Source organism: Qipengyuania algicola (genome assembly GCF_042492175.1).
In the GTDB taxonomy this organism is placed as follows: Bacteria; Pseudomonadota; Alphaproteobacteria; order Sphingomonadales; family Sphingomonadaceae; genus CAJXSN01.
This window is the reverse complement of record NZ_CP170453.1, coordinates 282,673-337,806: the sequence shown is the minus strand read 5'-3', so window position 1 is coordinate 337,806 and position 55,134 is coordinate 282,673. Positions and strand designations below refer to the sequence as shown.

Annotated in this window: 57 protein-coding genes and 2 tRNA genes (2 of these 59 cut by a window edge); 25 read left to right on the top strand and 34 right to left on the bottom strand. The window is 62.9% G+C overall.

Annotated elements, in window-relative coordinates; translation table 11 throughout:
• The 4 genes from ACFCW2_RS01730 to ACFCW2_RS01715 all read right to left on the bottom strand — a co-directional run.
• A protein-coding gene (locus tag ACFCW2_RS01730; RefSeq protein WP_379547742.1) for a winged helix-turn-helix domain-containing protein crosses the window boundary here: on the bottom strand, positions 1-962 show its 5' portion. It extends 586 nt beyond the left edge of the window; 962 of the gene's 1,548 nt are visible here — the first part of the coding sequence; it begins with the start codon at positions 960-962; its stop codon lies beyond the left edge, outside the window.
• A gap of 236 nt (positions 963-1,198) precedes the next feature.
• A tRNA-Thr gene (locus ACFCW2_RS01725) sits at positions 1,199-1,274 on the bottom strand.
• 26 nt (positions 1,275-1,300) lie between these two features.
• A complete protein-coding gene (locus tag ACFCW2_RS01720; RefSeq protein WP_379547741.1) occupies positions 1,301-2,179 on the bottom strand; it encodes a hypothetical protein in 879 nt (292 codons plus the stop codon).
• Positions 2,180-2,296: 117 nt separating this feature from the next.
• On the bottom strand, positions 2,297-3,625 hold the full coding sequence (locus ACFCW2_RS01715) for a replication-associated recombination protein A (protein ID WP_379547739.1): 1,329 nt from the start codon (positions 3,623-3,625) through the stop codon (positions 2,297-2,299).
• Between the two features lie 105 nt (positions 3,626-3,730).
• Here ACFCW2_RS01715 and ACFCW2_RS01710 point away from each other — a divergent pair, with 105 nt between their 5' ends.
• Positions 3,731-4,411, top strand: a complete 681-nt coding sequence (locus tag ACFCW2_RS01710) for a PadR family transcriptional regulator (RefSeq protein WP_379547738.1) — start codon at positions 3,731-3,733, stop codon at positions 4,409-4,411.
• Positions 4,412-4,523: 112 nt separating this feature from the next.
• Complete coding sequence (locus ACFCW2_RS01705; RefSeq protein WP_379547736.1) at positions 4,524-4,946, top strand: hypothetical protein; 423 nt, start codon at positions 4,524-4,526, stop codon at positions 4,944-4,946.
• Between the two features lie 4 nt (positions 4,947-4,950).
• Here the strand turns inward: ACFCW2_RS01705 and ACFCW2_RS01700 are convergent, their stop codons facing one another.
• Positions 4,951-6,105, bottom strand: coding sequence for a glycosyltransferase family 4 protein (locus ACFCW2_RS01700; RefSeq protein WP_379547735.1), 1,155 nt, complete (start codon positions 6,103-6,105; stop codon positions 4,951-4,953).
• 176 nt (positions 6,106-6,281) lie between these two features.
• Here ACFCW2_RS01700 and ACFCW2_RS01695 point away from each other — a divergent pair, with 176 nt between their 5' ends.
• The 3 genes from ACFCW2_RS01695 to ACFCW2_RS01685 all read left to right on the top strand — a co-directional run bounded on the left by ACFCW2_RS01695 (position 6,282) and on the right by ACFCW2_RS01685 (position 10,359).
• A complete protein-coding gene (locus ACFCW2_RS01695) occupies positions 6,282-7,448 on the top strand; it encodes a phosphoserine transaminase (protein WP_379547734.1) in 1,167 nt (388 codons plus the stop codon).
• A 109-nt stretch (positions 7,449-7,557) separates the two neighbouring features.
• Complete coding sequence (gene serA, locus ACFCW2_RS01690; RefSeq protein WP_379547732.1) at positions 7,558-9,141, top strand: phosphoglycerate dehydrogenase; 1,584 nt, start codon at positions 7,558-7,560, stop codon at positions 9,139-9,141.
• Positions 9,142-9,249: 108 nt separating this feature from the next.
• Positions 9,250-10,359 (top strand): ATP phosphoribosyltransferase regulatory subunit, encoded by a 1,110-nt coding sequence (locus ACFCW2_RS01685; RefSeq protein ID WP_379547731.1) that lies wholly within the window; start codon positions 9,250-9,252, stop codon positions 10,357-10,359.
• Positions 10,360-10,379: 20 nt separating this feature from the next.
• Here the strand turns inward: ACFCW2_RS01685 and ACFCW2_RS01680 are convergent, their stop codons facing one another.
• Positions 10,380-11,066, bottom strand: coding sequence for a DUF4197 domain-containing protein (locus ACFCW2_RS01680; protein WP_379547729.1), 687 nt, complete (start codon positions 11,064-11,066; stop codon positions 10,380-10,382).
• A gap of 188 nt (positions 11,067-11,254) precedes the next feature.
• Between ACFCW2_RS01680 and ACFCW2_RS01675 the strand changes: the two genes are divergently transcribed.
• The 3 genes from ACFCW2_RS01675 (at position 11,255) to ACFCW2_RS01665 (ending at position 14,135) form a co-directional block, all read left to right on the top strand.
• Positions 11,255-12,544: an adenylosuccinate synthase gene (locus ACFCW2_RS01675; RefSeq protein WP_379547727.1), complete on the top strand. Its 1,290-nt coding sequence runs from the start codon at positions 11,255-11,257 to the stop codon at positions 12,542-12,544.
• 16 nt (positions 12,545-12,560) lie between these two features.
• Entirely contained in the window at positions 12,561-13,073 is a 513-nt protein-coding gene (locus tag ACFCW2_RS01670) for a L,D-transpeptidase family protein (protein ID WP_379547726.1), read from the top strand.
• Positions 13,074-13,148: 75 nt separating this feature from the next.
• Positions 13,149-14,135 (top strand): winged helix DNA-binding protein, encoded by a 987-nt coding sequence (locus ACFCW2_RS01665; protein ID WP_379547725.1) that lies wholly within the window; start codon positions 13,149-13,151, stop codon positions 14,133-14,135.
• Here the strand turns inward: ACFCW2_RS01665 and ACFCW2_RS01660 are convergent.
• Genes ACFCW2_RS01660 through argH form a run of 4 tightly spaced genes read right to left on the bottom strand, consistent with a single transcriptional unit; the run spans position 14,132 to position 17,817 of the window.
• The gene (locus tag ACFCW2_RS01660; RefSeq protein WP_379547723.1) at positions 14,132-14,911 is read right to left on the bottom strand and encodes a precorrin-2 dehydrogenase/sirohydrochlorin ferrochelatase family protein; all 780 of its coding nucleotides are present in this window, start codon (positions 14,909-14,911) and stop codon (positions 14,132-14,134) included. The two genes, ACFCW2_RS01665 and ACFCW2_RS01660, sit on opposite strands and share 4 nt — an antisense overlap.
• Positions 14,912-14,920: 9 nt before the next feature.
• Positions 14,921-16,189 carry a diaminopimelate decarboxylase gene (lysA, locus tag ACFCW2_RS01655; protein ID WP_379547721.1) on the bottom strand — a complete coding sequence of 423 codons (1,269 nt, stop codon included), beginning with the start codon at positions 16,187-16,189 and terminating at the stop codon, positions 14,921-14,923.
• 9 nt (positions 16,190-16,198) lie between these two features.
• The gene (locus tag ACFCW2_RS01650; protein WP_379547719.1) at positions 16,199-16,423 is read right to left on the bottom strand and encodes a hypothetical protein; all 225 of its coding nucleotides are present in this window, start codon (positions 16,421-16,423) and stop codon (positions 16,199-16,201) included.
• 17 nt (positions 16,424-16,440) lie between these two features.
• A complete protein-coding gene (gene argH, locus ACFCW2_RS01645) occupies positions 16,441-17,817 on the bottom strand; it encodes an argininosuccinate lyase (protein ID WP_379548907.1) in 1,377 nt (458 codons plus the stop codon).
• Between the two features lie 109 nt (positions 17,818-17,926).
• Here argH and ACFCW2_RS01640 point away from each other — a divergent pair, with 109 nt between their 5' ends.
• Positions 17,927-18,406, top strand: coding sequence for a TlpA family protein disulfide reductase (locus ACFCW2_RS01640; RefSeq protein ID WP_379547718.1), 480 nt, complete (start codon positions 17,927-17,929; stop codon positions 18,404-18,406).
• A gap of 8 nt (positions 18,407-18,414) precedes the next feature.
• Here ACFCW2_RS01640 and ACFCW2_RS01635 read toward each other — a convergent pair whose 3' ends face one another.
• Positions 18,415-19,686, bottom strand: a complete 1,272-nt coding sequence (locus tag ACFCW2_RS01635; RefSeq protein ID WP_379547716.1) for an FAD-dependent oxidoreductase — start codon at positions 19,684-19,686, stop codon at positions 18,415-18,417.
• A 102-nt stretch (positions 19,687-19,788) separates the two neighbouring features.
• Here ACFCW2_RS01635 and ACFCW2_RS01630 point away from each other — a divergent pair, with 102 nt between their 5' ends.
• Positions 19,789-20,004 carry a hypothetical protein gene (locus tag ACFCW2_RS01630; RefSeq protein WP_379547714.1) on the top strand — a complete coding sequence of 72 codons (216 nt, stop codon included), beginning with the start codon at positions 19,789-19,791 and terminating at the stop codon, positions 20,002-20,004.
• 117 nt (positions 20,005-20,121) lie between these two features.
• On the opposite strand, the gene ACFCW2_RS01625 is transcribed toward ACFCW2_RS01630, so the two are convergent.
• Positions 20,122-20,197, bottom strand: a tRNA-Val gene (locus tag ACFCW2_RS01625).
• Positions 20,198-20,286: 89 nt separating this feature from the next.
• Between ACFCW2_RS01625 and ACFCW2_RS01620 the strand changes: the two genes are divergently transcribed.
• Positions 20,287-21,267: an asparaginase gene (locus ACFCW2_RS01620; RefSeq protein WP_379547712.1), complete on the top strand. Its 981-nt coding sequence runs from the start codon at positions 20,287-20,289 to the stop codon at positions 21,265-21,267.
• A gap of 121 nt (positions 21,268-21,388) precedes the next feature.
• Here ACFCW2_RS01620 and ACFCW2_RS01615 read toward each other — a convergent pair whose 3' ends face one another.
• From ACFCW2_RS01615 to fmt, 3 genes are read right to left on the bottom strand one after another with little or no spacing between them, the layout of a single operon-like run.
• Positions 21,389-22,501 carry a zinc-binding dehydrogenase gene (locus ACFCW2_RS01615; RefSeq protein WP_379547710.1) on the bottom strand — a complete coding sequence of 371 codons (1,113 nt, stop codon included), beginning with the start codon at positions 22,499-22,501 and terminating at the stop codon, positions 21,389-21,391.
• Positions 22,498-23,271, bottom strand: a complete 774-nt coding sequence (gene truA, locus ACFCW2_RS01610) for a tRNA pseudouridine(38-40) synthase TruA (protein WP_379547708.1) — start codon at positions 23,269-23,271, stop codon at positions 22,498-22,500. The genes ACFCW2_RS01615 and truA overlap by 4 nt, the downstream gene beginning before the upstream one ends.
• Entirely contained in the window at positions 23,268-24,185 is a 918-nt protein-coding gene (gene fmt / locus ACFCW2_RS01605; protein ID WP_379547706.1) for a methionyl-tRNA formyltransferase, read from the bottom strand. The genes truA and fmt overlap by 4 nt, the downstream gene beginning before the upstream one ends.
• Before the next feature lie 129 nt (positions 24,186-24,314).
• On the opposite strand from fmt, the gene recR reads away from it, so the two are divergent.
• Entirely contained in the window at positions 24,315-24,911 is a 597-nt protein-coding gene (recR, locus tag ACFCW2_RS01600) for a recombination mediator RecR (RefSeq protein WP_379547704.1), read from the top strand.
• A gap of 208 nt (positions 24,912-25,119) precedes the next feature.
• On the top strand, positions 25,120-25,704 hold the full coding sequence (gene def / locus ACFCW2_RS01595) for a peptide deformylase (protein ID WP_379547702.1): 585 nt from the start codon (positions 25,120-25,122) through the stop codon (positions 25,702-25,704).
• 88 nt (positions 25,705-25,792) lie between these two features.
• On the opposite strand, the gene ACFCW2_RS01590 is transcribed toward def, so the two are convergent.
• Positions 25,793-26,188 (bottom strand): four-helix bundle copper-binding protein, encoded by a 396-nt coding sequence (locus ACFCW2_RS01590; RefSeq protein ID WP_379547700.1) that lies wholly within the window; start codon positions 26,186-26,188, stop codon positions 25,793-25,795.
• Between the two features lie 95 nt (positions 26,189-26,283).
• Here ACFCW2_RS01590 and rmuC point away from each other — a divergent pair, with 95 nt between their 5' ends.
• The gene (gene rmuC / locus ACFCW2_RS01585) at positions 26,284-27,705 is read left to right on the top strand and encodes a DNA recombination protein RmuC (RefSeq protein ID WP_379547698.1); all 1,422 of its coding nucleotides are present in this window, start codon (positions 26,284-26,286) and stop codon (positions 27,703-27,705) included.
• Positions 27,706-27,774: 69 nt separating this feature from the next.
• Positions 27,775-28,185, top strand: coding sequence for a hypothetical protein (locus ACFCW2_RS01580; RefSeq protein ID WP_379547695.1), 411 nt, complete (start codon positions 27,775-27,777; stop codon positions 28,183-28,185).
• A gap of 49 nt (positions 28,186-28,234) precedes the next feature.
• Here the strand turns inward: ACFCW2_RS01580 and ACFCW2_RS01575 are convergent, their stop codons facing one another.
• The 8 genes from ACFCW2_RS01575 to ACFCW2_RS01540 form a co-directional block, all read right to left on the bottom strand.
• Positions 28,235-28,582 carry a hypothetical protein gene (locus ACFCW2_RS01575; protein ID WP_379547693.1) on the bottom strand — a complete coding sequence of 116 codons (348 nt, stop codon included), beginning with the start codon at positions 28,580-28,582 and terminating at the stop codon, positions 28,235-28,237.
• A gap of 57 nt (positions 28,583-28,639) precedes the next feature.
• Positions 28,640-29,446, bottom strand: coding sequence for a TrmH family RNA methyltransferase (locus ACFCW2_RS01570; RefSeq protein ID WP_379548906.1), 807 nt, complete (start codon positions 29,444-29,446; stop codon positions 28,640-28,642).
• Positions 29,447-29,463: 17 nt separating this feature from the next.
• Positions 29,464-29,754, bottom strand: coding sequence for an HPr family phosphocarrier protein (locus ACFCW2_RS01565; protein WP_379547691.1), 291 nt, complete (start codon positions 29,752-29,754; stop codon positions 29,464-29,466).
• Complete coding sequence (locus tag ACFCW2_RS01560) at positions 29,751-30,179, bottom strand: PTS sugar transporter subunit IIA (protein WP_379547689.1); 429 nt, start codon at positions 30,177-30,179, stop codon at positions 29,751-29,753. Before ACFCW2_RS01560 ends, ACFCW2_RS01565 begins: the two co-directional genes overlap by 4 nt.
• A gap of 66 nt (positions 30,180-30,245) precedes the next feature.
• On the bottom strand, positions 30,246-31,172 hold the full coding sequence (gene rapZ, locus ACFCW2_RS01555; RefSeq protein WP_379547687.1) for an RNase adapter RapZ: 927 nt from the start codon (positions 31,170-31,172) through the stop codon (positions 30,246-30,248).
• A gap of 39 nt (positions 31,173-31,211) precedes the next feature.
• Entirely contained in the window at positions 31,212-31,640 is a 429-nt protein-coding gene (locus ACFCW2_RS01550; RefSeq protein WP_379547685.1) for an HPr kinase/phosphorylase, read from the bottom strand.
• Entirely contained in the window at positions 31,640-33,181 is a 1,542-nt protein-coding gene (locus ACFCW2_RS01545) for a sensor histidine kinase (RefSeq protein ID WP_379548905.1), read from the bottom strand. Before ACFCW2_RS01545 ends, ACFCW2_RS01550 begins: the two co-directional genes overlap by 1 nt.
• A gap of 95 nt (positions 33,182-33,276) precedes the next feature.
• Entirely contained in the window at positions 33,277-34,098 is an 822-nt protein-coding gene (locus ACFCW2_RS01540) for a response regulator transcription factor (RefSeq protein ID WP_379547683.1), read from the bottom strand.
• Between the two features lie 228 nt (positions 34,099-34,326).
• Between ACFCW2_RS01540 and ACFCW2_RS01535 the strand changes: the two genes are divergently transcribed.
• The 3 genes from ACFCW2_RS01535 to ACFCW2_RS01525 all read left to right on the top strand — a co-directional run bounded on the left by ACFCW2_RS01535 (position 34,327) and on the right by ACFCW2_RS01525 (position 37,007).
• Positions 34,327-35,916 (top strand): phosphoenolpyruvate carboxykinase, encoded by a 1,590-nt coding sequence (locus ACFCW2_RS01535; protein WP_379547681.1) that lies wholly within the window; start codon positions 34,327-34,329, stop codon positions 35,914-35,916.
• Positions 35,917-36,064: 148 nt separating this feature from the next.
• On the top strand, positions 36,065-36,424 hold the full coding sequence (locus tag ACFCW2_RS01530) for a hypothetical protein (RefSeq protein WP_379547679.1): 360 nt from the start codon (positions 36,065-36,067) through the stop codon (positions 36,422-36,424).
• A 46-nt stretch (positions 36,425-36,470) separates the two neighbouring features.
• Positions 36,471-37,007, top strand: a complete 537-nt coding sequence (locus ACFCW2_RS01525) for a DUF937 domain-containing protein (protein WP_379547677.1) — start codon at positions 36,471-36,473, stop codon at positions 37,005-37,007.
• A gap of 4 nt (positions 37,008-37,011) precedes the next feature.
• Here ACFCW2_RS01525 and ACFCW2_RS01520 read toward each other — a convergent pair whose 3' ends face one another.
• The 4 genes from ACFCW2_RS01520 to ACFCW2_RS01505 all read right to left on the bottom strand — a co-directional run bounded on the left by ACFCW2_RS01520 (position 37,012) and on the right by ACFCW2_RS01505 (position 42,765).
• Complete coding sequence (locus ACFCW2_RS01520; RefSeq protein WP_379547675.1) at positions 37,012-38,667, bottom strand: FAD-dependent oxidoreductase; 1,656 nt, start codon at positions 38,665-38,667, stop codon at positions 37,012-37,014.
• Between the two features lie 69 nt (positions 38,668-38,736).
• Entirely contained in the window at positions 38,737-40,365 is a 1,629-nt protein-coding gene (locus ACFCW2_RS01515; protein WP_379547673.1) for a hypothetical protein, read from the bottom strand.
• 101 nt (positions 40,366-40,466) lie between these two features.
• The gene (locus tag ACFCW2_RS01510) at positions 40,467-42,350 is read right to left on the bottom strand and encodes a DUF885 domain-containing protein (protein WP_379547671.1); all 1,884 of its coding nucleotides are present in this window, start codon (positions 42,348-42,350) and stop codon (positions 40,467-40,469) included.
• A gap of 37 nt (positions 42,351-42,387) precedes the next feature.
• A complete protein-coding gene (locus ACFCW2_RS01505) occupies positions 42,388-42,765 on the bottom strand; it encodes a DUF3597 domain-containing protein (RefSeq protein ID WP_379547669.1) in 378 nt (125 codons plus the stop codon).
• A 148-nt stretch (positions 42,766-42,913) separates the two neighbouring features.
• On the opposite strand from ACFCW2_RS01505, the gene ACFCW2_RS01500 reads away from it, so the two are divergent.
• Positions 42,914-43,108, top strand: coding sequence for a hypothetical protein (locus ACFCW2_RS01500; protein ID WP_379547667.1), 195 nt, complete (start codon positions 42,914-42,916; stop codon positions 43,106-43,108).
• 39 nt (positions 43,109-43,147) lie between these two features.
• Here ACFCW2_RS01500 and ACFCW2_RS01495 read toward each other — a convergent pair whose 3' ends face one another.
• Positions 43,148-43,852 (bottom strand): energy transducer TonB, encoded by a 705-nt coding sequence (locus tag ACFCW2_RS01495; RefSeq protein WP_379547665.1) that lies wholly within the window; start codon positions 43,850-43,852, stop codon positions 43,148-43,150.
• A 203-nt stretch (positions 43,853-44,055) separates the two neighbouring features.
• The gene (locus ACFCW2_RS01490; protein ID WP_379547663.1) at positions 44,056-44,712 is read right to left on the bottom strand and encodes an alpha/beta hydrolase; all 657 of its coding nucleotides are present in this window, start codon (positions 44,710-44,712) and stop codon (positions 44,056-44,058) included.
• Between the two features lie 191 nt (positions 44,713-44,903).
• On the opposite strand from ACFCW2_RS01490, the gene ACFCW2_RS01485 reads away from it, so the two are divergent.
• The 5 genes from ACFCW2_RS01485 (at position 44,904) to ACFCW2_RS01465 (ending at position 49,332) form a co-directional block, all read left to right on the top strand.
• Entirely contained in the window at positions 44,904-45,899 is a 996-nt protein-coding gene (locus tag ACFCW2_RS01485; RefSeq protein ID WP_379547661.1) for a cysteine desulfurase family protein, read from the top strand.
• A gap of 250 nt (positions 45,900-46,149) precedes the next feature.
• Positions 46,150-47,223, top strand: a complete 1,074-nt coding sequence (locus ACFCW2_RS01480; RefSeq protein ID WP_379547659.1) for a cysteine desulfurase family protein — start codon at positions 46,150-46,152, stop codon at positions 47,221-47,223.
• Positions 47,220-47,549 (top strand): 2Fe-2S iron-sulfur cluster-binding protein, encoded by a 330-nt coding sequence (locus ACFCW2_RS01475; RefSeq protein WP_379547657.1) that lies wholly within the window; start codon positions 47,220-47,222, stop codon positions 47,547-47,549. The genes ACFCW2_RS01480 and ACFCW2_RS01475 overlap by 4 nt, the downstream gene beginning before the upstream one ends.
• A gap of 39 nt (positions 47,550-47,588) precedes the next feature.
• Positions 47,589-48,350: an ion transporter gene (locus tag ACFCW2_RS01470; RefSeq protein WP_379547655.1), complete on the top strand. Its 762-nt coding sequence runs from the start codon at positions 47,589-47,591 to the stop codon at positions 48,348-48,350.
• Between the two features lie 64 nt (positions 48,351-48,414).
• Positions 48,415-49,332, top strand: coding sequence for a TolB family protein (locus ACFCW2_RS01465; protein ID WP_379547653.1), 918 nt, complete (start codon positions 48,415-48,417; stop codon positions 49,330-49,332).
• A gap of 110 nt (positions 49,333-49,442) precedes the next feature.
• Here ACFCW2_RS01465 and ACFCW2_RS01460 read toward each other — a convergent pair whose 3' ends face one another.
• Together ACFCW2_RS01460 and ACFCW2_RS01455 are read right to left on the bottom strand one after the other, a co-directional pair.
• Positions 49,443-50,360 (bottom strand): DUF4349 domain-containing protein, encoded by a 918-nt coding sequence (locus tag ACFCW2_RS01460; RefSeq protein WP_379547651.1) that lies wholly within the window; start codon positions 50,358-50,360, stop codon positions 49,443-49,445.
• Positions 50,361-50,488: 128 nt separating this feature from the next.
• Entirely contained in the window at positions 50,489-51,031 is a 543-nt protein-coding gene (locus tag ACFCW2_RS01455; protein ID WP_379547649.1) for a type 1 glutamine amidotransferase domain-containing protein, read from the bottom strand.
• Positions 51,032-51,130: 99 nt separating this feature from the next.
• Here ACFCW2_RS01455 and parC point away from each other — a divergent pair, with 99 nt between their 5' ends.
• Positions 51,131-53,425, top strand: coding sequence for a DNA topoisomerase IV subunit A (gene parC, locus ACFCW2_RS01450; RefSeq protein WP_379547647.1), 2,295 nt, complete (start codon positions 51,131-51,133; stop codon positions 53,423-53,425).
• A 198-nt stretch (positions 53,426-53,623) separates the two neighbouring features.
• Here the strand turns inward: parC and ACFCW2_RS01445 are convergent, their stop codons facing one another.
• Positions 53,624-54,793: a CCA tRNA nucleotidyltransferase gene (locus ACFCW2_RS01445; protein WP_379547645.1), complete on the bottom strand. Its 1,170-nt coding sequence runs from the start codon at positions 54,791-54,793 to the stop codon at positions 53,624-53,626.
• Positions 54,794-54,927: 134 nt separating this feature from the next.
• Positions 54,928-55,134, bottom strand: the final stretch of a protein-coding gene (locus tag ACFCW2_RS01440; protein WP_379547643.1) for a CoA pyrophosphatase. 396 nt of this gene lie beyond the right edge of the window; 207 of the gene's 603 nt are visible here — the last part of the coding sequence; its start codon lies beyond the right edge, outside the window; it ends in the stop codon at positions 54,928-54,930.

The following is a 55,134-nucleotide window of genomic DNA, read 5'->3' as shown; positions in this document are numbered from 1 at the left end:
CGCCCGGCACGCTGCGCTGCATCTGCCGGGGTGCCTGCGAAATTGCTGACGATGTTTTGCGTATATTGAACCGCCAGAGCTGCGTGCACGGCAGCGTCGTCGGGATTAATCTCCAACGCCTGCTCGAGAAGCGCGATGATCTCGAACGCGGCTTTTTCGTTGTAATTGAGGCGCAGGGCTTCTGCTTGCTGGACCAGCTCGTATGCGCCGAGCTGGAAGGAGCGATTCTGCTTGGGGGAGTTGGCATGGGACAATTGCAGTGCGCTCGACATAGCTGTCGAGATATCGAGCACGATAGTATCTTCCACCTCATAGAAATTGGCCAGATCGACAGACATTTTGCTGGCCCAGACCTGCTCGTCGGTAACGCTGTCCATCAGTGAATGCCGAACGGACAGCCCATCCCCTTCGCGCGTCAATGTTCCCGAAACGAGATACCGTACGCCCAATTTGCCAGCTATTTCTGCAATACTGGCGGGGGCGCCCTGCAATCGGGTCGCTGAATTATAGGCTGCAACATGCAGCCGGGGCACGCGGCCCAGCAGCGATGTGAGATCGCGGGTCAGGCCATCGGCCAGATACCGGTCGCTTTCCCGCGTCGACATGTTCTCGAACCCGAGCACCGCGACTGAGTAGTCGGATGCGGCTGGCAATTGGTCGAGCAAGCGGGTTGCCGTCGGTCCGCGATCATTGGCGGCCGCTTCGAAATCGACCGGGGCGGCCAAGGTATAGCCACGCTTCCAGACAGTCTCGATGTAGTTTTCGATGGACTTGTCGATGCGAAAAATACGCCGCAGCAGCGAGATCGCGCGGGTGAGGCTTTCGTCGGCCCCCGGGTTGAAGAGCCAGACCTGATTGATCAACTCGTCACGCGAAACAACTTCGGATGGCCGGTTGGCGAGATGGACGAGAACGTCCATGACCAGAGGCTCCACGCCGTATACCTGGCCTTTGTGGCTCAACGTATTTTGACTTGGATTGACTTCGAACAGGCCTACGGAGAACATCCGGTTGATCGCGATTCTCCCCCCGAGTTGCACGCGTGCCTTTTTGCTGCAAAAACAGCTGGTTTTGCAGTCTGGTTTGCGCGGCGCGACCCGGCCCAGCGCCAATAGACCACTACCTGAACGGTGTCACCGCTTTTATGAGAGGGAGCTAATTCTGACACATAGTCAGCGGCGGGGAGTGCCAAAAGAAATGGTGCCGGCTAGAGGATTCGAACCCCTGGCCCCCTGATTACAAATCAGGTGCTCTACCAACTGAGCTAAGCCGGCACGGGCTCATCGAAAGCGCCTTTGGCTCAAGTCACGCCGAAGGTCCAGCCCTCGGTTTGTGCAATTTGCCGGGTTAGGCCATCCGGATTCCACCGGGCGGGCTCATCGGCCACTCTGCGCAGCCAGGCGGCGGTGATGATCGCATCGCTGCTGTGATCGTCGATCTCGCCAGTGCCGCCGATGCGGGCAGAGCCGAGCGCGCCTAGCGCATCGTCCAATTCGGCGCGGTCGCGGATCTTGGAACGGCTGGCGCTGCGGCCTGCCTCTATCGCGGCGAGGCTGGTGTAAATCTCGCAGACGACCGAGCCGGAGGGAGGCAGCGGGTCGATCGGCCAGACGGGCAGGGCACCGTTCAGACCATGCAACATACGCATGCCGGTAAGGCTTGATTTGCCGACTTGCGCGGCGCCGACGAGGTTGAAATTGGAATATGGCTTCAATCCCATTTCCGCCTGCCGCAGTTCGGTCACACGGAAGCGGCCCCGCCCGTGCTCCGCTCCGTCGCAGCGAAATGCCTCGCCTTCGCGCCCGCCTTGGCGGCGAAAGAAGCGCGCGAGGTCGGGGTGGTCGGTAAAACTTCCAGCGGCAAGGTGCGGGTCGCTCTCGCATAGCCGGTCGATCATCGCCCACAGCGCCTTGGCGTCTGGCGGGCTGGACGGGTGCCCGGGAAAGAAGGCACCGCAATCGGCGAAGGGGAGTGAGATGCCCAGATCCATGCCCACCAGGGTGTCTGCGGGTAGGTCGGCCAGCACCGCCTGCACTTCGGCCCGCGACCACTTGTTCCCGCGCTCGATCAGGACAGGCGCACCGCCGCCCGCATCGGCAATTGCCAGCGCAATGCCCGAATGGCGTTCACCAGCCGCGCCCGACCAGTCGATGGCGAGAAATTGTCTGAATCTAGCCACTACCTCAAAATTCCGTTCGCCCAGAGCTTGTCGAAGGGCTGGAGTTCCGCTGGGCATAAGAAAAGCAGTGCTTCGACAGGCTCAGCACGAACGGGTTTGGAGGTATGCGCCTAGGCATTACCCCCGCTCCCCGCGCAGCTTGTCCCAATAGGCGAGGCGCTCGCGGATTTTGCGCTCGAAGCCGCGCTCGACTGGCTGGTAATAGTCCTGCGGCTCCATCCCGTCAGGCCAGTAATTGTCTCCGGAGAATCCGTCAGCGGCATCGTGATCGTAGGTGTAGCCTTTGCCGTAGCCGACGTCTTTCATCAGCTTGGTCGGGGCGTTGACGATGTTCATCGGCGGCATCAGGCTGCCGGTTTCCTTCGCGCTGCGCCAAGCGGCCTTCTGCGCCTTGTAGACGGCGTTCGATTTGGGCGCGGTGGCGAGATAGAGGCAGGCCTGCGCCAGCGCGAGTTCGCCTTCGGGACTGCCGAGAAATTCATACGCCTCGCGCGCGGCGTTGCACTGGACCAGTGCATTGGGGTCGGCCAGCCCGATATCTTCCACCGCCATGCGGACCAGTCTCCGGGCGAGGAACAGCGGCTCTTCGCCCGCCGTCAGCATCCGCGCGAGATAATAGAGCGCGGCCTGCGGATCGGAGCCGCGCACCGCTTTGTGCAGCGCGCTGATGAGATTGTAATGCCCCTCGCGATCCTTGTCGTAAACGGCCACGCGGCACTGCAGGAACCCTCCGAGGCCTGAGGGGTCGAGCGGCGTTTCGATATCCGCGTTATACAACGTCTCGGCCTGATTGAGCAGGAACCGGCCATCACCATCCGCGCTGGCGATCAGCGCCTCGCGCGCTTCGGGGGTGAGGGGGAGGGGGCCTTCCAGACCCTCGGCCCGGTCGAGCAGCTTACCGAGAGCCTCGGCATCAAGCCGGTGCAGGATCAGGACCTGAGCGCGGCTCAGCAAGGCGGCGTTGAGTTCGAAGCTGGGATTCTCCGTCGTCGCGCCCACCAGCGTAACCGTGCCGCGCTCCACAAAGGGAAGAAAACCATCCTGCTGCGCGCGGTTGAAGCGGTGAATTTCGTCCACAAACAGCAGGGTCCGCTGGCCTGCCCCGGCGGCTTTATCGGCAGCGGCGAAGGCTTTCTTGAGGTCGGCAACGCCGGTGAACACCGCGCTCACCGCCTCGTAGCGCATGCCCACTGCATCCGCGAGCAGGCGCGCCATGCTGGTTTTGCCTGTGCCCGGCGGACCCCACAACACCATGCTGGACAGCCGACCCGCCGCGACCATACGCCCGATTGGGCCCTCGGGTCCGGTCAGGTGTTCCTGCCCGATAATCTCTTCGAGCGAGGAGGGGCGCAGCCTGTCGGCCAGGGGGGCGTCTTCGCGCGGGGCTTCGTTTCGCCGACTATCGGTACCGCTTATCGCGGGGTCATCTCCAAACAAATCCGTCATTGGTGGATCGCCATAGGTCGCTGGTCGGAAAATGCCATGCAGCTCTTGCAATGGCCCACCCAAGATATATCTTTAGTGCATAAAGAGCTATCAGGAGAACAGCATATGACATGGCAGAAATACGGAAAAGGCGGCTGGAACAATCTCGGCCCGATGATCGCGATGATGGCGGCCTCTGCTGCCAGCGAGTGGGACGAGGGTGAAGGGCGCAGGCGATCGCGCCGCAGCGAGGGCCGTGGCGGCGGCTGGCACGATGGCGGGCCGCGCCGCAAACGCCGTGGCCGGATGTTCGCACAGGGCGAATTGCGGCTGGCACTGCTGGCGCTCATCGCCGAGGAATCTCGCCACGGCTACGAGCTTATCCGGGCGATCGAAGATATGACCGGAGGGTCGTACGCACCGAGCCCGGGTGCGGTCTATCCCACGCTGCAGATGTTGGAGGAAGAGGGCCAGATCAAACCGGCCAAGGCCAAAGGCAAGGCGAAGTCGAAAGACTCCGGCGATGATGCCGACACCAGCGGGAAGAAGCCCTTCAAGGCAACCAAATCCGGCAAGGCCGAACTGGAAGAGCGCGCCGACGAGGTCGAGCAGCTGATGGGCCGCCTGAACGAGCATGGCGACCGGGCAGAGCGCGTGCGGGAGAAATCGCCCGATCTGTTTCGCGCCATGGGCAATCTGGCGAACGTCCTGAAAATCCGCGCCCGCTCTGGCAAGCTGGACAAGAAGGCGATGGACGAAATCGTCGACATTATCGACGAAGTGGCCAAGCGGATCGAGCGTATGTGACGCGCTGCACGTCCCCACTTGAAACGGGCGGGCTGGAGCGTTTTGCGCTTCCGGCCCGCTTGCGTTAGACCCCGACTAAAGTCTGGGTCGCTAAAGGGGGGGGGGGATTGTGATGATCGGAGAAACGAAGACACCGTGGCATGTGTGGGCCGTCGGCGGCATCACGCTGCTATGGAACGCAGTGGGCATTTTCAGCTATATGATGACCCATCTGGACCGGCTGGAAGATCTGGACATGACGGCCGAGCAGATCGCTTTCTTCGACAGCTTTCCGGCCTGGGCCAATGCGTTTTGGGCGCTGGGCGTGTGGGGCGCGTTTTTCGGGTCGGTGCTGATCCTTTTCCGTTCGCGGTTTGCGGTGCCATCCATCGGAATTTCGATTGTCGGTCTGATCGTCACGACAATCTACCAGAACTTCATGATCGAAGTGCCTGAAGAACTGCAGAGCCTCGGCCTGAATGTGATGATCTGGGCGACCACGCTGTTCATGTTCTGGTATGCGCTTAGAATGCGGCGCGAGGGCGTCTTGCGCTGAGCGGTCAGCTGCGGCGGTCCTCGACCAGCCGCAGATAGGTCTCGGCGACAACCGAATTGATGGCATCCCAGCTGTAGTCGCGGGATCGCAGCTCTCCGGCGGCGCCATGCGCGGTTCGCAAGGCATTGTCGGTGCAATAGGGCGCGAGCGCATCGGCAAATCCGGCGGTGTCGCCCGGCTTCACCAATCGGCCCGAAACGCCGTCCTCCACCAGACTGGCGCTGCCTGTCGCGCGTGCGGCCACCACCGGCAGCCCGCTCGCCATCGCCTCGAGCGTGACATTGCCGAACGTTTCGGTGATCGACGGGTTGAGGAACACATCGGCGCTCGCCAGCGCGCGGCCCAAGTCTTTACCGGTTTGGAAGCCTGCAAAAATGCCGCCCGGCAGAGCCTTCTCGAACCATTCGCGCGCCGGACCGTCGCCGATCACCAGCACCTTGTGCGGGGCTTGCCGCTTGCGCAATTCGATCACGGCATCGGCAAAGACGTCGAGTCCCTTTTCCATCACCAGCCGGCCGAGGAAGGCGATGGCGATGTCGTCGTCCTTCAGGCCCAATGACCGCCGCCATTCCATATCGCGGCGGCTAGGATCGAAAATGTCGCGGTCCACGCCGCGGGTCCACAGGCCGATATCGTCGCCCATCCCCTGTTCGCCCAGTTCCTCGATCATGCTGGGGGAGGGCGCAACCAGCGCATCGCAGCGTTTGTAGAACCGCCGCAGGATCGAAATCAGCGGCCCTTCCATGAAGCCAAGCCCGTAATATTGCGGGTAAGTCTCGAACCGCGTGTGCACCGATGCGAGCACCGGAATGTCCCGTGCCATCGCCCATTTCAGCGCGGCATGGCCAGTGGGATCGGGGGACGAGAGATGCACGACGTTGGGCTTGAACGCCTCCAGATCATCCCTCGCCTTGGCATTGAGGCCCAGCGGCAGGCGGTATTCCCCGCGCCCTTTCACCGGCATGCGCACATTGGGCACGTTCACTAGATCGCCGGTTGCAGGGAAATCGGGGTTTTTCACTTTGGGCGAATAGACGCGCAGCTGCGCACCCTGCCGCAGCAGATATTCGGCCAGACGGTTCAGCGCCTGATTCGCCCCGTCGCGGGTGTAATTGTAGTTCCCGCTGAACAGCGCGATGCGAAGATCGGAAAGCCCCATGCGGCGCAGTCTTAGTGGCCGCGAGGCGTCTTGGCGAGAGGGCGCTTTATCCAAAACCGGCGGAACAATCGCTGCGCTGGGCCGCTGGCTGATTGACACAACCCCACAAACCTATAGTGCGCGCCTCGGGCCACGCGGTCCCAACGCCGCGCGTGCTCTCTGTAAGGAGAGAATACATGACTAACGTACCTGCCGAGCCGGCGCTGAAGCCTGCTCGTCCGCAATTTTCTTCCGGTCCCACGGTGAAATTCCCGGGCTGGTCCCTCGACAAGCTGAAGACCGAATCGCTCGGACGCTCGCACCGTTCGGCTGTCGGCAAGGCGCGCCTGAAATACGCGATCGACCTGACCCGCGAATTGCTGGGCGTGCCCGACGATTACCTCGTCGGCATCATGCCGGCCTCGGACACAGGCGCGCTGGAATGCGCGATGTGGACCATGCTGGGCGCGCGCCCCGCGACAGTCGCTGCATGGGAAAGCTTCGGCAATGTCTGGATTCAGGATGCGGTCAAGCAGCTCAAGCTGCCCGACCTGCAGGTGCTGGATGCCGATTACGGCCAAATCCCCGACCTGACGCAAATTCCGCAGGGCAACGATGTTGTCTTCACTTGGAATGGCACGACCTCGGGCGCGAAAATCCCCAACACCGATTGGCTTGCGGCTGACCGCGAGGGCATCACGATCAACGATGCGACCAGCGCCGTTTTCGCGCAGGAAATGGACTGGGCGAAGCTGGATGCGACGACCTTCTCTTGGCAGAAAGTTATGGGCTCCGAAGCGCAGCACGGCATGCTGATCCTAAGCCCGAAGGCTGTGGCGCGGATCGAAAGCTACGACCCAGAATGGCCACTGCCGAAGCTGTTCCGCCTGAAGAAGGGCGACAAGATCAACCGCGCCATTTTCGAAGGCGCGACGATCAACACGCCCAGCCTGCTGGCGACGGAAGATTATATCGCGGCGCTGGAATGGGCGAAATCCATCGGCGGGCGTCAGGCGATGTTCGAGCGCGCCGATGCCAATGCTAAGATCGTCACCGACTGGATCGAGGCGACGCCCTGGCTGCGCAACATGGTCGATGATCCGGCCAAGCGGACCAACACCGGCGTGTGCTTCGTCTTCCAGGGCGAGTGGTATGATGGCCTGTCCGACGAGGACAAGGCCGGTGTGCCCAAGAAAATCGCCGCGATGCTGGACGAGCGCGATGTCGGCTACGACTTCAACGGATACCGCGACGCTCCGCCGTCCCTGCGCATCTGGTGCGGCGGCACGCTGGAGCAGGAAGACCTGAAGCGCCTCCTCCCGTGGATCGAGTGGGCTTACGAGACGATCAAGTCGTCCACCTGAAATCCGGTGTCACCCCGGACATGATCCGGGGCCCAGCTTCTCTTCTCTCCGCGCTCAAAGCAGCGGGATCCCGGATCAGGTCCGGGATGACGATCTGAAGGTATTTGCAATGACCAAACCCAAAGTACTTATTTCCGACAAAATGGACCCCAACGCCGCGCGCATTTTCGAAGAGCGTGGCTGCGATGTCGACGTCATCACCGGCGAAAGCCCCGAAGAGCTGAAAGCCCGCATCGGCGAATATCACGGCCTCGCTATTCGCTCATCGACGAAGGTGACTCCCGAAATTCTGGACGCCGCGACCAATCTCAAGGTCATTGGCCGTGCGGGGATCGGCGTCGACAATGTCGATATTCCCTACGCATCGGGCAAAGGCGTCGTCGTGATGAACACGCCGTTCGGCAATTCGATCACCACCGCCGAACACGCGATTGCGATGCTGATGGCATTGTCGCGCCAGATCCCGCAGGCCAACACCCGCACGCAGGCCGGGGAATGGCCCAAGAAGGACTTCATGGGCATCGAAGTCACCGGCAAGACCCTCGGCCTGATCGGCGCGGGCAATATCGGCTCCATCGTCGCCTCCCGCGCGCTGGGCCTGAAGATGAAGATCGTTGCCTTCGATCCGTTCCTGACGCCGGAACGGGCAGTGGAAATCGGTGTCGAGAAAGTCGATCTGGACGAGTTGCTCGCCCGCGCCGACTTCATCACGCTGCACACCCCGCTGACCGACGAGACGCGCAATATCCTCTCGGCAGAAAATCTCGCCAAGACGAAGGAAGGCGTGCGCATCGTCAATTGCGCGCGCGGCGGCCTGATCGACGAAGCGGCTCTGGCGAAGCTGCTGGAAAGCGGCCATGTCGCGGGTGCAGCGCTGGATGTGTTCCAGACCGAACCTGCCACCGAAAGCCCGCTCTTCGGCTTGCCGAACTTCATCTGCACGCCGCATCTGGGTGCCTCCACCACCGAAGCGCAGGTCAATGTCGCGCTGCAGGTGGCCGAGCAAATGGCCGATTATCTGGTCAATGGCGGCGTCACCAATGCGCTCAACATGCCCTCGCTCAGCGCGGAGGAAGCCCCCAAGCTGAAGCCCTATATGAAGCTGGCCGAGAACCTCGGCAGCCTGGTGGGGCAGCTGGCGCATGGTAATCTCACCACAATCAGCATCGAGCGCGAAGGCGCAGCGGCAGAGCTTTCGGGCAAGCCTATCGAAGGCGCGGTTCTGGCCGGACTGATGCGGCAATATTCCGACACGGTGAACATGGTCAACGCGCCCTATCTGGCGAAGGAGCGCGGGCTGGATGTCCGCTCCATCCGCCATCAGAAAGAAGGCGCCTACAACACGCTGATCCGGGTGACCGTGGCGACCGAGCAGGGCGACCGCTCTGTGGCGGGCACGCTGTTCGGCAGTGATGCGCCCCGTCTGGTGGAGATATTCGGCATCGGTATCGAAGCCGAATTGAGCGGACACATGCTGTATATCGTCAACGACGATGCGCCGGGCTTTATCGGCCGGATCGGGACACTGATGGGCGAGCATGGCATCAATATCGGCACGTTCAATCTGGGCCGCCGTGAAGCGGGCGGGGAAGCGGTGCTGCTGCTGAGCGTCGACCAGCCGATTTCGCCGGAAGTGGTAAAGCAGGCCTGCGCCGTCGAAGGCGTCCGGCTGGTGAAACCGCTGGCGTTCTGATCGTCAACGTTATCCTCGCGGAAGCCGGGATCCCATGGCGCCGGATCGTACCAGGCGGCCCGAGATCCCGGCTTTCACCGTTAAGACGAAGAGGCTAGAGGCCGCGCCATGACCAAAACCGACGACCTGCTGCCCATCGGGCTGGAAGACCGGCTGCCCGCGGTTGCGCGCAGCATCACGGCTGCAATGCGCGATGCGTTGGGCGCGATGGACAGCCATGGCTATGACCGGGTCAGCCCGCCGCTGGTGGAATTCGAACGCTCTCTGGCGGGCCGGATGGACGGGGTCAGCACGCAGAAGCAGTTCCGCTTCGTTGATCCGGCGTCCCTGCGCACGCTGGCTCTGCGGTCCGATATCACACCCCAGCTGGGGCGGATTGCCAGCACCAATATGGCCACCGCACAGCGCCCCTTGCGGCTGTGCTATGCTGGCGAAGTAACCACTATGGTCGCGGACCAGCTGGCCCCCGCACGCCAGCGCACACAGATCGGCGCAGAGCTGATCGGCGCGGATACTGTCGCCGCCGCCAGCGAGATCGTGCGGCTGGCGCTGGAAGCGGTCGAGGCCACGGGCGCGCGCGGACTGTCGCTCGATTTCACACTGCCCGACCTGGTTGATACGCTCGCCACCGATGCCTTCCCGCTGGAAGCTGACCGGATCGAAGCCGTCCGGCGCGAACTGGATACGAAAGACGCGGGCGGATTGGTCAGCGTGGGCGGTGAGGCGTATCTCCCGCTGATCCACGCGGCAGGCCCGTTTCCCGAGGCAATCGAGCGTCTGCGCGCCATCGACGCTGGCGGAGTTCTGGCGAGCCGGATCGAAGCGCTGGAGGCGATTGCCGAGGCGGTCGGCGACCGCGCCCGCATCACGCTGGACCCGACAGAACGCCACGGCTTCGAATATCAAAGCTGGTTCGGATTTACCCTGTATGCCGAAGGCGCGCGCCGCTCATTGGGCCGCGGCGGCACCTACAGCATTGGCGGGACAGGCGAGGCCGCTACAGGATTCTCGCTCTATCTCGACGCGCTGCTGCCCGCTTTGCCCGCCATGCCGGGGCGCGATCTGGTGTTCCTGCCGCTGGGGCACGACAGCAGCAAAGCCGCCGCATTGCGCAGCGAAGGCCGCCGGACAGCCGCCGCCTTGTCGGACAGCGACACGCCTGCGCAGCTTGGCTGCTCGCACATTCTGCAAGGTTCTGACTGCGTTCCCTGCGCCTAGATTAGAGCGGCGCGGCCGGACTAGAAAATTTCGCCCAGAATACCGCCGACATTGCCCAGCGGATTCTTGCGGAAGGCGGCTTCCTCCCGGCCCAGATAGGTGAAGATCCCGTCCAATCCCTGATCGGTGACGGTGTTCGTCAGCCCGCGCCGGTCCAGCCCCGCAGCGGCGAGCCAGCTGTATTTCCGGTTCAGCGATTCCAGCTGCGAATGCGCGCCCAGATCGCCCAGAGCGCTGTCCACCAGCGGGTCCAGCTTGCCATGCAGAGCGTCATTGCTGCTTTGGCGCAGATAGCGCGTGCCGCCATCATTGTTCCGCGCGATTGCGGGCACATCGCTGAACGACAAATCGTCGATGGCGGTGCGGAAGATCGGCTTTGCCTCGCCCGCCGCCGTGCCAGCCGCCGAGTTGAGCGTTCGGATAAATCCATCAAGCAGTCCCAGCCGCGATACGCCGCCGAACAGCGACCCGAGCAGACCTGAACTGCGACCGATAAAGGGCAGGCCGATGCGCACGTCTTCGTCGCCGTAAAACGCACCGGGCCGCGCCAGCTTGTCCAGCGCACTGTCCGATGCTTTGCCGAGGATGGAGGAGAGACCGAGACCCTGTGCGTGCAAGGGTGCTGCCCAGCTCATGGAAGTCATGGCAGCCCCCGTCGCCAATACCCCGCCGATCACGGCGCGCCTGCTCAAATTCGAATTGCTCATCCCGTTCCTCCCTGTTTTTACCCCTCGCACGACAGAACGTGCATCACTTGCCTATGCCACGTTTCATTATCCCCCGCTGAATTGCGTAATCGGGGCTATGGAAGGGTGATGAGGCGCGACAGCTTTCTTGCCCTACCAACGGGCATCCCTTACGGCGCGCACGGGCTTTCATCCTCAAGGATAATCATTTGGCAAACGTAACCGTTATCGGCGCACAATGGGGCGACGAGGGCAAAGGCAAGATCGTCGACTGGCTGGCATCGCGCGCCGACGCGGTGGTCCGGTTTCAGGGCGGCCACAATGCCGGCCATACGCTGGTGGTGGGCGAGACGACCTACAAGCTGAGCCTGCTGCCCAGCGGCATCGTCACCGGCACGCTGTCGATTATCGGCAATGGCGTGGTGCTGGACCCGTGGGCGCTGAAGGCCGAGATCGAGAAGCTGGAGGGGCAGGGCGTTGTCATCAATGACGATAATTTCGCCATCGCCGACAATTGCCCGCTGATCCTGCCGCTGCACCGCGATCTGGACGGATTGCGCGAGACGGCAGCGGGCAAAGGCAAGATCGGCACCACCGGTCGGGGTATCGGCCCGGCTTATGAAGACAAAGTCGGTCGCCGCGCCATCCGCGTGTGCGATCTGGCCCATCTCGATCAGGTCGATCCGCAGATCGAGCGCCTGTGCGCCCACCACGATGCACTGCGGGCCGGTTTCGACCAGCCGCCGGTAGACCGCGAGGGGTTGAAGGCCGAACTGGCGGAAATCGCCGACTTCGTGCTGCAATATGCGCAGCCGGTGTGGAAGCGCCTTAAGAAGGTCCGCAAGGCCGGGGCGCGTGTGCTGTTCGAGGGCGCGCAGGGCGTGCTGCTGGATGTCGATCACGGCACCTATCCCTTCGTCACCAGCTCCAACACGGTCAGCGGCAGCGCATCGGCGGGCAGCGGGCTTGGCCCCAGCGCCACCGGTTTCGTGCTGGGCATTGTGAAGGCCTACACCACCCGCGTGGGTAGCGGCCCGTTCCCGACCGAGCTGGATGATGAAGTAGGGCAGCGACTGGGCGAGCGGGGCCACGAGTTCGGCACCGTTACCGGGCGGCAACGGCGGGTCGGCTGGTTCGATGCAGTGCTGGTGCGTCAGACCTGCGCGATCAGCGGCGTGACCGGCATCGCGCTGACCAAGATCGACGTGCTCGACGGTTTCGAGACGGTGAAGATCTGCACCGGCTATCGGTTGAACGGGAAGGTGATGGATTACCTCCCCAGCCACGCTGCCAGTCAGGCCGCGGTCGAACCGATTTACGAGGAAATGCCGGGTTGGAGCGAGAGCACGGCGGGGGCGAAAAGCTGGGCCGATTTGCCCGCTGCGGCGATCAAATATGTCCAGCGTATCCAGGAATTGATCGAGACGCCGGTTGCGCTGGTATCCACCAGCCCGGAACGGGACGACACGATTCTGGTGCGCGATCCGTTCGAGGATTGATGTTAGGACGGCGCAAATGAAACCTGCGCCGTTCCTTTCTGCTGCCTTCGCGATCCTGTCGCTGGCTGCCTGCGCGCCGCAGGCCGACACCCCGCAGCCGGCCCGTCCGGTCGCCGTCGATTATCTGCTGGTCGACAAATCGGACCGCACCTTGTGGGTCTATGCGGGCGGCGAAGTGGTCCGCACCTATACCGGTCTGCAATTCGGCGATGCGATGTTCGGGCACAAGCAATTCGAAGGCGACGAGCGCACGCCGGAAGGGCGCTACACGATCGACACGCGCAACCCGAACAGCAGCTACCACCTCTCGCTCCGCGTCAGCTATCCCAACGCAGATGACCGCGCCTTTGCCGAAATGCAGGGCATGGACCCGGGCGGAGATATCTTCCTCCACGGCCAGCCCAACGGCATGCCCGCAGGGCGCATGCCGGGCGACTGGACCGACGGCTGCATCGCCTTCACCAATGCGGAAATCGAAGAGCTCTATGCGCTGGTTGCGGACGGAACGGTGATCGATATCCGCCAATGATTTTCAGCGTGAATTCTTGACACGATCCCTTTATGTTCTTTACGTGTTCCTGATAATACGCAGGAGCACGTATTTATGACGCAAGCCGATTTTGCCTATCACGCCATAAGTGACGGTTCTGCTGTATCGAACACCGCTGCAATTCTTGCCGATGCGGATGCTGCCCGCGAAGAATGGTGCGCGGATGCGGAGGCGGCGGGGCTTACGGTTATCCGGCAGTGTGGATTGTCCGATTTTTCCGGCCAGAGCTTGCATCAACACATCGGAGCGTTGGGAGATATTCTGCTGGTCGATTGCCGGGATGCTGGCGCTGCTGCGCTCGCTGGCCTGGCGCGGATCGATGACGCCGCATCACGCAGCGGTGTGGGGCTGGTGGTCTCGGTATCGCCCGAAGCCCTTGAGGCTGTGTTTGCCTGCGTTTCGAATTGCGATGCGGATTTCCTTGTCGATCCCACCCCGGCGGAACGGATCGTGGCATTGGGCCAGGTAATCGCCCATGCGCCGCGTGCCCGAGTGAGGGAATTGTCGGCTGACGACCGGACCACACTGCTGCGCCTGACCGAGCAGGTGGGCGAAATCGCCGCTAGGCTGGAGAGCATGGGACAAGCTGGCCTATCGCCACAGGGCGGGGCGTTCCGCTTCGAGTCGCCCGGCAATGCGTTTAGGGGTCAGAACGAGAATGAAACTTCGCTCATTCGCAAACCGCGCCCTTCGCTCCCCGATCCCCGATTGGTGCGCGAGATCATTCGCCAGCGGCAGATGCGCGCGAAGTTTTTTGAAGGCGATTTCTTTGCCGATCCGGCGTGGGATATCCTGCTCGATCTGACGGCAGCGCGGGCCGAGCATAAGCGGGTTTCGGTCACGTCGCTGTGTATTGCCAGCGGCGTGCCGCCCACCACCGCGCTGCGCTGGATCACCCAGCTGATAGAGGCGGGCCTGTTGGAAAGAGTGCAGGATGACACCGACAAACGCCGCGCCTTCATCGCGCTGACCGACAAGGCTGCGCATGCCATGGCGGAGTACTTCGCGGCAATCGGCGCAGGGGCCGGGAACGCGCGTTAGTCTAGCGCCCTGCGGAGAATGACCGTCAGCCCGTGGCCCGGTGGATCGTTTGGCAATGTGCGCCGCTCTGCATCGGCGCGGGAACGGTCGAGGATTGCGCGCGGGATGGCCGGGTCATGAAGCAGCGTGTCGCAGGTGCCCAGCAGGCGGGCTTGCTTCAGGGTCAAATCGTCGGGGTCATCACTGTGGAGCGTGATTTCGATGATTTCCGCAGGGGTGACACCGGTTCCCGCAGCGGCAATCCACTGCGCCACGTCATCCCCGTCAGCGCCGCCCAGCGGGTCAAGCACGCCGCCTTCGCTCAAAGCCCGGTCCACTGCGCCGCGCCGCGCGTCACCATCCGGCCACGCGCCGCGCATCGCATCACGGGCATCGCGCAACGCCGCGGCAAGCGATCCGAGCGATGGCGGAAGCAAGCGCTCCAGCCGCAGCCGCAAATGCTTGGCCAAGCCTGCCGATGCGCCCGACGTGCTGACCGCCACGAGAACCGGCTCCCGGTCGAGAATGCTTGGGGTGGTGAAGTCGCACAGCTCCGGCCGGTCAGCGACATTGACCAGCAAGCCGCGCCGTTTCAGCCGCAGAGCGACGGCCTCTGCCTCGCGGTCGTCCTCCAGCGCGACGAATGCCAGATGCGCGTGATGCGCCTCGGCCTCGCTACACGGAATGCCGCCCGCCCGCTCCACAAGCCGTGTCTTCGCCTCGCCCATCACGCCTTCGCTGACGACAACGACGCGCAGGCCTTTGATCCGGTGGAAGAGGGGGAGGGAGCCAATCATCTCACGCGCCTAGGCCAACCATTCCGGCACGCGCTCCGCATCCATGATGGCGCCGGCATCGATCCGGTCGGCAACCACTGCGAATTTCTCGTCATCCACCAGCACCTCGGCAACAAAGCCGCGCGAATTGTAGCTGCTGGCCATCGTCGCGCCATACGCCCCGGCAGTGCGAAACACAGCCAGATCGCCCGCCGACAGGGCATCGCATTCCCGGCCCATTGCAAAGGTGTCGCCCGTTTCACAAATCGGGCCGACTACGTTGGCGGTCATGTCCGCGCCGGTGGGTTCCACTGCGGCGAAGCCGTGATAGGCGCCGTAAAGCGCGGGCCGGGCGAGATCGTTCATCGCCGCATCGACGATCACGAACGGGTCGCGCACGCCGCGCTTTACCCGCACCACGCGGGTCAGCAGAACGCCCGCATTGCCCGCGATTACGCGGCCCGGTTCGAAGGTCAGATGGACATCCCAGCCTTCCGTCACGCGCGCCACCATCGCGCCGTAATCTGCGGGTGATGGCGGCTCCTCGTGGGGCTGATACGGCACGCCCAATCCTCCGCCGAGATCGACATGGGTGATCACATGGCCCGCCGCGCGCAGCTCGCCCACCAGCGCGCCGATCTTGGCGAAAGCGGTTTCCAGCGGGGTCAGGTCGAGCAGCTGGCTGCCGATATGCAATGCCACACCGCGCAGGTTCAGCCCTGGCAGGCCCGCTAGTTCCGCGAACGCCTCGCCCGCGCGCACCAGCGGCACGCCGAATTTGTTGTCCGCCTTGCCGGTAGAAATCTTGTCATGCGTGCCCGCATCGACATCGGGATTGATCCGCAGGGCGGCCTGCGCGGTAATGCCTAGGCTGTGCGCCACTTCGGCCAGCTCGCGCCCCTCTTCGAGCGACTCGATGTTGAACTGGCCGATGCCTTCGGAAAGGCCCAGCTCCAGTTCAGCGCGGGTCTTGCCGACACCGGAGAAGACGATTTTTCCCGGGGCCATGCCCGCCGCCAACGCGCGCCGAAGCTCCCCGCCGGACACCACATCCGCGCCGAAGCCCTGTCGCTGCAACACCTTCAGCACGGCAAGGTTGGGGTTCGATTTCACCGCAAAGGCGATCAGCGGCGTGCCATCTTTACCCAGACCTGCAACGGCCTGCGAAAATACCTGAGCATGGCGTTCCAGCGTGGCGCGGGAATAGACATAAACGGGCGTGCCCACCGCCTCGGCGATGGCGGGCAGGGGAACATTCTCGGCATGCAGGACGCCGTTGGTAAGTGCGAAATGATCCATGGGTTTGCTCTATTCCGGGGGCAGGTCGAAGGGGTCGTCTTCACGTTCTTCCGACCGTTTTCGAAGCTCGATGGTCCGCTCTGGCGAGGCGAGCGTGTCGGGCTGCAGCAGATCATCGCCCTCCGGCTGGGTTGTCGCGCCATAGGGGGTCGGCGGCAGGCTGGCATCACCCGCCGGTTCCAGCTCGGTCTGCTGTCCGCAGGCGGCGAGCAGCGCTGTTGCTGTGAGTGCCAACAGGGCGCGTTTGCAATTCATGTCTTGCTCTCCAGATCGGCCTTCGCCCGTTGGACCTGCGCTCGTACCTGTTCCGGCGCGGTCCCGCCATAGGAGGCGCGCGCCGCGACCGAGGCATCGACCGACAGCGCATCGAACACCCGCGCATCGATCCGCGCGTCGATCGCCTGCAAGTCCTCCAGCGGCAATGCGTCCAGCGCAAGCCCGCGCTGCTCCGCCAGTTTCACCGCAGCACCGGTGATGTGATGCGCCTCGCGAAACGGAATGTCGGCCTCTGTCACCAGCCAATCGGCGAGATCGGTGGCGGTGGCGTAGCCCAGTTCCGCCGCCTGCCGCATCCGGCCTGTCTGGAACGTCGCATCAGCGACCATCCCGGTCATTGCGGCGATGGACAGGTCGATCAGGCCCGCTGCCTCGAACACCGGCGGTTTGTCATCCTGCATATCCTTGGAATAGGCGAGCGGCAGGCCCTTCATCGTCACCATCAGCGCGGTGGCCGCGCCGACAATCCGCCCGGCATGGCCGCGCACCAGTTCAGCGGCGTCGGGGTTCTTCTTCTGCGGCATGATGCTGCTGCCGGTGCTGAGCGCATCGGGCAAGCGGACGAAGCCGAAGGGCTGGCTGGCCCAGATGACGAATTCCTCGGCCAGCCGCGACAGATGCAGCGAACATTGCGCCGCTGCCATCAGATAATCGAGAGCAAAATCGCGATCCGACACGGCATCCAGCGAATTGCGCGTCGGCCCGTCAAAGCCGAGCGCCTGTGCGGTTGCCTCACGGTCAATCGGGAAGCCGGTGCCCGCCAGCGCTGCACTGCCAAGCGGGCTCTCATTCATCCGCGCCCGCGCATCGGCCAGCCGGGACCGGTCGCGGCGGATCATCTCGTAATAGGCCATCAGATGATGCCCAAGCGTCACCGGCTGCGCGGTCTGCAAATGGGTGAAGCCCGGCATGATGCTGGCGGCGTGTTCGTCCGCGCGCGCCACCAGAGCGTGTTGCAGCGCTGCCAGACCAGCGTCGGCGCGGTCCAGCGCCTCGCGCACCCACAGGCGGAAATCGGTCGCCACCTGATCGTTGCGGCTGCGCGCCGTGTGCAGGCGGCCGGCGACCGGCCCGACCAATTCAGTCAGCCGCGCTTCCACCGTCATGTGGATGTCTTCCAGATCCCAGTCCTCGGGAACGCCGTCGGCTTCATATTCGGCGGCGACCCTGTCCAGCCCGCCGGTGATAGTCTCGGCGTCCTCAGCCGACACGATACCCTGCGCAGCGAGCATCGCCACATGCGCCTGGGAAGCGGTGATATCCTGTCGCCACAACGCCTTGTCGAACGGAATTGAGGCGTTGATTTCGCGCATGACCGCGCTAGGCCCGCCAGCGAACCTGCCACCCCACATCTGGTTGGAGTTACTCTTGTCCCGGTTTTTGCTCACAAGCCTGATCGCTGCCTTAATGTTGAGCGGCTGCGATAGGTCGCCCCCGCCGGACGCGCAAGGCGATGACGCATTGGCAGGCGGCAAGGATAGCTTGGAGGCAGGGGTGGGCGAGATCGACCGGGCGCGTGCAGGCGAGCCTGTTCCAGAGCTGACACTGAGCGATCCATCAGGCGCTGAGCTGGTGCTGGAGGAGGACACGGGCACTCCGATGCTGATCAATCTGTGGGCCACATGGTGCGCGCCGTGCATCAAGGAAATGCCGCTGCTGGACGAACTGGCGGCTGACTATGGCGAACAATTAAAGGTCGTCACGGTCAGTCAGGATTTGCAGGGCGCGGAGGCGGTGGAGCCGTTCTTTGCCAAAAACGATCTGCCCAATCTGCCGCGCTGGCTGGATCCGGAGACCGAGCTGGGCACGGCGATGGAGGCGGGCGCTCTGCCGGTGACGGTGCTCTATGATGGGGAGGGCCGCGAAGTGTGGCGCGTGGCGGGCGATTACGATTGGGCCAGCGCCGAGGCGCGCGGTGCCATCGATGAAGCTCTGAACTAGGCGCTCAATCAGGCCCTTGATGCGATCATCGCTGCGTCCAGCGCGGCATAGTCTGGCGGATCGAGGCCGAGCACTTGCAGCGGCCAGCCGAACATGCCGGACATGATCGCCGCCTGGATCCGGTTCGCGGGCCAGATCTTAGAGAACGGCATCAGCAGCCGGTCACGGATCGCGGGAAGCACCGCGCTGTCCGATTGATAGAGGGGTGTGAAGGCCCAAGTGACCGCCTGATACAGCCCCACATGATCGCCCCGTATCCGCTGCATGGCGCGCAGGGCTTCGGGCAGGCTCTCCGTCTGCGCCAGACCTTGCGCCAGCGCCCATGCATCGAGCAGCGCCATATTTGCGCCTTGCCCCAATTGCGGGCTGGCCGAGTGCCACGCATCGCCGATATGGATGATCCGATCGCCCACTGGTCGCGCCAACTGCCGGTGGGCGTAGCGGGCGAAAACCAGCTGGTCGCGGTGCTCTATGCGGTCCAGCAGGCACTGCGTCTCGGGCCAGAGCGCGATTACGCTGTCCTTCCACTCGTCCAGCGGAGCGGCCAGCCAATCGGCATGGTCGCGGGCGCGCAGGGACCAGAAAAACGCCACTTCGTCCGGTGCATCGGGCGTGCGCCTGCCGGTGGGCAGCACGCCAACCATCTGGTGCGCGCCGTGATATCGCTGTTCCAGCAAGTGGCCGGTGAAGGGGTCGCTAGAGCTTGTCGGCAGGCTGGCCCACAGCGCGCCATACTCCAGCAGGCCTTCGGTGGGATCGGACAGCCGGGTTTGCCAGCCGCTGGAATCGACCACCAGATCGAAGGCTTCGGTTGTATCGCCGCCCTCCATGGTCAGCGTGCGGCCGGCGGGGGTGAGGGCAGTGCCCGTGATTTCGCACCCGGTGCGCACTGGAATGCCTTCCGCCAGAACCGCCTCATACAACACATCGAACAGGCTGGAGCGGTGGATGCCGATGCCGAAAGCGCCCGGCACGCCCAATTTGGAATAGGGCGAGTCGAGCGCCGGTTTGCCCGCTTCTTGCAATCCCAACAGCCCATCGACGCGCGCGCCGCGCTTCGCGATTGTCTCGGCCAGCCCCATCCGTGCCAGCACCGCCATTCCGGTCGGCTGCAGCAACAGGCCCGATCCGATAGGCTTGGGCTCCTCGAACCGTTCCAGCAGAGTGACGGCGTGGCCCGCCCGGTGCAGCAGCAAAGCCGCACAAAGCCCGGCGGGGCCGCACCCGACGATCGCGATGGAGTGGGCGATAGAGTCGGAAGTGGAAAGAGGCCCGTTCACGAGAGCGCTGTGTACAGAATTGATCGCGCAAATCCACCGGCGTCTTCGCGGCTGCGCGCCGGCCCTAACGCGGCGTTAACCATAATCGCCTAGACCAGAGCCATGGATATGACGCACGCCAATTTCTTCGCCGACGCCAGCCCGCTTTCGGAGCAGGAGCTGGAAACTCTGGCGCGCGAGCAATTGGCCAATCTGAGGAAGAGCTTCGCCGCCCGCCCGCAATTGGGCACCTGCGATGGTCTGATCCGCCAGCGCCTCGGCGACGAATTGCGCCTCGTCTCGCGGATGATCGAGATGGTGGATAGCCGGGTGGGTTGAGTGGGTGAACGGGTTTCTGACCCGGCACACGAAAGTATTGCGGATATCCTCCCGCGCTTTCGCTTGGGAGTTTTTCGGCCAATCGTGTCCCCCGGACACGATTGAGTCACGAAAAACTGGTGGGCGATGACAGGCTCGAACTGCCGACCCTCTCGGTGTAAACGAGATGCTCTACCAACTGAGCTAATCGCCCGCTCCGTTTTCAAGCGGTGAGCGCTATCTAACGTGCATTCCTTCAGATTCAATTGCGAAGTTGGCAGAAAGAAAGCTAGGCGCGATTTTATGACCAAAGCGCGCATCACGGTTCTGGCGACAGGCGGCACGATTGCCGGGATAGCCGGGTCTGCCTTGCGGCATGACTATCGGCCCGGACAGATTGATATCGTGGAATATCTTTCCCGCGTAGAGGGGCTGGGGCTGGAAGCCGAATTTGCCGGGCACCAGATCGCCAATATCGGATCGGAGGATGTCGGGCCGAAGGTCTGGGCGCCGCTGCACGAGGCCATCCTCACAGCGCTGGCCGATCCCGAATGCGACGGCGTGATCGTGACCCATGGCACCGATACGCTGGAGGAAACCGCGTTTCTGCTCGATCTGACGCTGCCCTGCACCAAGCCGGTGGTGCTGGTCGGCGCGATGCGGCCGGCGGATGCGGTGGGTTATGACGGCCTGCGCAATTTTGCCAATGCGGTGCGGGTGGCGAGCGATGCCGAAGCTGCCGGGAGAGGCGTGCTGGTGGTGATGGGCGACCGGGTTTTCGCCGCGCGCGATGTGCGCAAGGTCCGCACCCGCAGCACCGATGCGTTTCGCGGCTATCCGCGCGGATCTATCGGGCTGGTGACGCCCAGCGCGCTCGACTGGTTCGGGGCGCCGTGGCGCACGGATGAGGTGGCGCGCTTCGCGTATCGCGACAATTTGCCGCTCGTCGTGATCCTTTATGTCCATGCGAATATGGACCCCGATCTGGCGCGCCGGATCGTGGGCACGGACCAGCGCGGCGTGGTCATCGCCGGAGTTGGCGAGGGGAATTTGCCCGACTCCGTCCGCGAGGTTTTGATCGAACGCCGCAAGGCCGGTGTCGCCATCGTGCGGGCGAGCCGCGTGGATGAAGGGCTGGTCGACCGCGAACCGGAGGATGACCCCAACGGCTTCGTGGCAGCCCGCGCGCTCAACCCGCAAAAGGCGCGGATTTTGCTGCAGCTGCTGCTGGCGGACGGGGTCAGCGAGCCTGCAGTGATGCAGCGGGCGTTTGATGAAAGGTAAGATGGAATAGACGAAATCCGTTCGCCCTGAGCCTGTCGAAGGGCCGCTTTTTCTCAAGGCGCGGTGCCGGAAGAAAAAAGGGCAGTGCTTCGATAAGCTCAGCACGAACGGGTTTTAGGGATCAACTATTCGGAACAACCAGATACTTCTCGCCGGTCTTCATCTGGCGGTAGTCCAGGATCGCTTCCTTGGTCAGCATGCCTTCCAGATCGACCTTTTCCTTGTAGCTACTGGCAAAGGTGGTGGTCAGGTTGTCGAGCACGCGCTTACGCATCCGCATCACGGTTTCCATGCCCGCATTCGCCAAGAACGGCGTAAGCAGCCAGCCCGACAGCGTCCAGCCGAAACCATAAGCCATCGTCAACTGGGTGGGGGCGAAATCAAGGCGGCCATAGATGAACATGCGTTTTTGCTGGTTGGAACCATAACGCGAATATTCGCTCATCTTGCCAACCGCGACCTGTTCCATTGCCTTGAAGCAATTGTCGACCGCCTTGCCGCCGCCGATCGGGTCGAAGCCGTAAAACGCATCGGTTTCGTCGATGGCGCTCTTCAGCTGGTCCATGAAATCATCATCGGACGAGTTCACCACATGGGTCGCGCCCTGCGATTTCAGCAGCTCGGCCTGCTCGTCCTTGCGCACGATATTCACCAGGCCCATGCCGTCTTCTAGGCAGATGCGGTTGAGCATCTGGCCCAGATTGGAAGCGCCGACCGTGTGCAGGATTGCCTTCTGGCCATCCATCTTGGCATTCTCGACAAAGCCCAGCGCGGTCATCGGATTGACGAAGCTGGACGCGCCGTCTTCGCTGCTGTGGTCGCCCAGCGGCAGGCACATCGGCACGTCGGCAATGGCATATTGGCTGAACGCATTGCCGGGCACGCAGGCGACGCGCTGGCCCATCAGCGCCTTGGCCGCATCGCTGTCACCGGTGGCGACAACCGTGCCTGCACCCTCGTTACCGGCGGGCAGTCGCTGGCCGTGGCGCGATTTCTGTGCGGTGTTGAACGGCTCGGGCATTTTCGCGACGACCTTGCCGGGCGAATATTCCGCATTGTCGAAATCGGCGGCGCTGGTCAGGATCGCGAGATCGGACGGGTTGATCGGCGCGGCTTCCATTTTCACCAACACCTGATGCGGTTTGGGATCGGGGAAAGTGTTCTCCGCGATTTCAAGCGTCAGTGTGCCGTCTGCGTCGAGCGTGGTGAAAAGCTGCTTGCCGGTCGTGGTCATTCGGAATTCTCCTGATTTATCGTCGTATCGGCGGGATAGAGTGCGCGCACGAAATAGAGCCCGTGCGGCGGTGCGTTGTGGCCCAGCTCTTGCCGGTCTTGTGCTTCCAGAACCTCCGCAATGCGGGCTTCGTTCCATCGGCCCATACCAACAAGTGCGAGACAGCCAACCATGCTGCGCACCTGATGGTGGAGAAAACTGCGCGCGGCGACCTCGGTGATCACATGCTCGCCTTCGCGGCGGACCGATATGCTGTCGAGCGATTTGACCGGGCTCTCCGACTGGCAATGCGCGCTGCGGAAGGTGGTGAAGTCATGCACGCCAACGAGCGCCTGCGCTGCGCGGTGCATGGCATCGGCGTCCAGCGTTTGCGGGATTTGCCACGCGCGGTTTGCTTCCAGTGTCAGCGGCGCGCGGCGGTTGCAGATGCGGTATTCATAAGCGCGCCCGATGCAGGAGAATCGCGCATGCCAATCGTCCGGCACGATGTCGCAGGCCAGCACGGCGACAGGAACGTCGCGCAGATGGTAATTCATCGCCTCCATCAGGCGGAACGGGCTGATATCTTTCGCGATATTGGCATGGCTGCGCATGGCGAGCGCGTGGACGCCCGAATCCGTGCGGCCCGCGCTGTACAATGTCGGCGTTTCGCCGGTGATCTGGTCCAGCGCGTCCTCGACCGCGCCCTGCACGCTGGGGCCATGCTTCTGGCGCTGCAGGCCTTGGAACGGCGTGCCGTCAAACTCCAAAGTGAAAGCGAAGCGGGTCAAGCGAGCAGCGTTCCCTTGGCAACCGGATTTCCGCGCAGGAAATCTTCCAGCTCCATGGCTGGTTTTCCGGCGCGCTGAAGCTTTACCGGGCGGATTGCCCCTTTGCCGCAGGCGATGGCGAGCTGATCGTCCAGCACTTCACCGGGGGCTCCGGAAGCGTCCGCAAATTCAGCGCGCAACAATTTCACGCGCTCTTTTTTGCCGGCCCCATCCAGTTCGAACCATGCACCGGGGAAGGGGGCGAGGCCGCGCACCAGCCGCTTGATCACTTCGGCATCCTGCGACCAGTCGATCCGGGCTTCGGCTTTGTCGATCTTAGGCGCGTATGTCGCGTTGTCGTCAATCTGTGCCAGCGGCTGGTGGTTTGTCAGCTCGCGCAAGGTGCCGACCATCAATTGCGCGCCCAGCTCGGCCAGTTCTCCGGTCAGCTCGCCGGTCGTCTTGTGCTCGATCGGCGTGCGGACGGTGGCGAGCATCGGGCCGGTGTCGAGTCCCGCTTCCATCTGCATGATCGTGATGCCGGTCACCGGATCGCCCGCCATAACTGCGCGGTGTATCGGTGCCGCCCCGCGCCAGCGCGGCAGGATGGACGCATGGACATTCAGGCAGCCATGCTCCGTCGCATCCAGAATTGCTTGCGGCAAGATCAGCCCATAGGCTGCCACCACCGCAACATCGGCGTCCAGGGCTTCAAAGCGCACCTGCTCCTCTGGGGATTTCAGCGATTTGGGCGAACGGACTTCAATGCCCAGCCCCTCTGCCGCGACCTGCACGGGTGAAGGTTGCAATTTCTTGCCCCGGCCCGCCGGACGCGGCGGCTGGGTATAGACGCACACAACCTCATGCGCGGCAGCGTGCAGCGCCCGCAAGGTCGGCACCGCGAAATCCGGCGTTCCCATGAACACAATGCGCATTATATCAGTCTCAACACAAAAACCCGCTCATCCTGAGCTTGTCGAAGGATCGTCCTTCTTTTCTCGCGCACCGCTAGAGGAAAGTGCAACCCTTCGACAAGCTCAGGGTGAGCGGGCTAAGGGTGGGACATGGCCTCAAGCGAAATCGAAACTCTCAGCAGCGCACTGGCCCGTTTGCCCGGCCTTGGCCCCCGCAGTGCGCGGCGGGCTGTGCTGTGGCTGGTAAAGAACCGGGAAAAGGCGCTGCCGCAATTGCAGGACGCGCTGGCCGCTGTGCGCGAGCATCTTGTGGAGTGCGACACCTGCGGCAATGTCGACACGCAAAACCCGTGCGGCATCTGCGCCGATCCGAGGCGGGACGCCAAATCAATCTGCGTGGTGGAGGACGTGTCTGATCTGTGGGCGCTCGACCGGGCGCGGCTGTTCACCGGGAGGTACCACGTTCTGGGCGGCAAATTGTCGGCGCTGGACGGCGTGCGGCCAGAGGATCTGTCGATCGATTCGCTGCTGGGCCGGGTGGAAGCGGGCGGAGTGGACGAGATCGTCCTCGCCATGAACGCCACGCTGGAGGGCCAGACAACCGCGCATTATCTGGCCGAGCGGCTGGAGGATTTTCCTGTGCGGATCACCCAGCTTGCCCATGGCCTGCCGGTGGGCGGGGAGCTGGATTATCTTGATGAGGGAACTCTGGCGCAGGCGCTTCGGGCGAGACGCCCGGTTTCATAGGGGGGCGCGCGGCGGCCAGTTGGTTAGTCGATCCTCAACCGCCGAGCACCCACCCCAACCCCTCCCTCAAGGGAGGGGCAGCGAGACTTGCGAGCTTGCTCGCTAGTCGCAGCGGGGTGGGCATGTGCTTGGTCACGGCAGTCAGAACGCGACCGCGTGACGCCCGCCAACGCTTGCGACTTCTCACCGCAGCCCCTAAGTCGCCCCCATGGCTATCCGCGAAATCCTTGAAGTTCCCGACCCGCGTCTCAAGACGGTCTCGACGGCTGTCGAGCCCGGTGAGTTCAACGACGAGCTGAAAACGCTCGTCGATGACATGTTCGAAACGATGTATGCCGCACCCGGTATCGGCCTCGCCGCCATTCAGGTCGGCGTGCCCAAGCGGGTGCTGGTAATCGACCTTCAGGAACCGGACATGGATGCCGAGCCTGAGGAATGCGGCCACGACCACGGAGACGGCGAGGGTGCGCACAAGCACTACCCGATCAAGAATGATCCGCGCGTGTTTGTGAATCCCGTGATCCTCAACCCGGACGAGGAACTGGGCACTTATCAGGAGGGCTGCCTGTCCGTCCCCGAAATCTACGCCGACGTGGACCGTCCGAAGACCTGCACGGTGAAATATCAGGATGTGGAAGGCAAGGAGCACACCGAGCAACTGGACGGCCTGCTCGCCACCTGCATCCAGCACGAGATGGACCACCTCGAAGGCATTCTCTTCATCGACCACCTGAGCCGGTTGAAGCGGCAGATGGCGCTGAAAAAGCTGGATAAACTGCGCAAGGCTGCCTGATCCGGCTCAGACGAAAAAGCCCCGCTCACCGGCGGGGCTTTTTGCATTCTCTGTGACGATTGTCAGTGAAGACATCGGGCCGTCGGCCTTATCCCATCACATCGAGCGCTTTCTTCACGTCGCGGATGATTTCCTCGCACATCGTGCTGCAGCGTTTGCAATGCGCGTCGTCATGCATCCGGCAATGCTCCAGACATTGCTCGCAGGCCACGATGGTTGCTTCGGCAATCGCCTTGATCGCAGGCACATTGCCGCCGGTGCGGCGGCTGGCCATGCGGTAGAACGCGGTGCAGGCGTCGGAAGCGTCGAGACAGCGGCGCACGCATTCGCGGCGCTCCTCGACATTGCTCTCGGCCAGACAGGAATCGGCGCACGAATTGATGATCGCCGCGCCATACATGGCATGCTTCACCGCTTCGCCCAGCGCTTCGTTGTAGTCGTCACCCACGGCGGGGTGATCCTGGATCATTTCTTTGATGGACATGGTGTTTTCTCCTTTGTCAGTTGGAGCGAACGAGGCGGGGGATTGGTTCCGCAAAGGTCCTTGGCGGCGGGAAGCGTTCCGGCTATGTTCCGGTGATGGAAACCACTGTCATCATATTCGTCATTGTTGCTCTGCTGGTTGGCCTGGGGGCAGGCTGGTTCCTTGGTTCGCGGCCCGTGAACGATTGGCGGGTGCGGCATGAGGAGCGGGATGCCGAGGCGAAGAAATACGCCGATGATGTCGCGCGCATGACGCCCGAGCTTGCCACGATGAGCGAGCGGGCGGGGCGGGCCGATACGCTAGCAGAGCAACTGGACACGGCACGCAGTGAGCGCGAGGCGCTACGGGCGGAAGTAGCTACGCTGAAAGAGAAATCGGCCAATTTCGACGAGCAGATGAAGCTGATGCGCGAAGCGCGCGAGGAGATGCTCAAAGAGTTTCAGAACACCGGCAATGCGGTGCTGGGCAAGGCGCAGGAAGCGTTTCTGGAGCGGGCGGCCGAACGCTTCGGGCATTCCGAAAAGGCCAGCGCTGAAAAGCTGCAGGCGCTGATGAAGCCGGTGGATGATCGGCTCAAGAAATACGAAGAGCAGGTCAGCGCGCTGGAGGAAAAGCGCGCCAATGCGTTCTCGGCGCTGGGCACGCAGATCGAACAGATGCGGTTGGGGCAAGAGGAAGTCCGGCGCGAGGCCCAGCGGCTGGGCAATTCCCTCACCAATGCGCCCAAGGCGCGCGGGCGCTGGGGCGAGCAGCAGCTGAAAAACCTGCTGGAGCAGGTCGGGCTGGCCCAGCATACCGATTTTGAGCTGGAACAGTCGATCGACACGGAGGAAGGCCGCCTGCGCCCCGACGCGATCGTGCGGATTCCCGGCGGCAAGATGTTGGTGATCGACGCCAAGGTCTCGCTCAACGCCTATCAGGCGGCGTTCGAGGCCGACAATGACGAAGCGCGCGATCTGGCGCTGAAAGCCCATGTCGCTTCGATGAAAAACCACGTCCAGCAGCTGGGCGCGAAAAGCTATCAGTCACAATTCGAGGATGCGCCGGATTACGTGGTGATGTTCGTGCCGGGCGAGCATTTCGTGGCGGCCGCGCTGGAGCATGATCCGGAGCTGTGGGACTTTGCTTTCGACAAGCGGGTGCTGCTCGCCACGCCGACCAACCTCGTCGCGATTGCGCGCACGGTGGCGCAGGTATGGCGGCAGGATGCACTGGCGGCAGAAGCGCGGGATATCGGGCGGCTGGCTACCGATCTGTTCGACCGGATCGCGATTGCCGGCGAGCATCTCAAACGCGTCGGCGGCGGGCTCGACAGCGCGGTCAAGAATTACAACAAATTCGTCGGCAGCTTTGAACGCAATGTCCTCTCCAGCGCCCGCAAGCTCAAGGAGAAGGGCATCGAGACGGGCAAACGGGAGGCGGAGGAGGTTCCGCTGGTGGAGGGCACGCCAAACTACAACGCCGAGGATGTGGCGGAATTGGATGCGCTGGAGGACAAGTCAGGTGATGCAGGGTAAGGGTTCGTTGATGGTACCCCTCATCCCGCACTTGATCCGGCGTGACGCATAGGACGAGGTGGAGAATCAATGACCGAGATCAATTCCACTCTCGCCCTTTCAGGCGTTCTGCTGTTCCTGATTGGCCTCATCAATGGTGTTCTGATCCCTGTTGGAAAGAGCCCGCGCATGGGGCTCTCTGCGCATCTCACTGCGGTCCAAAGCGGCACGTTCCTGATGGCTGCGGGTCTGCTGTGGCCCCACATTGCGTTTGGCAATGGTTGGGGAGCGCCGACTGCTGCAGCGCTTTGGTTATCGCTGTATGCCCTGTGGCTGGCGCTGTTTCTCGCCGGAGTGTTCGGTACCGGCCGAGATCTGCCGATTGCTGGTGGAGAGATGCGCGGAAACAAGGTTGCGCAAACGATTTCCACCGTCCTGCTTTACGGAAGCGTTGTGGGCTCGCTCGGCGCGACGGCTTCGATGGCTTTCTGGATGCTGTAGCGCTCGACGGTTACTTCGTCTGTTGGGCGTAAAGAACCAGAGCGGGCAATCAGCCCATCACGCTGGCAATCGCGCTCCCCAGCACGGCCGAGAACATTATGCCGAATAGGCCTCCTGCGAGAAACGCGAAGAAGCCGGTGAACTGGGCCAGCATTGCGCCAAGGTCTGGATTGGGCGCGCTCGCCTTGAAACGGCGCATCGCCATGAAACCAGCCTTGCCGGTGACAGCGCCGGCCACCACCGCGCACACCAGTGCGACAACGCCCAGGTCGCCGGTGTTCCAGCGCAGGCCGACCGTCAGCAGCACGGCCCCGCATAGCATCCAGTTGCCGATGCCCGCGAAATAATCGCGCATATTGCCTACCGGGTTATCGCCGGTCCAGTTCACGTTTGTCATTGTCGTACCCCCGCTTCAATTCGAGCGGGGAGGATACAAAGCAAGCGTTACCAAAGACTAAGCGTCGAGCGAGGCCAGAACCTCATACCCCAGCACGGCCGCCGCGACGGCTGCGTTAAGCGAGTCGGCCCGGCCGCGCATTGGCATGGTCACGCGCAGGTCGCATTCGGCTTCGTAGCTTTCAGGCAGGCCTTGCGATTCGTTGCCCACCAGCACGAAGCAGGGAGCCGCATAGGGCGCACCGCGATACGGCACGGCCTCGCGCAAGCTCGCAGCGACGAGCTGTCCGCTCCCTGCACGCAGCCACGGCACGAATTCGTCCCACCGCGCCTGCGCCAACCCTTGCGTAAACACCGCGCCCATGCTGGCCCGCACTGCCTCGACACTGAACGGATCGGCGCAATCGTCGATCAAGATCAGCCCGCCAGCGCCCAGCGCATCGCCCGTGCGCAGCATGGTGCCCAGATTTCCCGGATCGCGCAGCGCCTGCGCCACCAGCCAGATATCGCCGCTGCTCCGGTCGAGCGCGTCCAGCGACGTATCCCATTCGGCGAACACCCCGGCCACCGCCTGCGGATTGTCCTTGCCGGTGATCTTCGAGAGGATGTCGGCGGAGGTCTCGATCACCTCGCCGCCTGTCTCCACAACACTCTGTTCCAGCGCGGCGATCAGCGGATGCGGATCGCGGCTCTCGGCCAGCACCAGCACCTCTGGCACGCGCCCGCATTCGCGTGCATCGGTCAGCAGACGCAGCCCCTCGGCGAGGAATTTTCGCTCGCGCTTGCGGTGCTTTTTCTCGCGCAGGGAGCGGATGAATTTGACGGTGGGATTGGAAAAGCCGGTGATCAGGCGGCGTTCCGGCAAGGGCTGCTGCACGGGAGCTATTCCTCCCCGAACCCGTCCTCGATCAGCGCGCACACTGTCTCGAGCGTGGCCCCGGCATTGTCGCCCTCGACAATCACTTCGATCGTGTCGCCTTTCGCCGCGCCGAGCATCATAAGCCCGAGGATCGAGCCACCGGCGGCCTCGTTGCCATCCTTGGCCACGCGCACAGTCTCGGTAGCGGGCAGTTCCGCCACCAATCCGACCAGTTTCGCGCTAGCCCGCGCATGCAGACCGCGCTGGTTGATGATGGTTACCTCGCGGCGCAAGGGGGAGGCGGCTTCGCTCATGAAGCTTTCTTCGCGGGCGGCGCTTCGTCGGTGCCGAGAAATTCGCTCGCCACGGTGATGTAATTGCGCCCTGCTTCCTGTGCAGCGACGACTGCCTCTTCCACGCTCAGCGAGCCCCGCGCACCGGCCAGACGGATCAGCATTGGCAGATTGATCCCGGCGATGACTTCGACCTTTCCGGCCTGCAGCAGAGAGATCGCAAGATTGGACGGGGTGCCGCCGAACAGGTCGGTGAGGACGATCACGCCCTTGCCGTTATCGACCGCCGCAATGCCATCGGCGATGTCCTGACGGCGCTGTTCCACATCGTCATCCGGCCCGATACACACCGTCTGGATCGCATCTTGCGGGCCGACGACGTGTTCCATCGCGTTCACGAATGTCTCGGCCAATTGGCCGTGGGTTACCAGAATAAGTCCGATCATGGGGAGGTCTGATCTACTCGCATTGCGGGGCCATTGAGGCAGAGGGGGCGCTGCCGGGCCGTCATGTCAGTGCTGCGCCCGCTCGATCTGGTCGGCGGCGCGCGATTGAATATTTCGATGCAAGAGTGTGGGCGAAAACCCCGCCTCGCGCAAGACCTGCGCCATCTGCTCCGCGCTGAAGACGGACCGATGCCGCCCGCCGGTGCAGCCAAAGGCGATGTGGAGATAGGCACGGCCCTGTGCGCGGTATCGCGGTAGCAGGTCCAGCACCAGATCGCTGACCTTTGCGAATGTTTCCGTAAAGGCGGATTGCGCGGCGATATATTCGGCCACAGGCGCATCCTGCCCAGTCTGCTCGCGCAATTCGGGCTCCCAATGCGGATTGTCGAGGAACCGCATATCGAACACCAGATCGGCCAGCGGCGGCATTCCACGGGCATAGCCGAAGCTGCTGACAGTGATGGAGAGGGACTGCGGCGCGTCTTCAGAAAAGCGCTCGCGCACCGCCTGCTGCAATTCGTTGGTCGCCAGCTCGCTGGTGTCGATGATGACGTTGGCCCATTGCCGCAGCGGGCTGAGCAATTCGCGTTCCGCCATGATGCCGTCGAGCGCGGAACGGCCCTTGGCCAGCGGATGGCGACGGCGGGTTTCGTTGTAGCGCCGCTCCAACTCTCCGCTGGAGCAATCGATGAACAGCGAGGCGACCTCCAGATCGGCCCGGCGCGACAGGCGCTCCACCGTGCGCATGATGTCGGCCGGGACGAACCCGCGCGTGCGTGTGTCGAAACCGATGGCCAGCGGAGGCGGTTCGCTGCCCTGCTGGGGCTCGCTGACCAATCGTTCGAGCAGGCGGATGGGAAAATTGTCGATCGCTTCCCAGCCCAGATCCTCCAGCACATGCAGCGCGGTCGTCTTGCCTGCACCAGACATGCCGGTGACCAGCAACACGCGCTGCCTGTGATGCGCTGAGTCGGATGGGCTGTCCTCTGCCATGGCCACAGCGTTCGCGCATTTGGCCGCGCAAGGGAAGCGTCAATCTGGGGCTGTGCGATCCACCATGCCAAAATGGGATAGCGCCTGTTCGATCCTTAACGCCGTAGTCCAGTCGGGCGCGGTAAGGCGCAGAGTAGGTATCTTGCAGCCAGCCAGATCGGTGCTTGGCAGCGTTTGCGGCAAGCGTTCGCCTTCTTCACCAAAATGCACCAGCAGAGCGACCGGCGCACTGGTTGTGGGCAGGTCTATCAGGCCCACACCGCGCACCTCCAGCAAGCCAGCGGTATGAGGCGGGGGAGTTGCCTCGATCCTGTCGCCGGTGACAGTCAGCTTCACGCCGTCATCGCCAATGAGCACGGCCCCGCGATCGATCAGGGCGAGTGCGACGGATGATTTGCCGATCCGCGGCTCTCCTGTCAGCAGCACGGCACTGCCACCGACCGCCACGCCGGTTGCCTGAAACAGCATTACTTGAGCGCTGCGCTGCCGGTGCGCGCTTCCGGTAAAGCCAGCACCAGACACGCTCCGGGTGCATTATCGGGCCGGTCGGCCACGCTCAGCGAGCCATCATGCGCTTCGGCGATGGTGCGACCGATGGCGAGTCCCAACCCGCTATGATTGCCGAAATCTTCCTCGTCCGGACGAACCGAGTGGAAGCGGCGGAAGACCTTCTCGCGCTCCTCGACCGGGATGCCGGGCCCCCGATCGCACACGGTCAGCGTGACGCATTCGGCATCGTTGGTGACCGCCAGATCAATCGTTCCGCCGGGCGGAGAGAAGGAAACCGCATTGTCGATCAGATTTTCGATCACCCGTTCCAACCGCATCGGCACGCCATAGACAAAGCTGGGCGTCGCGGGCCGCGCCATGACAATCGGACGCCCCTGGTTGAGCCCGCGATCTTCCCGCGAGGCGACGAGATTTTCGACCAGCTCGGCCATGTCGAATGTCTCGAATGTTGCGCGGGAGATTTCCGCATCGACCCGGCTGGCATCGGAAATTTCGGTCACCAACCGGTCGATCCGCCGCACATCGTGGCTGGCAATGTCGATCAGCTGGGCGCGCAGATCGGGGTCCTCCACCTTGCCGAGCGAATCGACCGCGCTGCGCAGCGAGGCGAGCGGGTTCTTGATTTCGTGGGCCACATCGGCGGCGAAATGCTCGGTCGCGTCGATCCGCTCGCGCAGGGCCTCGGTCATGTCGGAGACCGAGCGCGCGAGCAGGCCGATTTCGTCGCGGCGGTGCGGCAGGCGGGGGACCTCGACATCGCGCTCGCGCCCCAAGCGGACCCGGCTGGCTGCGCGCGACAGCGATTGCAGCGGCATGACGATTGTGCGGGCGAGAAACAGCGAAAGCAGGATCGAGGCGAGCAGCGTCAGCGCCACGCCAATGCCCAGGGTCGAGCGGGCGGCGCGGACAGATTCGGTAATGTCGACCGCGTTGCGGGTGGTCAGCAGAGTGGCACCATTGAGGCCGACCGGCGCTGCGGCGGTAATGACCGGCGTGCCATCGGGCGCGTCGCGTAGGACGATCTGGCTGACGCCTTGCTCCTGTGCGCGGACGAGTTCGGGCCATGGCTCGGCTGTCTGTGCCTCCGGCTCGATATAGTCGGGCACAGGTTCCGCTGCGACGACCGTGTCCACCATCCGGTCCAGCCAGCGTGCAAAGCGCAGACCGAATTCATCGTCGGCGGGATCGTCCAGAGTGAAGCGCGGCTCGTCCAGCGCGAAGCTGTCGGCCCACAGCAGACCCTCGGCATCGAACATGCGCAGGCGCATATTCTGTTCTTTGCCGATCTGGATCAGCAGCGCTTCTTGCCGCTCGCGGGTGGCCCCTGCGAGAGCTTCTGCGGTGATCTGCGCTTCGATACGGGCGAGCTTGTAACGTTCGTCGAGCAACTGCGCGCGATAAGAATCGAGGTAGAAAATCCCCCCGCCAAGCAGTGCCAGCGGCAGGATATTCACCGCCAGAATGCGCGCCGTGAGCGAGACCCTGTCGAGCAGGCTCATCCGCTCGAACGCCTGGGAGGGATCGACCGGCAGACGTGATTTTACGGCAGCTGTCGCCCGCTGCGTGGTCGTATCCTGCTCAGCCATGCAAAGCGTCAGCCATCGGAGAAACTATAGCCTGCGCCATACAGCGTCTCGATCGCGGTAAAGTCCGGGTCCTTCGCTCGGAACTTGCGGCGCATGCGTTTGATATGGCTGTCCACCGTCCGGTCATCATTGAAGATGTCGTCAGGATAGGCGGCATCCATCAGCTGGTTACGGCTCTTGATGACGCCGGGGCGCACCGCGAGCGCTTGCAGGATCAGAAATTCGGTAACGGTCAGGGACACAGGCTTCCCGTCCCATGTCACCTGATGGCGGGCCGGGTCCATCGACAAGCGCCCGCGCTGGATTGTCTCGCGGGTCGCAGGCGTTTCTTCCGGGGTATCGGCCAGCGGACCATCTGTCGCCCCGCTACGCCTCAGGATCGCGCGGATACGGGCGAGTAGCAGGCGCAGGCTGAACGGCTTGGCGATGTAGTCGTCCGCACCCATCTGCAGGCCGGCTTCCTCGTCCCGCTCGTCATCCTTGCTGGTTAGGAAGATCACCGGCAGGTCCGAATGCTCGCGCAGCCGGCGCAGCAATTCCATCCCGTCCATGCGCGGCATTTTAATGTCGAAAACGGCCAGATCGGGCGGATTCTCCAACAGCGCTTTCAATGCATTCTCGCCATCGGAATAGACCCGCGTGGCGTAACCTTCCGATTGGAGGGCTATCGAGACGGTGGTGAGAATATTGCGATCGTCATCGACCAGCGCGATGACCCGTCCGCCCCGGGGGCCGCTGGTTTCCCCGCCCAAGTCGGCGCGGCTTTCGGTGGCCGTGCCTGTACCTGTGCCTGCATCCGCATCGCGGGGGGTGTCGTGCTGCGTTGTCATGAATGAAGTGCTAGCCGGATGCGCCGGTTAAAACAACGCAGCGCAAGATGGCGCGGGCGCGGGTCAAATCGTCGCATGTCTTCTCTTGCCAGTTTGACCTCGCGCGGCGCACTCCCTATGCGGTGCAGCAAGCGCCAGTGCATACCTATGCGCAGAATCGGCGCAGCTATGGTCCGGACAAGCTATCAGGCAGGTTCTGGCCATTTTTCGTTTTAGGAGATTACCAGCGTGAGCGTGCCGCTTTCCCATTCCCTCGCCGACCAGGGCATCGCCACCGATGCCACCATTCATGCCAACCTTTCCTCAGCCGAGCTTACCCAGCGCGCGCTGGATACGGGCGAAGGCAAACGGGCGAAGAATGGCCCGCTGGTCGTGGAAACGGGCAAGCACACGGGCCGCAGCGCAAACGACAAATTCATCGTCCGCGACAGTGAAACCGAAGACACCGTATGGTGGGACAACAACGCCTCCATGACGCCCGAGCATTTCGCCGCGCTGAAGGCCGATTTCCTGACCGCGGTTGCTGGCAAGGATACGCTCTATGTCGCCGATCTGTTCGGCGGATCGCAGCCGGAGCACCGCGTAAAGGTACGCGTAATCAATCAGTTCGCGTGGCATAACCAGTTCATCCGCACGCTGCTGTGCCGCCCGACAGAGGCCGAGCTGGACGGTTTCGTGCCGGAATACACGATCATCGACCTGCCCGAATTTCAGGCCGATCCGGAGCGCCACGGCACCCGCAGCGAAACGGTTGTCGCGGTCAATCTGAAAGAGAAGCTAGTTCTGATCGGCGGCACCAAATATGCCGGTGAAATGAAGAAGAGCGTCTTCGGCATTCTCAACTATCTGCTGCCGCCCAAGGGTGTGATGCCGATGCATTGCAGCGCCAATATCGGCCCCGATGGCAAGACGGCTGTGTTCTTCGGCCTGTCGGGCACCGGGAAGACCACGCTGTCCGCCGATGCAAGCCGCACGCTGATTGGCGATGACGAGCATGGCTGGTCGGACACGGCCGTCTTCAATTTCGAAGGCGGCTGCTATGCCAAGATGATTCGCCTCGACCCCGAGGCCGAGCCGGAAATCTACGCCACCACGCAGATGGAGGGTACGGTCCTCGAAAATGTGGTGATGGACGAAAACGGCGAAATCGATCTCGACGACAACAGCCTCGCGGAAAACACCCGCGGAGCGTATCCGCTCAGCTCCATTCCCAACACGTCGGAAGACAATCTGGGGCCGGTCCCCAGCAATGTCATCATGCTGACCGCCGACGCGTTTGGCGTGCTGCCTCCGATTGCGCGTCTGACGCCAGATCAGGCGATGTACCACTTCCTGTCGGGCTATACCGCGAAGGTCGCGGGCACCGAAATCGGTGTGACCGAGCCGGAAGCCACCTTCAGCACCTGCTTCGGCGCGCCCTTCATGCCGCGTCACCCCAGCGTCTATGGCAATTTGCTGAAAAAGCGGATCGCCGAGGGCGGGGCGCAATGCTGGCTGGTCAACACCGGCTGGACCGGCGGCAAATATGGCGTCGGCAACCGCATGCCGATCAAGGCGACCCGCGCGCTGCTCAATGCGGCCCTCGATGGCAGCCTCAACGACGCAGAGTTCCGCAAGGACCCCAATTTCGGCTTCGATGTGCCGGTCAGCGTCGAAGGTGTGGATGACGGCATCCTCGACCCGCGTTCGACCTGGGCCGATGGCGAAGCCTATGATGAAGCGGCCCAGAAACTGGTCCAGCTGTTCGTCGACAATTTCGAGCCCTTTGCAGCGCATGTCGATGAAGGCGTGCGTCAGGCGGCACCCGCCGCTGCATAAGCGGACGACAAGTTTGCCGGACCTGATCCGGTAGGAGAGGAAAGGCCCCGCCCGCGTGTCATACGCAGGCGGGGCCTTTTTCTTTGTGCTGCAGGCTCATACGCCTATCCTCAATCCAGCGAATCGATTTTGAAAGGGAGTGAGCACAATGGGTATTTTCGACACGATCATGGGCCAGATGGGCCAGCATGCGGATGTGGCCAATATGGCGGAGAAGCTGGGCATCGATCCGGCGATGGCCGAGAAGGCGATTGCCGCGCTGGGCCAGTCGCACGGCGAAGAAGGCGATACGGTGGAAGGCGCTGCCGCCAAGACCGGGCTCGATACCGGCACGCTCAGCAATATCGTCGAGCAGATCGGTGGCGAGGGATCGCTCAGCCAATATGCCGACACGTTGAAGGACAATCCGGCAGCGTCCGGCATTCTCGGCATGCTGGACCGCGATGGCGACGGCAATCCGCTGAACGACATTGCCGATATGGCGGGCAAGTTCTTCGGAAAGAAGTAGGCGCTCACCCGTTGATCCACTGAAACAACCAACGGGAGAGACGACTATGAGCCTAGCACAAATCCTTCAGCAGTCCGGTGCCATCCAGAGCATGGCGGGCGAGCTCGGCATTGACGAACAGACCGCGCGCGTGGGTGCCGGTGCGCTGCTGCCCGCCATCGTAGCAGGCATGGGCCGCACCAGTGCCGAATCGACCGGGCTGGGCGGACTGGCCGGCGCGATCCTCGGCGGCGGCGGGGGCGGAATGCTCGACGCCGTTCTGGGCAACAAGCCCACGCCGACGCAGCACGGCAATGACATTCTGGGCACGATTTTCGGTAACAAGGATGTCAGCCGTTCGGTCGCAGGCGAAGTAGCCGCGATGACCGGCATCGACGAGGGCGTGCTGAAGAAAATGCTGCCCATTCTGGCGATGGCTGTGGCCGGTTACATGGCCAAGCAAGCGGGCGACAATTCGCAAGGCTCCGGCGGCATCGGCGATCTGATCGGCGGGGCCCTGGGCGGTGCTGGCGGCGGTTCCGGCGGCGGCGGGGCGCTGGGCGGTATTCTCGGTTCGATCGTCAGCGGAATGGCGAAACGATGAGGCGTCAGGCCGGGTCTTCGGACCCGGCCTCGTCCGTTGTTGCCGCCGCGTCCAGTCTGTCGAGATAATTCCAGATTTCGGAGATCACGACCGAGCCTTCGCCCACAGCACTGGCGACCCGCTTGACCGATCCGGCGCGCACATCGCCGACGGCATAGATCCCGTCGCATGACGTTTCGAATGGGGAAGGGCGCTCGACTGCCGCACCCGTCAGAACAAACCCGCGCTCGTCTGTCTGCGCCAACCCGCTGAGCCAGCTGGTGTTTGGAGCGGCTCCGATCATGATGAACAAAGCCGTGGTCGGCATGTCGCGCTGCCCGTCCGGCCCCTCCAGCGTCACGCAGGACAGCCAATCGTCGCCATCAAGCGCGCACACTTCCGTTTGGTAATGGATCGTAATTCTCTCGTCAGCCTCCAGCCTTTCGCTGAGATAGCTGGACATGGACGCCGCCAGACTGGTGCCGCGCACAATCAAATGGACCTGTTTGGCTGCGCGGCTGAGATACATCGCTGCTTGTCCCGCCGAATTGCCGCCGCCGATTACCACCGCTTCTGTGTTGCGGCAGAAGCGGGCTTCCATTTCGGTCGCGGCGTAGAAAATACCGCCGCCTTCCAGCTCTTCCAGACGCTCCAGCGGCAGGCGGCGATATTGCACACCCGTGCTGACCAGAATGGCCTTTGCGCAAACCGCGTCGCCATCGTCCAATGACACACAGAACGTGCCGTCCTCGCGCCGCTCCACATCCTCCACCCGGCGCGGCATCGCGAAGCGCGTGCCGAATTTCAGCGCCTGTATCTGCCCGCGATAGACCAGATCCGTCCCGCTGATGCCGGTGGGGAAGCCCATATAGTTTTCGATCCGGCTGGATGTCCCGGCCTGACCGCCAATCGCGGTGTCCTCTATTGCCAGTGCCTGCAGCCCCTCGCTGCCCGCATAGACCGCCGCAGCAACGCCCGCAGGCCCGCCGCCGACGATCAGCAGATCATACAGCGTCTCGCGGCACACATCGAGATCGAGGTGCAGGCGCTGCGCAATCTTGCGCGGGGTGGGGTCCTCGACCAGCTCGTCCTTGTTGAAGACGACCGAGGGGGCATGGCCCGTCAGATCGCACACCGCGCGGGTTTCTTCGTCCGACCCGTCAAGATCGAAGCTTTGGAACGGGATGCGGTTGCGGGACAGGAACTGCTCCACGCTGCGCACGGCGCTGTCCCTGTCTGCTCCGATGATCTTGATCGAGGAGTTCTTGGCCTCGAACTGGCGGCGCCTGCGTGCGGCGAAGACGGTGATGATATGGTCCGACAATTCGGGCACCCGGCTCATCAAATCGAGCATCGCCTCGCGCGGGGCCTCAACTGTGCGGGTCGGCTTGGAAGCGCGCATCGGGAGGAAGATCGCCCCTGCATTGAGGAAGGAAATCTCGCCCATGAACTGGGTGGGGCCGAGCACAGATTGGATCATCCGTTCCCGCGAATAGGGATCGACCACCTCGATCTCGCCTTCGATCACATAGACGAACCGGTCCAGCGGATCGCCGACTTCGATGACCATCTCGCCTTCCGCGTAGGTAACCTCCTGACCAATCTCGCAAATCATCGCGACATGATCGTCCGCCAAGGGAACACGCTTCATCGTCTCGAGATTGTCGCCGAAATTTTCCATGGTCGTTCCCGCTCTACTGCAGGCTTTCCATGGCCCCGTGAGACTTCAGCTACAAGAGCGTCAGTTGGGTCAGTTGCCCGACGCGGTCGCGCCCGCATCGTCCCCTGCATCGCTTCCGTTATCGGCGCCTTCGTCGACTCCGGCGTCAGCAACTTCATCGCTGCCGCCGTCGCCGCCTTCGCCGCCCTCCATCGCTGCGCTGAGGAGTTCCGGAATACTCACCGGCTCCCCGTCGGGCAGTTCGGCAAGCTCGGAAACGACAATCGCGGCCGCCTGCGAACGTGCGCCACCATGGGGATCGGACGCAAGCGGACTGAGGCTAAGCCGGGCAAGCTGCACCTGGCCTTCATACCCTTGCATGATCGCCGCCTGTAGCCACAGCCCCTGATCGAACGGAGCAAGCGCGGCGGCCTGTTCCAGTGCTGCGCGGGCCAATTCGCTGGGCGGTTCCCCGCGCTGGACATAGCTCTGATAGTAATAAATCAGCGGCAGCGGATGGTCATTCTCCAGCTTGTTGAGCGCGGAGAACGGCTCCATGGCTCCGGCATAAGCGGCTTCCTGCGCATCCGGCTCGGCATCCTCGGCCAGAGCGAATAGCGAAAATCCTTTTTGGACATAGGCATTTTTCACCGCCGGGTTGGCGGCAATGGCCTTGTCCGCAGCTGCAATGGAAGACGCGTAATTGCCTGCATCATGCTCGGCCTCGGCGAGGGCGGCGAGCACCCACGGATCGTCCGGATACTCGGCGGCGACCTCTTGCACATCCGGAAGCAGTTCGAGCGCTGTCTCGCGATTGACCCCGCGCTGCGAGCGGATGATGAGCGGCATCACTTCGCCGTGCCCTTCGCTCAGGCGGCGCACGGTGACGGTGGGGGTTGGAAGCATGTCGGGCTTGAGATTGTAAAAGGACATCATCCGCTTCTTCAGCGAAGCCTCGACTTCCCCTTGCAAGATCTCAAGATCGCCGAATGTTTCCTGCGCTGCCTGCATAGGCTCTACGCCGGAGGCCAAAGCCCTCCAATAGGTCGAGAGCTGTCCCTGCCTGCCCGGATCAAAATTCAGGTGATGGTACAGCGCCCATGCCCAGGCATAGTAGCCGCCGTTCCGATGGTTGGTGGATGGGTCCACCAAATCGCGCACGCTGTATTCAGCAGAATAGGCGAAATCGCCCTCGCGGTGATAGGCCGGACGGCCGATATGAACCGAGCCGTCCTTGGGAAAGCGCGCGGAAGCAAAGAATTCTGCCGACCCTTCGCGCAGCCATGCGGGCATTGAATAACGGGACGTGCCGATAAGAAAGTGATGGGCATATTCATGCAGCAGCACTGTCATGGAGAAGCGCGTTTCCCGGTGACTGATCCTTACATCGGGTACGAAAGCACGGCTCGCCCCGGCGCGCGGAACGTAAAACCCGGCAATCGAAGCCCCGCTATCGCCCGTTGCGAGCTTTGCCACTTTGCGCGTATTTCCGACGGCGAATATCGTGACCCGGTTGGAAGGGCTGGGTTTGGCAATCTTGCGCCCGGTCAGAAGCTCGAGCGCCGAGTGATAGCGTTCCAGCATGAGCGTGAATTCCTCGACATCAGCCGCTTTGTCGTCGGCATAAACGACGAAATTGTCGCTCGAGGCTTCGTGCCAATCGGCGTGCGCGGGGGCGGCCCAGATCAAACTGGCCAGAACAATTGATAAGAAGCGCACATTACCCCCGATAATTCACTGCAAATTCAAGTCATGACTACAAGGCTTGAATATACATAGGAGGCAGAAATTGAACAGAGCCTGAGGTGGATGATATCAGGCTAAGAACTGCGCGCCCCCGCAATATAGCGCCCGACTTTCTTCTCCAGCACATCCATCGGCGCATTGCCGCCCAAAATGACGGCATCGTTGAAGGCCTTCATGTCGTAGCCCGCGCCCAGCTCGCTTTCCGCTTTGGCGCGCAGGTCGGTGATGCGGCTGTGGCCCAGCTTGTAGCCCGTCGCCTGTCCCGGCCAGCTGCAATAGCGGTCGACCTCGCTGGCAACTTCCTGCGCTTTCGACCCGTTGCGCTCGACGAAGAACTGCACCGCGCGTTCGCGGCTCCAGCCCTTGGAATGCAGCCCGGTGTCCACCACCATGCGGCAGGCGCGGAAGGCGAGCGACTGGAGGTAGCCCAGCCGCCCGACGGTGAAATCGTCATACGCGCCCAGCTCGTCGGCCAATTGCTCGCCATAAAGTGCCCATCCTTCGGAGAACGGGTTGAAGGCGAGGATGCTGCGGATGAGCGGCAGCCGGTTAGAGTATTCTCCCTCCCACACATGGCCGGGGATCGTTTCGTGATAGGTCAGATCGGCCAGATCGTATTTGCGGTGCAGATCGGTGGTGCGCAGATTGATCAGGAAGCGCCCGGGGATCGTCCCGTCCTTGCTGCCCGCACCGCCATAAGCACCCGGCGCACCGGCTTCCTCTGCAATCGGGATGCGCACGACTTCCAGATTGGGGTCGACCAGCGTGTTGAACGCACGGGGCATCTGCGCCTTGATCCAGTCGATACGATCATTGATGAAGGCGAAGATTTCCGCGCGGCCCGCATCGCCCTCGGCAAATTTGTAGCGCGGATCGGCACCCAGGCCCTGCATTCGCTCGCCGACTGTCCCTTGAGTGTAGCCGATGTCGCGCAGGATCGGGTCCATGCGGGCGTGCAGCATTTCGAGCTCTTCCAGCCCTTGCCGGTGAATCTCGTCGGCTGTCAGGGTGGTTGTGGTGCTGGAGCGCAGCGCCCACTGGTACCATTCCTCGCCATAGGGCCGCTCGCGCATACCGGGATCGCCCGTGGCAACGGCCCGCTCTGCCTCGAGCTCTTCGCGCTGGCGCTGGAGCGCGACCGCAATGGGGCCTTGCACATATTGGCGGGCAAGTTCCGCGTAACGATCGGGCAATCCGGCCTTGGCCAGTCGCGGTGTCAGCTGTTCCACAAACAGGTCGCCCGACTTCGCCGAGCCCAGCGTGATGTCCATCTGGCCCAGCGCCTTGTCGATCAGGAAATCGGGCGGCACCACTCCGATGCTGCGCGCTTCCTTCATGCGCTCCAGTTCCCCCTCCAGAACCGAGGGGAATTGTTGCAGCCGTTCCAGATAGGCTTCGGCATCGCTGCCTTCGCGGATCGGATGGTCGAGCTGCATGAAGCGCGGGACGCCGATATACGCGCCGACATTCTGGATCACGACATAGGGCGCGGTCCGCCAGCTGCCGACCGGTGTGTCGCCATAAGGCAGGGCAAAGCCGTCGAGCGCCAGCTGGTAGCCGCTCTCAACGACATCGAGATTGGTGATGGTATCGGTCGACAAACCTTCGCGGGAGAACTGGCGGATTTCAGCCAGATCGCGGCGCAGGGTCGCGGCATAGGCGTCTTGGCCGGCGGGGGATTGATCCTCCAGCTTGGTGCGTAGATGGGCGAAGTCGCCTGTGTCTACGCCCAGCGCTGTGGCGCGCTCCGGTTCGTGCTTCAGCAAGCGGAAGGCGATGTTCTCAAGCTGGGTTTCGATTGCCGCATCGAGGGTCGGCAAGGTTTCCTGCGCGGCGGGCGCGCCAGTCGCAGTCCGCACGCAAGCGGGCAGGGCGCCCAAAACACTTGCGGCGCCAAGCCCGGTGAGAGCCTGACGCCGCGAAATGGGTGACGTGATTTCAAATGTTGTTTTGGTCATGCAGAGGAGCGTGCCCGCGCATGGCCTAACTTGTCAATCAGTCGAGAAACTCGGCTGGCACCTTGCCGCCATTGCGGGAGAGTTCCTGCATGGTCTGGCGGTGCAGCCAGATATTGTCTTCTGCGCTGCCTTCATAATTCGCGCGGCCCAGTTCGGTCGCCAGTTCCTTGCGGTTGGCATAGCTGGGATCGACGCCGATCAGCTTCAGCAGGTCGACGATGGAGGTGCGCCAGTTGAGCTTGTCGGCTCCGTCCATTGCGTCCAGCCGTGCCTCGACGTCGACGGTGCGGACCGCTGCCGACGATTGTGCCGGAGTGCTGGCGGTTGCGGCCGGTTTTGGCGCGGCGGCGGGCGCTGCTTTCTCTTCCTCGTCCTTGCCGAAGATCGCGTTTTTGATCGAACTGAAAATACCCATGATTGTCTCTCCCGATAATGGTTTTGCTGGGGCCGTCCTAGGTCTAGGTGGCCGTCATAACATAAAGCGTTCTAGCGGGCGGAATGTTCCGGTAAAGGGGCGATTCCGGGGTTCTTTTTACACGAGTTTTCAAAGGAGAGGCGCGCCCATGGCCGGAACCATGCTGTCGATTGCAATGCTGGGAGCGATTGCGCTGCTGATCGGCGCGGTGCTGCTGTGGCGCAAAGGTGTTCGCAAGCAGGCCGGGCTGATGGTGGTGGCGGCGCTGGTGCTGATTGCCAATGTGGCGATCTGGACCCTGCCTGACAGTGCGGGCAACGCACCGATGCAGATGCAGGAATAGTGGCGGGATCACGCTGCGCCTGACCCCGCCGGAGCGCTCCTATTCGGGAATTTGCCAGAGGACAGAGCTGGTGAACGTCCCGCTGACCCTGTCGCCATTGCTGTCCCGTGCCGCATCGAACCGCGCACGCCGGGTCGCCAGCTTGCAAGTCGCGGTATCGAGCGCCTCGTGTCCGGTCGAACGCGTAATGGTGCAATCGCTTACCCGGCCATTTGCGCCCACCGTCAAGCGGAAGCTTGCCGTCCCTTCCAACCCGCGCCGGATCCACGATGGGCGATAATCAGCGGTCGTGATCCAGTTTGCCTGCGCGTTGCTGGGCACGGCTTGCTTGGGCGTGAAGCCGGGGCTGGGTGTCGGAGCGGGCGGTGGCGGCGCCGGGGGAGTGGGAGTGAAAGTCGGGCCCGGATTGGGGATGAACCTGTCACCGGGCGGCGATGGCGGTGGCAATTCGCGCGTGCTGTCGAGCGCAGGGCCGGGCGCTGGAATCGGTATGGGCCGGGGTGGCACATAGACTTCCCTGTTCGATGGCGGCTGCGGTGTGTCGGGCTCGACCTGTTCATCCGGCTTTGGCGGGGGTGGTGGCAGATCGATCTGCCCGCCGACGAGTGGCGGCTCGGGTGCAGAGGGCACGAAATTGGTCGCCAGACCGGTGACTAGTGCGACCCCGATCGCGGCATGGATAATCACCACACCGCTGACGGCACCGGTGCGTTTGGCGGCTGAAGGGCTGTCGGTATAGGCCATGTTTCTCTCCCTGATTGGCCGCAGCCCAACTTTTGGAGGTGCTGCTGGAGAGCATAATGTTACAACATTACATTCATGAGGCAAGGGAATTTGCGTTTCAATTCCGAACCTTACGAAATCCGATGCCTTTCCCGCATAGCAAAACGGCCCCCGAAGGAGCCGTTTTACCGTTCAAATTCAGGCGGGCGCGGGCTGCGCGCCGATCACTTGATCGGGCAGGACGGGTCGAGCCGGAAATCGAGATAATTGTCGACCGAAGCCATCATTTCGGCCTGCTCGTTCTCGAAGAAATGGTTCGCGCGGGGGATTTCTTCGTGATGGATCGTGATGTGCTTCTGCGTACGCAGTTTCTCCACCAGCTTGCCCACGGCAGGCGGCGGCACAACCGTGTCCTGCGCGCCGTGAATGAAGATGCCGCTGGCAGGGCAGGGCGCGAGGAAAGAGAAGTCATACATGCTGGCGGGCGCGCCGATCGACAGGAAGCCGCGCACTTCGGGGCGGCGCATCAGCAGCTGCATTCCGATCAGCGCGCCAAAGCTAACGCCCGCGACCCAAGTGACCTGCGCTTCTTCATGGATCGACTGGACCCAATCGAGTGCGGCGGCGGCATCGGACAATTCGCCGACGCCGTTATCGAAGCTGCCCTGACTGCGCCCGACCCCGCGGAAATTGAACCGCAAGGTCGCAAAGCCGCGATTGACGAAGGTCTTGTAGAGACGCTGCGTGATCTGCTCGTTCATCGTGCCGCCGCCCTCGGGGTGCGGGTGCAGAATCATCGCGACGGGCGCGCGCGGGCGCGGCGGAGGAGAGAAACGACCTTCGAGACGGCCTTCGGGGCCGGGGAAAATGACAGATGGCATGTGCGCTGTACCTGGGGTTAAAGGCGTGCCTTGCTGACACGCTGGTTGTGGCGGCTATATAAGGCGCAACTGCGAAATCGCAATCACGCTAACTATCGGAAGTCTCCATCAGCCAGCCCGTCGCTTCTTCCGGCCGCATCTATCTCGATCACGCCGCCACCACGCCGCTGCGGCCCGAAGCGCGTGCGGCGATGGAGGAAGGCCTTGCGCTGTGGGCCAACCCGTCCAGCCCGCACGCCGAGGGGCGCAAGGCGAGGAACGCGCTGGAGGATGCGCGGACGCGGATGAAGGCGGCGCTGGGCTGGGAGGGCGAAGTGATCTTCACCAGCGGTGCGAGCGAGGCAGCGGCGCTGGCTATGGGCAGGGCGCAGGGGGGCGCCCGGCTGGTCGGTGCAGCGGAGCATGATGCGGTGCTGAAGGCTGCCCCCGAAGCGGAACGTCTGCCGGTACGGCCCAATGGCGCGCTAGATATGGACGCCTTTGCCGAGGCGGTCGTGCGCGAGAAGCCCGTGGTCGCGGTCCAGCACATCAACTCCGAAACCGGCAACCGGATGGACATCGCGGCGATTGCCGGGCTGGTTCACGCGCAGGATGGCCTGATGATCGTCGATTGCGCACAGAGTGCAGGCAAATTCGCTCTGCCTCCGCAAGCGGACATGGCCATCATCTCGGCCCACAAATTCGGCGGGCCGATCGGGGTGGGCGCTTTGCTGGTGCGCGACTTGGCGATGCTTGCGCCCGATGGCGGGCAGGAGCGCGGCTATCGGCGCGGGACCGAGAACCTGCCCGGCGTGCTGGGGATGGCGGCTGCGCTGGAGGCGTGCAGTGACGGCTTTGTCGCCGCCGATACTCTGGCCCCGTTAGAGGGCTTCGCGGCGGATGTACGGGAGGCGGGCGGCGTTTGGCTGGATGACATGCTGGCCGACCCCACGCCGTATATCGCCACCATCGCCATGCCGAAAATGTCCGGCAGCGCGCAATTGATGCGTTTCGACATGGCGGGCATCGCGGTCAGCCAAGGCAGTGCATGTTCCAGCGGCACGATGAAGGGCAGCCATGTTTTGGAAGCAATGGCGCTGGATTCAAAGGTGGCCGAAAAGGCGATCCGCGTCAGCTTCGGCTGGAACACCACGCGCGAAGAAGTGGAACGCTTTTGCGAGGTATGGCTTGAGTTGGTGAAGCAATGAATCAGAAATTTTGGGAATGCTATTTGTGGGCCGGGTCCCTGCTGTCTTTGCTTCCACTGGTCGAATATCTTCTCTTTCGCTCAGGTTGGAGCTTCGCAATAGTCACCGCTGTCATTTCTTATCCCGTCTTTACCTTGCGCTGTAAGTCATGTGGGCTCAGCGTCCATGATCATCGGATCGCTACGCATTTTCGAGGCGCAAAGACGCTCCAGAAATGTCCCCATTGCCACAATCCCATGGTTGAGCAGTCATGATCTATCTCGACTACCAAGCCACCACCCCGCTCGCGCCAGAGGCCCGCGATGCCATGTTGCGCTGGCTGGACGGGCCGGACGGGCTGGGCTTTGGCAATCCGCATTCCCCGCACAAGATGGGCCGTCAGGCTGCCGCTGCGATAGAGCTGGCGCGGGACCGGGTGGCGGCGCTGTTCCCGCCCGGCGGCACGGTGATCTTTACCAGCGGCGCGACCGAGGCGATCAATCTGGCCATCCGGGGCAGCGGGAAGGGCGGCACGGTCTCCGTCTCTGCGCTGGAACATGCCGCCGTGCTCGACACCGCGCGCCATGTCGGCAAATGCCACGAGCTGAATGTCGCGAAAGACGGCCAGTGCAACACGAAGCAGGACTTGCCCGCCGACACGCGGCTGGTCGCGGTGATGCAGGTCAATAACGAGATCGGCACCATCCAGCCGACCATCGACTGGCACCGCAAGGCGAAGGAAGCGAACGCGCTTTATCTGTGCGACGCAGTGCAGGCCTATGGCAAGATGGAAGTCACCGCCGCCGACATGATCGCCATCAGCGCTCACAAATTTCACGGGCCCAAGGGTGTTGGCGCTTTGTGGATCAGGAACGGGCTGGACCTGGAGGAAGTACAGACCGGCGGAGGTCAGGAAAACGGTCTGCGCGCAGGCACGCTCAGCCCCGCACTGATCGCCGGGATGGGTGCAGCGGCGATGCTGGCGAAGGAACAGATGGCGGCGGACGCGGACCATGTGGCGCAGCTGTGGCTCCGCGCGCGCGAATTGTTCTGCGACTGGGAGGTCAATGGCAGCGAGGATGCGCGCTATCTCGGCAATCTGAGCCTCCGCCGCAAAGGCGTGGATGTGGGCCGCCTGATGAGCGATTGCCGCCAGATCATGTTCAGCGCCGGTTCCGCCTGCGCCAGCGGATCGGGGCGGCCCAGCCATGTGCTCAAAGCGCTCGGCCTGTCCGACAATCAGGCGAAAAGCACTATTCGCCTCGGCTTTGGCCGCTACACCACAATGGACGATATCGAGACAGCAGCACAGGCGATCAATGCAGCGGCAGCGGAGCAGCTATGAAGATCCGGTTCGAGACAGCTCAGGGTACGGTTGTAGAGGCAGAAGCGTCCGAGAACGATGTCTTGCTCGCCGTCGCGCAAGGGGTTGGTATGCCGCTGGAGGGCACGTGCGAGGGCCAGATGGCGTGCTCCACCTGTCATGTGGTGATGGAGCGTGACTGGTTCGCCGCACTGCCCGAAGCAAGCGAGGACGAGGAAGACATGCTCGACCTCGCCTACGGCGTGCGCCCGACCAGCCGTCTTGCCTGCCAGATCGTGCTGACTGAGGCGCTCGACGGCCTGACCGTCGCCATCCCCGCCGAGGCGCGGGACATGAGCGGGGGGTAACCGCTTTCCAAAGGGACGGTTGCGCCTTATCTGCGCGCCATGCGCAGCAAGCTCCAGACATTTGTAGAATCCCGCCAGTTCGAGACCTTCATCACGGCAGTGATCGTCATCAATGCCATCGGGCTGGGGCTGGAAACCTCGCCTGCGGTGATGGAGGCTGCAGGCGGAATTGTCCGCCGGCTGGACCAGATCGCGATTGCCATTTTCGTTGTGGAACTGGCGATGAAGCTTTTCGTCTATCGCCTCGCTTTCTTCCGTAACGGGTGGAATGTTTTCGACCTTGCTATCGTCAGCGCTGCTCTGGTTCCGGCGGGCGAGCAGTTTTCCGTGCTGCGTGCGCTGCGTATCCTGCGCGCGCTGCGGCTGGTTTCGGTCGTGCCCAGCATGCGCAAAGTCATCGTCGGCCTGTTCCGTGCGATCCCCAGCATCGGTACGGTGATCGTGATGCTGCTGCTGCTGTTCTATATCAGCGCAGTGATGGCGACGAAGCTGTTCGGCGGGGCGTTTCCCGAATGGTTCGGCAATCTGGGCGCATCGCTCTATTCGCTTTTCCAGATCATGACGCTGGAAAGCTGGAGCATGGGCATCGTGCGGCCGGTGATGGAGGAGTTCCCCTATGCCTGGGCGTTCTTCGTGCCGTTTATCCTGCTCACCAGCTTCATCGTGCTCAACCTGTTTATCGGTGTGATCGTCAACGCCATGGCCGAAGCCACCGATGAAGAGGCGCATAGCGAACGCGAGATGATTATCGAGGAACTGCGCGCGCTGCGCGAAGATGTGGCGGCTTTGCGGAAGCAGTAAGCCGGGCGGGTGAGTGGACCCGCGCGCACCATGCGCTAGGATGTCAAAAACCGGGGAGACCACAATGCCGCTAAGCCATTCGATCCATGCCCTTTGCGCCAGCCTGTTGCTGTCAGGAGCCGCGCACGCGCAGGAAGCCGCTGAAGACGCGCCGTCACCGGCTTTCCCCGAGACCGAGATTTTCCTGTTCGATTATGATGCAGAGGCGGACGCGAATGCGCTGTCGGATGGGGCCAATGTCACCAGCCGCGCAGGCTATGACAACCAGCCTTTTTTCACGAAAGACAGCGCCACCTTCCTCTATTCCCGCGATGACGGGACGCAGACTGATATTTGGGAATATGATATTGCGAGAGGCACCCACACGCAGATTACGCGAACGCCGGAATCCGAATTCTCGCCTACGCCATCGCCGGACAACCGGACGATCTCGATGGTGTTCGAGCGGAACAACTCGATCTGGCATCTCGATCGCAGCACTCCCGATGCGCCGCAATGGTCGCTGGAGGCCGCCGGCGTGACCGAGCCGGTCGGCTATTTCGCGCGCAACCACGCGACCGGCGATATTCTGTTCTGGTCGCGCTATGGATTTAGCGTTGCGCTGACCCATGCCGATAAGCCCGCATATCACTTTATCAGCGGGCACGCCGTGCCTGCGACGCCGATGGTGATACCGGGCACCGACATGATCAGCTTCGTCCACCGTCAGACCAACGAGGAAGTGTGGATTAAGGCGTTCGACCCCGAAACGAGGGCGATCCGCCCGCTAACGCCGATTGTCGGCGCGAATGCCAATTACACCTGGTCGCTCGATGGCGCGATCCTGCAAATCGAGGACGGGAAGCTGCATCGCTGGCGCGAGGGCGGCGATGGCTGGGACGAGATTGCCGACCTTGCCCAGCACGGCATCGCATCGGCAGCCCGCATTGCGGTGAGCCCGGACGGCAGGCGGATAGCGATTGTCGGGCTGCCGGCTGAATAGTCACACCCATCCCTCCGTCATCCCCGCGAAAGCGGGGACCCAGAGCAGCGAAGTACTACGCCATCCTAGGTTCCCGCCTGCGCGGGAATGACGGGGTTAGGGGGCCGCAGTTACTCGCCAGAAGCGACCACCTTCCTCGCAAACCCGCGGTTGATCCGCCGTCCTGCCCAGACGATGCCCGCAATAGGTGCAATGATTGCACCCAGCACGATCAGTATTGCTACCACCCAGCCGAGAATGGAACCGAGCGAACCCAGCGCGCCCGCGACCGGTTTCAGGAAGTCGTTCGTGACCGGCGCACCTGTCTCGTACCGCACTGTCACCCGGCTATAGGCAACACGGCCTTCCATTTCTTTCAACCAGCTTTGCGCCTGATCGATCTCTTGGTTCACCTGCGCGACGCTGCGTTCGGCCTGCACCAGTTCCTCAACGGTGCCCCTCCGCGTTTTCAGCACATCCATCAACCGGTCGCGCAATTGCGTGCGGGCATCCACCCGTGCCTGCGTATCGACGATCTGCTTGCTCAGTTCTTCGGACCGGATTTCGGCGGAAACTTGCTCTGCGCCTGCGTCCTCTGCCTCGTCTTCCAGCAGAGCGCCGAACGCACGAGCCTGCTTGCTGGCCACCGCCATCTGCAATTCGCCGCGCACATCGTCGGCTTCTTCGCCCGTTTTGGTCATGCCCAGGATCTGGCAGCTGGCCGGGCCTTGCTGTTCGCAAAGGCTTGCATGGCGGCGCTGCAGCGGGCCAATTTCGGGCGCGGCCAGCCGCCAGTTGTAGTCATAAGTGTAAGCGAGCTGCGGGAGGCTGGTCGGTATCTCGGCCAGAGGGGGCAGTGCGCTTTCGGGTCCCGCGCTTTCGGCTTCGGCCATATCCGCCTGCATCACGCTCTCCGCAGCCATATCGACCGACGCTTCGGTGGCTTCATCCGCCGCATAGTCGCCAGCCTCGTTGCAGGCCGCCAATGCCAGCAGCGAAGTCGCCGCTGCCAGCTTCATCCATGTTCCTGATTGTACGCCAGTCATCATCCTTGCCTCTTTCTTGCCTTATTTATGACACATTATGGCCACATTTCAGACGAGATAGCAAGAGGGCACAAAATAGGGCCCCGCCAGCTGTCGCGGCGAGGCCCCTTTTTAGGCTATATTTTAGAGGGTTAGGCGTTCTCGGGCACGCGCTCCTGCACCTGCGCGATCAGGGCATCGGAGAAGGCCGGAATGTCGTCCGGATTGCGGCTGGTGATCAGATTCCCGTCCTGCGCGACTTCCGAGTCGACCACATTTCCGCCCGCATTCTTCAAGTCCGTGCGGAGCGAGGGCCAGCTGGTGACGGTCTTGCCGTTCACGATGTCGGCCTCGACCAGCAGCCACGGTGCGTGGCAGATGGCGGCAATCGGCTTGCCCGCCATGTCGAAATTCTTGACTAGCGCGACCGCGCGGTCGTTCATCCGCAGAATATCGGGGTTGATCTGGCCGCCCGGCAGCAGCAGCGCGTCATACCCTTCGCAGTTCTCGATTTCGTCGAGCGTGATGTCGACCGAGACGCTGTCGCCCCAATTGCCGTCCTTCCAACCCTTGATTTCGCCGCTTTCAAGACTCACCACGGTGGTCTTGATACCGGCGTCTTCGAGATTGGCCTTGGGCTGCATCAGTTCGGACTGCTCAAACCCGTCAGTGGCGAGGATCAGTACGTTTTTCATGGGTGTATCTCCTTGATTTGTTGTTACTCCTTCAATGGACGGGGACAGGTGTGTGTTCCATGCTGACAGGCGAAGCGTGGCGGTGATAAGGCAGAGCGCATGGCCGCAGATGATACCGATATAATTGAGCCCGATCCGTTCGACGCAATTGTCGACGCGCCCTTCGATGCAGCGTTGGAGGAGCGCTATCTCGTCTATGCGCTCAGCACGATTACGGCGCGCTCGCTGCCCGATTTGCGCGACGGATTGAAGCCGGTTCACCGCCGTCTGTTGTGGGCGATGCGGCAGCTAAAACTGAACCCGACCGATGCGTTCAAGAAGAGCGCCCGCGTCGTCGGCGACGTGATCGGTAAGTATCACCCGCATGGCGATACGAGCGTTTATGACGCGATGGTCCGCCTCGCGCAGGATTTCTCGCTGCGGTATCCGCTGGTCGAGGGGCAGGGTAACTTCGGCAATATCGATGGCGATAACGCTGCTGCGTATCGCTACACAGAGGCCCGCCTGACCAAGACGGCGCTGCGCCTGATGGATGGCCTCGATCAGGGCACGGTTGATTTCATCCCGACCTATAATAACGAGGATGAGGAACCGGAGATTTTTCCCGGCCTGTTCCCTAATCTGCTGGCCAATGGCGCTAGCGGGATCGCCGTGGGGATGGCGACCAACATTCCCAGCCACAATGTCGCCGAAGTGGTCGACGCGACGCTGGAGCTGATCGACAATCCGCATGTCGAGCACGCCCGCCTGATGGAGCTGTTCCACGGGCCGGACTTCGCCACCGGCGGGCTGGTGGTGGACAGTCCGGCGTCGATCTCCGCCGCTTACGAAACCGGGCGCGGCGCGTTCCGGGTGCGCGGGCGCTTCCATGCGGAGGAAGCGGAGAAGGAGGCAGACCGCGAGGCGGGCATCGAGCGGCTGGGCGGCGGGCAATGGCAGTTGGTCGTCAGCGAAATTCCGTATCAGGTGCCCAAGGGCAAGCTGATCGAGCAGATTGCTGCGGCGATTGCCGACAAAAAGCTGCCGATCCTGGAAGATGTGCGCGACGAAAGCGACGAGAAGATCCGGCTGGTGCTGGTCCCGCGCAGCCGCAATGTCGATCCGGAGTTGCTGAAAGAATCGCTCTATAAGCTGACCGATCTGGAGACGCGCTTCTCGCTCAATCTCAACGTGCTGGATGCCACGCGCACGCCGATGGTGATGGGGCTGAAGGAGCTGCTGGAAAACTGGGTCCGCAGCCAGATCGATATCCTGCAGCGCCGCAGCCAGCACCGTCTGGACCAGATCGCCCGGCGGCTGGAACTGGTCGAAGGCTATATCATCGCTTTCCTCAATCTCGACCGGGTGATCGAAATCATTCGCACCGAGGACGAGCCCAAGGCCGTGATGATGGAGGAGTTCAAGCTCACCGATCGTCAGGCCGAAGCGATCCTCAACATGCGCCTGCGGTCCTTGCGAAAGCTGGAGGAAATGCAGCTGCGCACGGAGAAAGACGAGCTGCTGGCGGAGAAGGATGAGCTGGACAAGCTGCTCGGATCGCCCGCCCGCCAGCGCACGCGGCTGAAGAAAGACCTGCGCGCGCTGCATAAGGAATACGGGCCGGAGACAGAGCTGGGCCGCCGCCGCACCACGATTGCCGAGGCCGCGCCTGCGGTGGAATTCAGCATGGACGCGATGATCGAGAAGGAGCCGGTGACGGTGATCTTGTCGAAGCGCGGCTGGATCCGCGCGGCGAAGGGCCATGTCGATCTGGAACAAGAGTTCAAGTTCAAGGAAGGCGACGAACTGGGCTTCATCGCCCACGCCCAGACCACGGACAAATTGCTGCTGGCGACCAGCGACGGGCGGTTCTTCACTTTGGGCGCGGACAAGCTGCCCGGCGCGCGCGGCTTTGGCGAGCCGGTGCAATCGACGCTCGATATCGATGCCGAGGCGCAAATTTCCGCGATGATCGTACACCAGCCAGAGGGCCGCCTTCTGCTGGCCGCCGACACGGGCAAGGGCTTCTCCGCCAACACCGCCGATCTTCTCGCCGAAACGCGCAAAGGGCGGCAGGTGGTGAACCTGAAAGACGGCGCCAGACTGGCGGTGGTGCGCCCGATCCCGGCGGGCCACGATCATGTGGCCGTGGTGGGCGAGAACCGCAAACTGGTGGTGTTCAATCTGGAAGAGCTGCCGGTGATGACGCGCGGGCAGGGCGTGAAGCTCCAGAACTACCGTGACGGCGGCCTGTCCGATGCGACGACATTCGTGCTGGAGGAAGGCCTTAGCTGGACGATGGGCGGCAAGGGCGACCGGACCCGCACCGAGAGCGATATCTGGCAATGGAAAGTCGCGCGCGGCGGGGCAGGGCGGATGCCGCCGACGGGCTTCCCGAAGGATAACAGGTTCTAGGTTTTCCGCGCGCAGAGGCGCTGAGCGCTGTGAATCAGGAACGCTCACAGAGGCACAGAGGCACGGAGGAGGTGCGCCTGCGGCGAAGCCGCCTTGCATCTGCGAGCCTCGGTTAAGTCGAACGATCTGACTTGAGGCGGCTGCGCCGCGGAAGGCGAGACCCTCTTTGTGCCTCTGTGCCTCTGTGAGCGCCAGAATCTACTTCAAGTTCGAGAGAATAGCTTCCACCCGCGCCCGATCCGGAAAACCTTCCTCGATCCACTGTGCTTCCACGGTCTGCAACAGCCGCGCGACGTCTGGCCCCTTCGCCAGACCCATTGCGACAATCTCGCCGCCCTTGAGCGGAAATTGCGGCGGTTCCCAGCCGTCCAGCGCAGCTACTGGCGCTCCCGCCAGCAGCAACCGGTCGCGCGCGGCGTCCATGCCCTCTTCATAGGCCAACGCCTTGGGACGGCCGGCATCGGCATCGCTGCGCGCGGCGAGCGTGGAGAGATGCGCACGTTGCTTGCGCGAGAGGCGCAGGCGGGCGGCAACGGCCTCGGCCACATGGGGGAGGGCGGGCAGCAGGGCGGACAGCCGGCGCAAGGCATCGGGGCGCGCGGCGAGCATTTTCTCGTGCGAGGTCAATGCCTCCAATGCGGCGATCTGTGCCTGGGTAGTTTCGGGGAGAATAACTTTCAAAACGCCGCGTTCGTGCATCCGGGCGATGGTCGGCGCGGGGCTGGGCAAAGCGAGGATGGAGAGCAGTTCGCCCGCCACCCGCTCGCGGCTCAGGCCCTTCATTGTCTCTGCCAGTTCGGCGCAGGCTTCCTCGGCTTCGGTGTCCAGATCAGCCCCGAACCGCGCCTGGAACCGGTAGTATCGTAGGATCCGCAGGTGGTCCTCACGGATGCGCTGGCGGGCATCGCCGATAAACCGCACGCGCCGCGCGTCCAGATCGCCCAGCCCGCCGAAATAGTCGTCGATGGCCAGCGTTTCGGGATGGGCGAACAGGGCGTTGATGGTGAAATCCCGCCGCGCGGCATCCTCGCGCCATTCCTTGGCAAAGGCCACGGTCGCGCGCCTGCCATCGGTGGCGACATCGCGGCGCAGGGTTGTGACCTCCACCGGCCCGCCTTCCAGCACTGCAGTGATGGTGCCGTGCTCGATCCCGGTGGGCACCGTGCGGATGCCGGCTTCGTTCAGCAGGCTGATGACCTGATCAGGATGGAACGGCGTGGCCGCATCGACATCGCTGACCGGCACACCCAGCAGCGTGTCGCGCACCGCTCCGCCGACCCAGCGGATATTGTCCGCGCCGAGCGCACGGACGAGCGCAGCGAGGTCTTCGCGCTGGGTCCAGTCTGCTTTGGGTAATTCTGCCACCATAAATCCCGTTCGCCCTGAGCCTGTCGAAGGGCCGCCTTTTACTTCGGAGACTGCGCTAGTAGAAAGTGCGGTGGTTGGGCAACGCCCAGCTTCGCTTCCGACAAGCTCAGGACGAACGGCCTTGAAGGTTTCAACTATGTCTCGAACAATTCTGTCAGCCGCATCCGGCGCTGCAGATTCGCGATGATCGCGGCGGTCACGCCCCAGATGCGATAACCGTCATATTCCATCTCGAAATAAGTCCGTTCCGCACCCTTCCATGTCACAGTGTTGGACCCGTAGTTGGCGGCGTCGAACAAGATATCGAGCGGCACTTCGAACCAGCTTTCCACTTCGCCCGG

Bases quoted from the DNA above. Each gene is read 5' to 3' on its own strand.
- ACFCW2_RS01715 (WP_379547739.1), bottom strand. From the start codon at position 3,625: ATGACGGATTTGTTTGGAGATGACCCCGCGATAAGCGGTACCGATAGT.
- ACFCW2_RS01710 (WP_379547738.1), top strand. From the start codon at position 3,731: ATGACATGGCAGAAATACGGAAAAGGCGGCTGGAACAATCTCGGCCCG.
- ACFCW2_RS01705 (WP_379547736.1), top strand. From the start codon at position 4,524: ATGATCGGAGAAACGAAGACACCGTGGCATGTGTGGGCCGTCGGCGGC.
- ACFCW2_RS01700 (WP_379547735.1), bottom strand. From the start codon at position 6,105: ATGGGGCTTTCCGATCTTCGCATCGCGCTGTTCAGCGGGAACTACAAT.
- ACFCW2_RS01695 (WP_379547734.1), top strand. From the start codon at position 6,282: ATGACTAACGTACCTGCCGAGCCGGCGCTGAAGCCTGCTCGTCCGCAA.
- serA (WP_379547732.1), top strand. From the start codon at position 7,558: ATGACCAAACCCAAAGTACTTATTTCCGACAAAATGGACCCCAACGCC.
- ACFCW2_RS01685 (WP_379547731.1), top strand. From the start codon at position 9,250: ATGACCAAAACCGACGACCTGCTGCCCATCGGGCTGGAAGACCGGCTG.
- ACFCW2_RS01680 (WP_379547729.1), bottom strand. From the start codon at position 11,066: ATGAGCAATTCGAATTTGAGCAGGCGCGCCGTGATCGGCGGGGTATTG.
- ACFCW2_RS01670 (WP_379547726.1), top strand. From the start codon at position 12,561: ATGAAACCTGCGCCGTTCCTTTCTGCTGCCTTCGCGATCCTGTCGCTG.
- ACFCW2_RS01665 (WP_379547725.1), top strand. From the start codon at position 13,149: ATGACGCAAGCCGATTTTGCCTATCACGCCATAAGTGACGGTTCTGCT.
- ACFCW2_RS01660 (WP_379547723.1), bottom strand. From the start codon at position 14,911: ATGATTGGCTCCCTCCCCCTCTTCCACCGGATCAAAGGCCTGCGCGTC.
- lysA (WP_379547721.1), bottom strand. From the start codon at position 16,189: ATGGATCATTTCGCACTTACCAACGGCGTCCTGCATGCCGAGAATGTT.
- argH (WP_379548907.1), bottom strand. From the start codon at position 17,817: ATGTGGGGTGGCAGGTTCGCTGGCGGGCCTAGCGCGGTCATGCGCGAA.
- ACFCW2_RS01630 (WP_379547714.1), top strand. From the start codon at position 19,789: ATGGATATGACGCACGCCAATTTCTTCGCCGACGCCAGCCCGCTTTCG.
- ACFCW2_RS01620 (WP_379547712.1), top strand. From the start codon at position 20,287: ATGACCAAAGCGCGCATCACGGTTCTGGCGACAGGCGGCACGATTGCC.
- ACFCW2_RS01615 (WP_379547710.1), bottom strand. From the start codon at position 22,501: ATGACCACGACCGGCAAGCAGCTTTTCACCACGCTCGACGCAGACGGC.
- fmt (WP_379547706.1), bottom strand. From the start codon at position 24,185: ATGCGCATTGTGTTCATGGGAACGCCGGATTTCGCGGTGCCGACCTTG.
- recR (WP_379547704.1), top strand. From the start codon at position 24,315: ATGGCCTCAAGCGAAATCGAAACTCTCAGCAGCGCACTGGCCCGTTTG.
- def (WP_379547702.1), top strand. From the start codon at position 25,120: ATGGCTATCCGCGAAATCCTTGAAGTTCCCGACCCGCGTCTCAAGACG.
- ACFCW2_RS01590 (WP_379547700.1), bottom strand. From the start codon at position 26,188: ATGTCCATCAAAGAAATGATCCAGGATCACCCCGCCGTGGGTGACGAC.
- rmuC (WP_379547698.1), top strand. From the start codon at position 26,284: ATGGAAACCACTGTCATCATATTCGTCATTGTTGCTCTGCTGGTTGGC.
- ACFCW2_RS01580 (WP_379547695.1), top strand. From the start codon at position 27,775: ATGACCGAGATCAATTCCACTCTCGCCCTTTCAGGCGTTCTGCTGTTC.
- ACFCW2_RS01575 (WP_379547693.1), bottom strand. From the start codon at position 28,582: ATGACAAACGTGAACTGGACCGGCGATAACCCGGTAGGCAATATGCGC.
- ACFCW2_RS01565 (WP_379547691.1), bottom strand. From the start codon at position 29,754: ATGAGCGAAGCCGCCTCCCCCTTGCGCCGCGAGGTAACCATCATCAAC.
- ACFCW2_RS01560 (WP_379547689.1), bottom strand. From the start codon at position 30,179: ATGATCGGACTTATTCTGGTAACCCACGGCCAATTGGCCGAGACATTC.
- rapZ (WP_379547687.1), bottom strand. From the start codon at position 31,172: ATGGCAGAGGACAGCCCATCCGACTCAGCGCATCACAGGCAGCGCGTG.
- ACFCW2_RS01550 (WP_379547685.1), bottom strand. From the start codon at position 31,640: ATGCTGTTTCAGGCAACCGGCGTGGCGGTCGGTGGCAGTGCCGTGCTG.
- ACFCW2_RS01545 (WP_379548905.1), bottom strand. From the start codon at position 33,181: ATGAGCCTGCTCGACAGGGTCTCGCTCACGGCGCGCATTCTGGCGGTG.
- ACFCW2_RS01540 (WP_379547683.1), bottom strand. From the start codon at position 34,098: ATGACAACGCAGCACGACACCCCCCGCGATGCGGATGCAGGCACAGGT.
- ACFCW2_RS01530 (WP_379547679.1), top strand. From the start codon at position 36,065: ATGGGTATTTTCGACACGATCATGGGCCAGATGGGCCAGCATGCGGAT.
- ACFCW2_RS01525 (WP_379547677.1), top strand. From the start codon at position 36,471: ATGAGCCTAGCACAAATCCTTCAGCAGTCCGGTGCCATCCAGAGCATG.
- ACFCW2_RS01520 (WP_379547675.1), bottom strand. From the start codon at position 38,667: ATGGAAAATTTCGGCGACAATCTCGAGACGATGAAGCGTGTTCCCTTG.
- ACFCW2_RS01510 (WP_379547671.1), bottom strand. From the start codon at position 42,350: ATGACCAAAACAACATTTGAAATCACGTCACCCATTTCGCGGCGTCAG.
- ACFCW2_RS01505 (WP_379547669.1), bottom strand. From the start codon at position 42,765: ATGGGTATTTTCAGTTCGATCAAAAACGCGATCTTCGGCAAGGACGAG.
- ACFCW2_RS01500 (WP_379547667.1), top strand. From the start codon at position 42,914: ATGGCCGGAACCATGCTGTCGATTGCAATGCTGGGAGCGATTGCGCTG.
- ACFCW2_RS01495 (WP_379547665.1), bottom strand. From the start codon at position 43,852: ATGGCCTATACCGACAGCCCTTCAGCCGCCAAACGCACCGGTGCCGTC.
- ACFCW2_RS01490 (WP_379547663.1), bottom strand. From the start codon at position 44,712: ATGCCATCTGTCATTTTCCCCGGCCCCGAAGGCCGTCTCGAAGGTCGT.
- ACFCW2_RS01485 (WP_379547661.1), top strand. From the start codon at position 44,904: ATGGAGGAAGGCCTTGCGCTGTGGGCCAACCCGTCCAGCCCGCACGCC.
- ACFCW2_RS01480 (WP_379547659.1), top strand. From the start codon at position 46,150: ATGATCTATCTCGACTACCAAGCCACCACCCCGCTCGCGCCAGAGGCC.
- ACFCW2_RS01475 (WP_379547657.1), top strand. From the start codon at position 47,220: ATGAAGATCCGGTTCGAGACAGCTCAGGGTACGGTTGTAGAGGCAGAA.
- ACFCW2_RS01470 (WP_379547655.1), top strand. From the start codon at position 47,589: ATGCGCAGCAAGCTCCAGACATTTGTAGAATCCCGCCAGTTCGAGACC.
- ACFCW2_RS01465 (WP_379547653.1), top strand. From the start codon at position 48,415: ATGCCGCTAAGCCATTCGATCCATGCCCTTTGCGCCAGCCTGTTGCTG.
- ACFCW2_RS01460 (WP_379547651.1), bottom strand. From the start codon at position 50,360: ATGATGACTGGCGTACAATCAGGAACATGGATGAAGCTGGCAGCGGCG.
- ACFCW2_RS01455 (WP_379547649.1), bottom strand. From the start codon at position 51,031: ATGAAAAACGTACTGATCCTCGCCACTGACGGGTTTGAGCAGTCCGAA.
- parC (WP_379547647.1), top strand. From the start codon at position 51,131: ATGGCCGCAGATGATACCGATATAATTGAGCCCGATCCGTTCGACGCA.
- ACFCW2_RS01445 (WP_379547645.1), bottom strand. From the start codon at position 54,793: ATGGTGGCAGAATTACCCAAAGCAGACTGGACCCAGCGCGAAGACCTC.